55 protein-coding genes (1 of these 55 cut by a window edge) are annotated in these 47714 nt (G+C 42.3%); 6 read left to right on the top strand and 49 right to left on the bottom strand.

What is annotated here, in order from left to right; all coding sequences use genetic code 11:
• Positions 1–3: 3 nt before the first annotated feature.
• Complete coding sequence (locus AAZR19_RS06225) at positions 4–87, top strand: IS3 family transposase (protein ID WP_434702602.1); 84 nt, start codon at positions 4–6, stop codon at positions 85–87.
• A gap of 60 nt (positions 88–147) precedes the next feature.
• Here AAZR19_RS06225 and AAZR19_RS06220 read toward each other — a convergent pair whose 3' ends face one another.
• From AAZR19_RS06220 to mce, 4 genes are read right to left on the bottom strand one after another with little or no spacing between them, the layout of a single operon-like run.
• Complete coding sequence (locus tag AAZR19_RS06220; RefSeq protein WP_024422912.1) at positions 148–612, bottom strand: chemotaxis protein CheW; 465 nt, start codon at positions 610–612, stop codon at positions 148–150.
• A gap of 14 nt (positions 613–626) precedes the next feature.
• On the bottom strand, positions 627–1748 hold the full coding sequence (locus tag AAZR19_RS06215; RefSeq protein ID WP_041106803.1) for a M20/M25/M40 family metallo-hydrolase: 1122 nt from the start codon (positions 1746–1748) through the stop codon (positions 627–629).
• A gap of 17 nt (positions 1749–1765) precedes the next feature.
• Complete coding sequence (locus AAZR19_RS06210) at positions 1766–3229, bottom strand: acyl-CoA carboxylase subunit beta (RefSeq protein ID WP_080769498.1); 1464 nt, start codon at positions 3227–3229, stop codon at positions 1766–1768.
• Positions 3222–3644, bottom strand: a complete 423-nt coding sequence (mce, locus tag AAZR19_RS06205; protein WP_041106807.1) for a methylmalonyl-CoA epimerase — start codon at positions 3642–3644, stop codon at positions 3222–3224. Before mce ends, AAZR19_RS06210 begins: the two co-directional genes overlap by 8 nt.
• A gap of 101 nt (positions 3645–3745) precedes the next feature.
• On the opposite strand from mce, the gene prli42 reads away from it, so the two are divergent.
• Positions 3746–3838 (top strand): stressosome-associated protein Prli42, encoded by a 93-nt coding sequence (gene prli42 / locus AAZR19_RS06200; RefSeq protein WP_149126490.1) that lies wholly within the window; start codon positions 3746–3748, stop codon positions 3836–3838.
• Between the two features lie 38 nt (positions 3839–3876).
• On the opposite strand, the gene AAZR19_RS06195 is transcribed toward prli42, so the two are convergent.
• The 6 genes from AAZR19_RS06195 to AAZR19_RS06170 form a co-directional block, all read right to left on the bottom strand.
• A complete protein-coding gene (locus tag AAZR19_RS06195) occupies positions 3877–4386 on the bottom strand; it encodes a L,D-transpeptidase (protein ID WP_041106809.1) in 510 nt (169 codons plus the stop codon).
• Between the two features lie 52 nt (positions 4387–4438).
• The gene (locus AAZR19_RS06190; protein WP_041106811.1) at positions 4439–5392 is read right to left on the bottom strand and encodes an aromatic acid exporter family protein; all 954 of its coding nucleotides are present in this window, start codon (positions 5390–5392) and stop codon (positions 4439–4441) included.
• Between the two features lie 120 nt (positions 5393–5512).
• The gene (locus AAZR19_RS06185; RefSeq protein WP_041106813.1) at positions 5513–6235 is read right to left on the bottom strand and encodes an amino acid ABC transporter ATP-binding protein; all 723 of its coding nucleotides are present in this window, start codon (positions 6233–6235) and stop codon (positions 5513–5515) included.
• A complete protein-coding gene (locus AAZR19_RS06180) occupies positions 6228–6884 on the bottom strand; it encodes an amino acid ABC transporter permease (protein WP_024422919.1) in 657 nt (218 codons plus the stop codon). The genes AAZR19_RS06185 and AAZR19_RS06180 overlap by 8 nt, the downstream gene beginning before the upstream one ends.
• Before the next feature lie 114 nt (positions 6885–6998).
• Positions 6999–7763: a transporter substrate-binding domain-containing protein gene (locus tag AAZR19_RS06175; protein ID WP_024422920.1), complete on the bottom strand. Its 765-nt coding sequence runs from the start codon at positions 7761–7763 to the stop codon at positions 6999–7001.
• 195 nt (positions 7764–7958) lie between these two features.
• A complete protein-coding gene (locus AAZR19_RS06170) occupies positions 7959–8396 on the bottom strand; it encodes a BrxA/BrxB family bacilliredoxin (protein WP_024428021.1) in 438 nt (145 codons plus the stop codon).
• A 169-nt stretch (positions 8397–8565) separates the two neighbouring features.
• Here AAZR19_RS06170 and AAZR19_RS06165 point away from each other — a divergent pair, with 169 nt between their 5' ends.
• Complete coding sequence (locus AAZR19_RS06165) at positions 8566–9459, top strand: YegS/Rv2252/BmrU family lipid kinase (RefSeq protein ID WP_034280279.1); 894 nt, start codon at positions 8566–8568, stop codon at positions 9457–9459.
• Between the two features lie 14 nt (positions 9460–9473).
• Here AAZR19_RS06165 and AAZR19_RS06160 read toward each other — a convergent pair whose 3' ends face one another.
• The 9 genes from AAZR19_RS06160 to AAZR19_RS06120 all read right to left on the bottom strand — a co-directional run bounded on the left by AAZR19_RS06160 (position 9474) and on the right by AAZR19_RS06120 (position 19896).
• Positions 9474–9767, bottom strand: coding sequence for a YesK-like family protein (locus AAZR19_RS06160; RefSeq protein WP_326349569.1), 294 nt, complete (start codon positions 9765–9767; stop codon positions 9474–9476).
• A gap of 66 nt (positions 9768–9833) precedes the next feature.
• Positions 9834–11090, bottom strand: a complete 1257-nt coding sequence (locus tag AAZR19_RS06155) for a dihydrolipoamide acetyltransferase family protein (protein WP_326149303.1) — start codon at positions 11088–11090, stop codon at positions 9834–9836.
• Positions 11091–11109: 19 nt separating this feature from the next.
• Entirely contained in the window at positions 11110–12093 is a 984-nt protein-coding gene (locus AAZR19_RS06150) for an alpha-ketoacid dehydrogenase subunit beta (protein ID WP_024422925.1), read from the bottom strand.
• A gap of 12 nt (positions 12094–12105) precedes the next feature.
• Positions 12106–13098 (bottom strand): thiamine pyrophosphate-dependent dehydrogenase E1 component subunit alpha, encoded by a 993-nt coding sequence (locus tag AAZR19_RS06145; protein WP_041106816.1) that lies wholly within the window; start codon positions 13096–13098, stop codon positions 12106–12108.
• A gap of 17 nt (positions 13099–13115) precedes the next feature.
• On the bottom strand, positions 13116–14540 hold the full coding sequence (gene lpdA / locus AAZR19_RS06140) for a dihydrolipoyl dehydrogenase (RefSeq protein ID WP_087975823.1): 1425 nt from the start codon (positions 14538–14540) through the stop codon (positions 13116–13118).
• Complete coding sequence (buk, locus tag AAZR19_RS06135; protein ID WP_070326509.1) at positions 14530–15651, bottom strand: butyrate kinase; 1122 nt, start codon at positions 15649–15651, stop codon at positions 14530–14532. Before buk ends, lpdA begins: the two co-directional genes overlap by 11 nt.
• 33 nt (positions 15652–15684) lie before the next feature.
• Positions 15685–16779: a branched-chain amino acid dehydrogenase gene (gene bcd / locus AAZR19_RS06130; RefSeq protein ID WP_326349568.1), complete on the bottom strand. Its 1095-nt coding sequence runs from the start codon at positions 16777–16779 to the stop codon at positions 15685–15687.
• 26 nt (positions 16780–16805) lie between these two features.
• The gene (gene yqiS / locus AAZR19_RS06125) at positions 16806–17699 is read right to left on the bottom strand and encodes a phosphate butyryltransferase (protein ID WP_041106819.1); all 894 of its coding nucleotides are present in this window, start codon (positions 17697–17699) and stop codon (positions 16806–16808) included.
• Between the two features lie 124 nt (positions 17700–17823).
• The gene (locus AAZR19_RS06120; RefSeq protein ID WP_218677568.1) at positions 17824–19896 is read right to left on the bottom strand and encodes a sigma-54 interaction domain-containing protein; all 2073 of its coding nucleotides are present in this window, start codon (positions 19894–19896) and stop codon (positions 17824–17826) included.
• Positions 19897–20045: 149 nt separating this feature from the next.
• Between AAZR19_RS06120 and AAZR19_RS06115 the strand changes: the two genes are divergently transcribed.
• Positions 20046–20282, top strand: coding sequence for a DUF2627 domain-containing protein (locus AAZR19_RS06115; protein WP_024422931.1), 237 nt, complete (start codon positions 20046–20048; stop codon positions 20280–20282).
• A gap of 36 nt (positions 20283–20318) precedes the next feature.
• On the opposite strand, the gene AAZR19_RS06110 is transcribed toward AAZR19_RS06115, so the two are convergent.
• The 29 genes from AAZR19_RS06110 to AAZR19_RS05970 all read right to left on the bottom strand — a co-directional run bounded on the left by AAZR19_RS06110 (position 20319) and on the right by AAZR19_RS05970 (position 45853).
• Complete coding sequence (locus tag AAZR19_RS06110) at positions 20319–21056, bottom strand: glycerophosphodiester phosphodiesterase (protein ID WP_434702582.1); 738 nt, start codon at positions 21054–21056, stop codon at positions 20319–20321.
• A 228-nt stretch (positions 21057–21284) separates the two neighbouring features.
• Positions 21285–22385, bottom strand: a complete 1101-nt coding sequence (locus tag AAZR19_RS06105; RefSeq protein ID WP_326349565.1) for a Rap family tetratricopeptide repeat protein — start codon at positions 22383–22385, stop codon at positions 21285–21287.
• A gap of 455 nt (positions 22386–22840) precedes the next feature.
• The gene (spo0A, locus tag AAZR19_RS06100) at positions 22841–23644 is read right to left on the bottom strand and encodes a sporulation transcription factor Spo0A (protein WP_024422935.1); all 804 of its coding nucleotides are present in this window, start codon (positions 23642–23644) and stop codon (positions 22841–22843) included.
• A 285-nt stretch (positions 23645–23929) separates the two neighbouring features.
• Complete coding sequence (gene spoIVB, locus AAZR19_RS06095) at positions 23930–25207, bottom strand: SpoIVB peptidase (protein ID WP_025092993.1); 1278 nt, start codon at positions 25205–25207, stop codon at positions 23930–23932.
• A 199-nt stretch (positions 25208–25406) separates the two neighbouring features.
• The gene (gene recN / locus AAZR19_RS06090; protein WP_034280267.1) at positions 25407–27140 is read right to left on the bottom strand and encodes a DNA repair protein RecN; all 1734 of its coding nucleotides are present in this window, start codon (positions 27138–27140) and stop codon (positions 25407–25409) included.
• Between the two features lie 33 nt (positions 27141–27173).
• The gene (ahrC, locus tag AAZR19_RS06085) at positions 27174–27623 is read right to left on the bottom strand and encodes a transcriptional regulator AhrC/ArgR (protein WP_024422938.1); all 450 of its coding nucleotides are present in this window, start codon (positions 27621–27623) and stop codon (positions 27174–27176) included.
• 369 nt (positions 27624–27992) lie between these two features.
• A complete protein-coding gene (locus AAZR19_RS06080; protein WP_041106824.1) occupies positions 27993–28847 on the bottom strand; it encodes a TlyA family RNA methyltransferase in 855 nt (284 codons plus the stop codon).
• Positions 28844–30745 (bottom strand): 1-deoxy-D-xylulose-5-phosphate synthase, encoded by a 1902-nt coding sequence (dxs, locus tag AAZR19_RS06075; RefSeq protein ID WP_034280265.1) that lies wholly within the window; start codon positions 30743–30745, stop codon positions 28844–28846. The genes AAZR19_RS06080 and dxs overlap by 4 nt, the downstream gene beginning before the upstream one ends.
• A 150-nt stretch (positions 30746–30895) precedes the next feature.
• Complete coding sequence (locus AAZR19_RS06070) at positions 30896–31792, bottom strand: polyprenyl synthetase family protein (protein WP_237727613.1); 897 nt, start codon at positions 31790–31792, stop codon at positions 30896–30898.
• Positions 31776–32036, bottom strand: coding sequence for an exodeoxyribonuclease VII small subunit (locus AAZR19_RS06065; protein WP_003215880.1), 261 nt, complete (start codon positions 32034–32036; stop codon positions 31776–31778). The genes AAZR19_RS06070 and AAZR19_RS06065 overlap by 17 nt, the downstream gene beginning before the upstream one ends.
• On the bottom strand, positions 32033–33379 hold the full coding sequence (gene xseA / locus AAZR19_RS06060; protein ID WP_041106829.1) for an exodeoxyribonuclease VII large subunit: 1347 nt from the start codon (positions 33377–33379) through the stop codon (positions 32033–32035). The genes AAZR19_RS06065 and xseA overlap by 4 nt, the downstream gene beginning before the upstream one ends.
• Before the next feature lie 70 nt (positions 33380–33449).
• Complete coding sequence (gene folD, locus AAZR19_RS06055; protein WP_149126485.1) at positions 33450–34301, bottom strand: bifunctional methylenetetrahydrofolate dehydrogenase/methenyltetrahydrofolate cyclohydrolase FolD; 852 nt, start codon at positions 34299–34301, stop codon at positions 33450–33452.
• An 11-nt stretch (positions 34302–34312) separates the two neighbouring features.
• Positions 34313–34708: a transcription antitermination factor NusB gene (gene nusB / locus AAZR19_RS06050; RefSeq protein WP_012010530.1), complete on the bottom strand. Its 396-nt coding sequence runs from the start codon at positions 34706–34708 to the stop codon at positions 34313–34315.
• A gap of 211 nt (positions 34709–34919) precedes the next feature.
• Positions 34920–35327, bottom strand: a complete 408-nt coding sequence (locus tag AAZR19_RS06045) for an Asp23/Gls24 family envelope stress response protein (RefSeq protein ID WP_034280262.1) — start codon at positions 35325–35327, stop codon at positions 34920–34922.
• A 25-nt stretch (positions 35328–35352) separates the two neighbouring features.
• Positions 35353–36702: an acetyl-CoA carboxylase biotin carboxylase subunit gene (accC, locus tag AAZR19_RS06040; RefSeq protein ID WP_024422945.1), complete on the bottom strand. Its 1350-nt coding sequence runs from the start codon at positions 36700–36702 to the stop codon at positions 35353–35355.
• 11 nt (positions 36703–36713) lie between these two features.
• Positions 36714–37196 carry an acetyl-CoA carboxylase biotin carboxyl carrier protein gene (gene accB / locus AAZR19_RS06035; RefSeq protein WP_061109343.1) on the bottom strand — a complete coding sequence of 161 codons (483 nt, stop codon included), beginning with the start codon at positions 37194–37196 and terminating at the stop codon, positions 36714–36716.
• 194 nt (positions 37197–37390) lie between these two features.
• Positions 37391–38023: a SpoIIIAH-like family protein gene (locus AAZR19_RS06030; protein ID WP_024428006.1), complete on the bottom strand. Its 633-nt coding sequence runs from the start codon at positions 38021–38023 to the stop codon at positions 37391–37393.
• Positions 38023–38694: a stage III sporulation protein AG gene (spoIIIAG, locus tag AAZR19_RS06025; protein ID WP_254733912.1), complete on the bottom strand. Its 672-nt coding sequence runs from the start codon at positions 38692–38694 to the stop codon at positions 38023–38025. Before spoIIIAG ends, AAZR19_RS06030 begins: the two co-directional genes overlap by 1 nt.
• Positions 38687–39319 carry a stage III sporulation protein AF gene (gene spoIIIAF, locus AAZR19_RS06020; RefSeq protein WP_434702574.1) on the bottom strand — a complete coding sequence of 211 codons (633 nt, stop codon included), beginning with the start codon at positions 39317–39319 and terminating at the stop codon, positions 38687–38689. The genes spoIIIAG and spoIIIAF overlap by 8 nt, the downstream gene beginning before the upstream one ends.
• Before the next feature lie 14 nt (positions 39320–39333).
• Complete coding sequence (gene spoIIIAE / locus AAZR19_RS06015) at positions 39334–40527, bottom strand: stage III sporulation protein AE (RefSeq protein ID WP_041106833.1); 1194 nt, start codon at positions 40525–40527, stop codon at positions 39334–39336.
• A 19-nt stretch (positions 40528–40546) separates the two neighbouring features.
• Positions 40547–40960 (bottom strand): stage III sporulation protein AD, encoded by a 414-nt coding sequence (gene spoIIIAD, locus AAZR19_RS06010; protein WP_087978339.1) that lies wholly within the window; start codon positions 40958–40960, stop codon positions 40547–40549.
• The gene (gene spoIIIAC / locus AAZR19_RS06005; protein WP_003153142.1) at positions 40957–41163 is read right to left on the bottom strand and encodes a stage III sporulation protein AC; all 207 of its coding nucleotides are present in this window, start codon (positions 41161–41163) and stop codon (positions 40957–40959) included. The genes spoIIIAD and spoIIIAC overlap by 4 nt, the downstream gene beginning before the upstream one ends.
• 19 nt (positions 41164–41182) lie before the next feature.
• Positions 41183–41698 carry a stage III sporulation protein SpoIIIAB gene (gene spoIIIAB, locus AAZR19_RS06000; RefSeq protein ID WP_041106834.1) on the bottom strand — a complete coding sequence of 172 codons (516 nt, stop codon included), beginning with the start codon at positions 41696–41698 and terminating at the stop codon, positions 41183–41185.
• Positions 41692–42615: a stage III sporulation protein AA gene (gene spoIIIAA, locus AAZR19_RS05995; RefSeq protein ID WP_226014605.1), complete on the bottom strand. Its 924-nt coding sequence runs from the start codon at positions 42613–42615 to the stop codon at positions 41692–41694. The genes spoIIIAB and spoIIIAA overlap by 7 nt, the downstream gene beginning before the upstream one ends.
• Before the next feature lie 66 nt (positions 42616–42681).
• A complete protein-coding gene (locus tag AAZR19_RS05990; RefSeq protein ID WP_024422953.1) occupies positions 42682–42963 on the bottom strand; it encodes a YqhV family protein in 282 nt (93 codons plus the stop codon).
• Positions 42964–43132: 169 nt separating this feature from the next.
• On the bottom strand, positions 43133–43690 hold the full coding sequence (gene efp / locus AAZR19_RS05985) for an elongation factor P (RefSeq protein ID WP_024422954.1): 558 nt from the start codon (positions 43688–43690) through the stop codon (positions 43133–43135).
• Positions 43691–43715: 25 nt separating this feature from the next.
• Entirely contained in the window at positions 43716–44777 is a 1062-nt protein-coding gene (locus tag AAZR19_RS05980; protein WP_041106835.1) for a M24 family metallopeptidase, read from the bottom strand.
• Positions 44774–45217 (bottom strand): type II 3-dehydroquinate dehydratase, encoded by a 444-nt coding sequence (gene aroQ, locus AAZR19_RS05975; RefSeq protein ID WP_041106837.1) that lies wholly within the window; start codon positions 45215–45217, stop codon positions 44774–44776. The genes AAZR19_RS05980 and aroQ overlap by 4 nt, the downstream gene beginning before the upstream one ends.
• Positions 45218–45325: 108 nt before the next feature.
• The gene (locus tag AAZR19_RS05970) at positions 45326–45853 is read right to left on the bottom strand and encodes a YqhR family membrane protein (protein WP_041106838.1); all 528 of its coding nucleotides are present in this window, start codon (positions 45851–45853) and stop codon (positions 45326–45328) included.
• 223 nt (positions 45854–46076) lie between these two features.
• Between AAZR19_RS05970 and AAZR19_RS05965 the strand changes: the two genes are divergently transcribed.
• Together AAZR19_RS05965 and AAZR19_RS05960 are read left to right on the top strand one after the other, a co-directional pair.
• Positions 46077–47033 (top strand): DUF1385 domain-containing protein, encoded by a 957-nt coding sequence (locus AAZR19_RS05965; RefSeq protein WP_041106840.1) that lies wholly within the window; start codon positions 46077–46079, stop codon positions 47031–47033.
• Positions 47034–47071: 38 nt separating this feature from the next.
• Positions 47072–47467, top strand: a complete 396-nt coding sequence (locus AAZR19_RS05960) for an SA1362 family protein (protein ID WP_034280242.1) — start codon at positions 47072–47074, stop codon at positions 47465–47467.
• On the opposite strand, the gene AAZR19_RS05955 is transcribed toward AAZR19_RS05960, so the two are convergent.
• Positions 47464–47714: the 3' portion of a patatin-like phospholipase family protein gene (locus AAZR19_RS05955; RefSeq protein WP_024422960.1), read on the bottom strand. The gene runs 625 nt beyond the window's last position; only the last 251 of its 876 coding nucleotides appear in the window; its start codon lies off the right edge, out of view — the gene reads right to left on this strand; the stop codon is at positions 47464–47466. The two genes, AAZR19_RS05960 and AAZR19_RS05955, sit on opposite strands and share 4 nt — an antisense overlap.

Here is a 47714-nt window from a genome sequence, read left to right as displayed (position 1 = left end):
TATATTGATTATTATAACAATATCCGAATTCAATTGAAATTAAACAGCCAGTCACCAAAAGAGTTTCGGCAACTGGCTGTTTTATAAAGGTGTTTTGATCCCTGTCTCAAAAACGGGGGTCAGTCCCTAAAGATAAGGGGTTTTTCATTATGCCAATTCTTCTTTCAACCGGTCTGGCAATTGATCGAGGTCCTCAATTTTCCCAAGGAACTTATTTGGGTCCACTTGTAAAATCATTTTGTTTTCTCTCTCCACAACGCCGAAGAAATATTCTGAGGCCTTCGTGTTCATATGAAATGGCTTGATCTCGCTTTGCTCGATATCGATGATATCTTTTGCATCTGAGACAAGACAGCCAATCATTTGATCGTTTACTTCAAATAACAGCACCTTGGACTGCTCGTTCACATCAAGAGGCTTTCCGTGAAGCATCACGCCTGTATCACTGACAGGAATGACCTCTCCTCTTAGTGACATCAGCCCTTTAATTTCTTTTGGAAGGTTCGATACTTCTTGTAAGTAAGGGACCTTCTCAATCGAACGAATATGCTCTACACTGATGCCAAACTCCTCTTGCCCCACCTGAAAAATAATAATCTTTTGCGTGCTCACAGAGTCTCCTGCCTTTACGATGGATTTGTCGTTTCTTCGATAATGGCGAGAACCATTTCAGCTGTTTTGACTAATTCTTCAATCGGCATTTTCTCATTTTTCGTATGAATATCTTCATATCCAACAGCTAGGTTGACAGTTGGGACGCCGTTGCCTGCAATGACGTTTGCATCACTGCCTCCGCCGCTCGTCTGCAGTTCTGAAGGACGGCCAATTTTTGCTGCCGCTTTTTTCGCCACTTCTACGACTTGATCGCCGTGTGAGAATTTGAAGCCTGGATACATGATGTCAATTTGTACATCGGCACTTCCGCCCATTTCTTTAGCGGTTTTTTCAAAGGCTTCTTTCATCTTCGCTACTTGAGCTTCCATTTTTGCTGGTTCTAAAGAGCGTGCTTCCGCCAAAATATCAACTTGGTCGCACACAATATTCGTTTGTGTTCCGCCTTCAAAACGGCCGATATTCGCCGTTGTTTCTTCATCAATCCGGCCAAGCGGCATGCTAGCAATTGCTTTTGATGCAATGGTAATCGCAGACACACCTTTTTCAGGCGCGACACCAGCGTGAGCGGTTTTTCCGTAAATCGTTGCGCGTACTTTTGCCTGTGTTGGTGCAGCTACAATAATCGTACCGACCTTGCCATCTGAATCAAGGGCATAGCCGTATTTCGCTGTCATCAAATTCGGATCTAACGCTTTTGCTCCAACAAGTCCTGATTCCTCGCCTGCTGTGATCACAAATTCAATTGTTCCATGCGGTAAATTTTTCTCTTTCAGTACGCGGATCGCCTCAAACATAGCAGCAAGTCCTGTTTTATCATCAGCACCAAGAATCGTTGTTCCATCTGTTTTCACATAGCCGTCCTCAATGACTGGTTTTACGCCATTCCCTGGTACAACTGTATCCATATGAGAAGTGAAATAAATTGTATCTGCCTCTTGATTCCCTTCTAAAGTACAGACAAGATTGCCTGCACCGTGGCCTGTTGCCGCTTTTGAATCGTCTTCAACCACTTTTAGACCAAGCTGCGAGAATTTTCCTTTTAATACTTCAACAATTTTCTCTTCGTGTTTTGTTTCTGAATCAACCTGAACTAATTCTAAAAATTCGTCTAGTAAGCGTTTTTCATTGATCATGGATGATGCTCCTCCTCTTATAGCGGCATGTTGCCATGCTTTTTTAACGGTCTATCTTCTTCCTTACTGCGAAGCACATCAAATGAGCGGATCAATCGCTCTCTCGTTTCAGTCGGCATGAAAATATCATCTATCAGACCTGCCTGAGCCGCTTTCCATACACTTGGTTTGTTTTCAGACTTGCGCGAAGCAGGATGAACGATTTCGTCTGCGAACGTTTTCCCCATAACATCAATTTCGGCTTCTGGCCATGCATAAACAAAGTCAGCTCCTAAGCCCTTGCTATTCATCGCGACATATGCACCGCCAAACGCCTTTCTTAAAATCACAGTGATTTTTGGAACAGTTGCTTCAGCGTACGCATATAAAAGCTTTGCCCCATGGCGGATAATTCCCGCATGCTCGGCTTTTTCTCCTGGTAAAAAACCAGGAACGTCCACAAGGGTTAAGATCGGAATATGAAACGCATCGCAAAATCGAATAAACCTGGCCGCTTTATCGGCAGCGTCAAGATCAAGGCTGCCTGCCAGCACCTTTGGCTGATTGGCAACAACACCAATGGAGGCTCCTTGTAATCTGGCAAAACCTGTGACAATATTTTTTGAGAAACAAGGCTGCGTTTCAAAGAATGAGTCTGGATCGGTTATCGCTGTCACCACTTGTTTGACATCATAAGTTCGTGAGGGATCCTTTGGCAAAATTCTGCCTGGATCGGCGGTATCATGCTTTCGTGCCCCAGCGTGCATGACATCCTGCTGTTTCGTTTGTATGTACGTTAAAAGAGTTCGAACCGCTTTTAACACGTCCTTCTCATCTTCCCCAGTATAGTGCACATTCCCGCTCGTCTGATGCTGAACACTTGCACCGCCAAGACGGTCAGGACAGACCGTTTCTCCTGTTGCCTTTTCTATTACTTTCGGTCCAGTTAAAAACATATGAGCTGTTTGCTCTGTCATAAAGACAAAATCAGTCAAAGCAGGAGAATAAACTGCTCCTCCAGCACATGAACCTAAAATAACTGATATTTGCGGGATTCGACCAGAGTACAGCACATTCCGTTTAAAAATCTGTCCGTATCCTTCTAATGATACCACACCCTCTTGAATTCTCGCACCACCTGAGTCTTTTAGACCGATGACCGGCATCTGATTTTTAGCTGCCAAATCCATTAAAGAGACAATTTTTTTTGCATGCATTTCGCCTAATGAGCCCCCATATACGGTTGCATCTTGTGCATAAACACAGACAGGCTTACCGTGAATGAGTCCCGTTCCAATGACGACGCCGTCACCAACATGCTCTGACAGACCGCCTGTTGCAAATGACTGAATTTCCATCAAGCTGCCCTCGTCAAGAAGTTCATGCAGCCGCTCTCGAACCGTCAGCTTTCCTTTGCTTCTGTGAGCCGCTGCTCGTTTTTCGCCGCCGCCCATTAACGCTTTATTCCGCCATTCAGACAAGTCATTGAACGATTCATTCATCGCAATATTTCTCTCCTTTCAAGGACCCGCACAATTCAAATAACACACCTGACGTTTCTTTAGGTGAAATAAAGGCAATCTGCTTTCCGCTGGCGCCCATCTGTGCTGTTTTTTGGAGAAGCTGCACGCCAAGGTGATCGAGACGGCTAAGATCCGTTTGAATGTCATCTGACTTTAACGCAATATGATGAAGGCCCTCTCCTCTTTTTGTTAAAAAGGTATGTAGTTTACTGCGGGCTGAGATGGGCTCAATTAATTCAATGTGCAGATTATCAAGTGAAGCGAAGGACGCTTTAATCTCCTGCTCAGGAATCTCTTGTATGTCTGAAAAATGCCAGTTAAATAGCTGATGAAGCGTTTGAGATGTTTCTTTAATAGAAAAGACGGCAATGGCAATATGATCGATTTGGTTCATCCGTTCACTTCCTTTGCTGATCACTTGTCGCATATGAAAAAACCAGATAAAATAAAGACAAGTGCGCTTGTCGCAAAAATCTTCGGTTATAGGGGTGCGATATGTCTCAAAAATTCATGAAATTTATGGTATTGCTTATGATTAGCCTGCTGTTAGTTTCTTCACTTTTAGCAGGAGCAGCAGCCTTTTTATAAGGTTTGAATAAAAGCAGACAAGCAGGTGATTCGCGATATCAACGAATGGCCTGTTTGTCTTTGGCAAGTGTTTCAAAGGAAGCACTTGATTTTGTAATCCATACCTTGGTGCCAATTGGAAGCTGATCAAACAAAAGCTCTACATCTTGATTATGAAGTCTCACACAGCCTGCCGTGATAAATTTCCCAATCGATGTTTCGTCACTCGTTCCATGAATTCCGTAGGTTCTGCCATCTGTTCCTCGTGCATCAAATCCAATCCATCTTCGCCCAAGAGGATTATTCTTCGCACCGCCTTCAATATTCTTTCTTCTGTAATAGGGATCTTTCGCTTTGATCATAATCGTAAATTCACCTTCTGGCGTTAAATCCGCTGTTTTTCCTGTTGAAGCAGGATATACTTTTTGGATTTTTCCTTGATCAATGAAGGCAAGTTCATTCGTTTGTTTATTAATAATGACAAACGGGTCACCTGGAAGCGGGTTTTGTCCAAGCGGCCAGATAGGTGAAAGGGACATGGTCAGTACGGTATAAAATAAAAGACGCATAGGCTCCTCCTTTTTCATTAGATTGACCAATGAAGGAGGAACTCATGCGTCTCTATTCTTTCATCCCTTTAAAATAGCTTTTCAGTACTAAATATTGTTCCATTTCACCAAGGAAATGAAAGAGTGCCGCTCTTGCCTCAAATTCTTCTCTTGTTTGCGGGAGCGGAAGTGCTTCGAACTCTTCTTTCATATCAATGAGACGTCTTAAAAACTTATGCGCTGTGTTCCCTGGGTGAATATGTTCGCGTAAGTCTCTAATGTATTCTGCAATGATTTGTCCATGCTCCGTTGTGACAGAAATCGACGTAATTTTGGGCAGCACACGCTCAATGATTTCAAATTGCTTTTGTCTCATGTTGAAATAATGGTAATACAGGTTTTCATGTCTTAATACATGGTTTTCAACATCACGATATGCAAGAGCTTTCGCTTGTTTGATCAATTGATGTGTCTCTGGTATTTCTTTTCCTGTCCAGTCTTGTTTCCCTGTCATTAAGTATTGCTCGATTTCCTCAAAGATTTTAGCAAAGTTGGCTTCAATCTGTTCGCTGTAGCGTTTGAGTTTTTTATCAACACTTGGCATATAGAGGTTCATAATCAGCGCTACCCCAACACCAATGGTAATCAGCAGCAGTTCATTCCAGATGAGATGCAGGGTAATCCCGCCAGACATGTATAAATGGAGAATGATGACTGAACTTGTGACAATCCCTTCTTTAATTCGAAGCAAAACCGTTGTCGGAATAAAGACAAGCAGCATCAAACCGATCACAAAAGGATGATACCCAATCAGATCGAAAAATAAATAAGAAAATAAAATAGCAAGACTGCATGCTGCAAAGCGGGCTCCCGATGCTAAGAGGGATCTTTTCTTTGTCACCTGAATACACAGGATCGTAATAATCCCGGCAGCTGAATAATTTTGCAAGCCAAGCAATTGTGCAATATAAATAGCGATCGCTGTTCCTAATGCTGTTTTCAGCGTTCGGTAGCCGATTTTAAACATGATGTGATTCACTCTTTTCTGTCTTGTTTCCATTCATTTTTGTGAAATGATGAACTTTTTTTACTTTCCCCATTATAATCAAAAAAAGAAGGAGATGTTAAGTCTCCTTCTCTTATTTCTTTATAATATTTTTTGTAAGAAGTCTTGCGCACGCTGTGAAGACGGTGATTCAAAAAATTGCACAGGGTTTGCATCCTCTACAATTTTCCCATCATCCATAAAGATCACGCGGTCAGCCACTTCTTTTGCAAAGCCCATTTCATGTGTGACGATGACGAGTGTCATTCCAGATTGAGCCAGCTCTTTCATGACTTCTAATACTTCCTTGACCATTTCTGGATCTAGAGCAGACGTTGGTTCGTCAAACAGCATAATGTCTGGTGTCATCGCAAGCGCACGCGCAATCGCCACACGCTGCTTTTGACCGCCGGACAAACGGTTAGGGAAATCATCTTTTTTCTCTAAAAGCCCTACCTTTTTGAGCAGGTCTTCAGCTTGCTTGATACTGTCTTCCTTCGATTGATTCTTCACATTCATTGGCGCATACGTGATATTTTCCAGCACGGTTTTATGCGGGAAGAGATGGAAATGCTGAAACACCATTCCGATGTTCTCACGCACTTTTAGTGCATTCGTTTTTGGATTGGTGATTTCGGTGTCCTTAATTGTAATGACACCAGAAGTCGGCTTTTCAAGTAAATTCATGCAGCGGAGGAACGTCGATTTTCCTGAACCAGATGGTCCAATAACCGCAACAACTTCCCCTTCTTTAATGGTGGTGTCGATCCCCTTTAAAACTTCGTTTTTACCAAAAGATTTTGTGAGTTTCTCTATTTTAATCATTTGATTTTAACTTCCTTTCCACCGATTTGCCGACAAAGGTGAGAACAAGCACGATGACATAATAGATAAGACCCGCAAAAATAAGCGGTTCAAGATAATTATACGTCACGGCCCCTGCTTGATAGGCTCGTCTCATGACATCACCCAGTCCGATGACTGTTACAATCGCTGATTCTTTTGTCAGTGTAATCGTCTCATTCACAAGTGCAGGTGAAATATTTTTAAACGCCTGCGGAAGCAATAAGTCCTTCATCATTTTAGCATAAGGGATGCCTAAAGCAACGGCTGCTTCTTTTTGACCTTTATCAATGGCATTAATACCCGCACGAATAATTTCAGATACGTATGCCGCCGAGTTGAGTGAAAAGGCCGCTACAGCAGCCCAGTATTGGTCGATTTGAAACCCAAGAAGCTGAGGCAGACCAAAATAAATAATGAGCAATTGAAGCACAAGCGGTGTGCCTCGGAAAATTGACGTATAAAAATCTGCAAGCCAAATGAGCGGTTTAAACACACTAATTTTACAAAGCGTTAATAAAATTCCTAAGATAAATCCAAGTAAAAGGGATACCACTACTATAGAAAGCGTGACCTTAAGTCCTTCTAGAATAAAGGGCATCTGAGGTATTACATCTTTAAAATCAAACATGACATTCTCCTTTTTTTTGCCTTCATACAAAACAGGAAAAAAGTTCAACATGAGTTGAACTTTTCAGCGCTTTTCTACTTGATTTTCTGGAATGACGCTGATCCTTTTCCTGACTTACTTTTCATCAGCAAACCATTTTTTAATTAATTTATCAAGTTCGCCATTATCTTTCATTTCTTTTAATGATTTATTAAATTTCGCTGTTAAGTCGCTGTTTTTCTTGAATGCAATGGCTGAACCTTCGTTTGAGCTGTTCAATCCAAATGCTTGGAAGTCTTTTTCCTTTTTCAAGTAACCAGCAGCTACTTTATCTTCAATAATTGCTGCATCAAAACGGCCTGCTTTAATCTCTTGAATGATATCAGAAATTTTATTACGGTCTTCAACTGTTAGGTTATATTTCTTTTGCAGTCCATTTGCTTCATCCTGTTGAATAGAACCTAATTGAACGCCCACTGTTTTGTCTTTTAAATCTTTCTCTGCCTTAATACCGCTAGATTTCTTTGATACAACCAAGTTTTTAGCATTGTAATAAACATCAGAGAAATCAACTTGCTTTTTACGTTTTTCTGTAGGTGTCATTCCTGCAAGGACAATATCAGCTTTGTTTGTTTTGAGGGCTGATACAAGACTAGCAAAGTCCATATCTTGAATTTCTAGCTTGTAGCCGTTCTTTTTCGCTAGTGCTGTTGCAAGATCTACATCAAAACCGACAATTTTATCTCCGTCTTTTGATTCAAATGGCGGATAATCTGCTGATGTTGCCATCACGAGTGTCTTGTCATCTCCTGATGCGTTTGAATTATTAGAAGAAGTTCCGCAAGCTGCGAGTGCAGCTGCAAGACCAGCTGTCATAAGTAATAATAACCACTTTTTCATATGATGATGCCTCCCAGTATTTAAAATCATGTATTGATTTGAATATTTATTCACTATAATGTATTTTAAACACTTTCTTTTTAAGATGCAATAGTATTTTGCTAAAATTATTTTGATTCTATTGTCTTATAAAACAAAAAGCAGACCGATCTAAAGACCGGACTGCTTTATATTTATTCATTCAAAAGTCATATGTTAGATTTCTTCGCAATGCTCATCAAAAGCGGCTTGTAGTTTTGACACAACTTCCATTGGCTCATGCCCTTCAATTTCATGACGCTCGACCATTTTAATGATTTTTCCATCTTTTAATAATGCAAAAGATGGTGAAGATGGCGGAAAGCCTTCAAAGTATTCACGGGCTCTTGCCGTTGCCTCTTTGTCCTGTCCAGCAAACACTGTCAGCAATTGATCTGGACGCTTATCGTAATGAACAGAATAGCCGGCAGCTGGTCTTGCAATACCGCCTGCACAGCCGCATACTGAATTCACCATGACAAGTGCCGTTCCTTTTTTAGTCAGTGCTTCGTCTACTTCTTCAGCTGATGTGAGCTCAGTGTAGCCCGCCTGCTTAATTTCTTCTCTCGCTTGTTTCACAATATCATTCATAAATAAATTAAAATCAATATTCATGTCTGTCCACTCCTTTTGCGTACCAAAACCATTTTAACTCCATCATATCAAGGAAAACGCCTGCGGGCAAATGTGTTGTCTTTTCCTTCGCCCCTTTTTCCGCACATCGTTTATGAGCTGTCAAATTGGGGAAAAGTGATGATAAAGAGATGAAAGGGAGAACTGCGTGATGGCACAATTCAAAAAAGCGATGCTCATTTATAATGGAAATGCTGGACAAAAAAACATGGAAAAAACACTCGGTCAAACAGTGCCTCTTCTTTCTCTACATATTGATGAACTCATTTTGAAACCAACAAAGCAGCCAAATGATGCTTATGATTTCTGCCGTCAAATTGATGAGACGGTGGAGTTGCTCATCATATTAGGCGGAGACGGTACCGTGCATGAATGCATGAACGGCATTGGCGGTTTAGAAAAAAGGCCCGCTGTAGCGATATTACCAGGCGGGACATGCAATGATTTTTCTAGAACACTAGGTATTCCTCAACAAATGCAAAAAGCCGCTCAAATGATTGTAGACGGCAAAGAGAAAAAGGTCGACTTAATCAAAGCAGAAGATCGATACGTGTTAAACTTTTGGGGAATTGGGCTGATCGCAGACACGTCCAACAATATTAATGACAAGGAAAAAGCCGTACTTGGCAAAATCAGCTACTTCACAAGTGCGCTGCGCACCCTGCAGCAAACAGATCCTTTTCACGTACGCATTGAGACAGAAGAGGAAAGCTGGGAAGAGGAAGCTGTCATCGTTCTTGTCATGAATGGACATTTTATCGGTACAAATAAAATTGATTTGCCTCATGCAGCCATAGATGATGGAAAAGCAGAAATCTTAATTTGCAGAAATACGAGTTTCTCTGCTTTAAAAGAAATCTTCTCAATGAACCGGGAAGAGCTGGAGGATTTCACCGGCGACCTGTCTCTCATTCAAGCGTCCAGTATTCATATCCACACAAAAGAGGAAATGGATGCTGATACAGATGGTGAGGTTTATATGACGGCCCCCTCTTCTTTAGAAGTGTTAAAACACCATTTGACCTTTATTGTTCCAGCAGAATAAAAAAACGCCCGACATCATTTTGATTCGGGCGTTTTTTTGATATAGAGTCTGTATAAATATTCAAGTGCATATCCGAGAAGCGTTCCGGCGAGAAGTGATATTCCTAAAAAGCTATTGGCTGCTCCTTTAAACCCGCCGACAATCAGCAGACAGTACACGATTTGAATGATTGAAACGATCGATATGATAAGCAGTAATCGTTCAGGATGATTGCGTGATTTAGAAATGTACCGCAGAAAAGCGAACGCAATCGCTGTGATAAACATGAGACCAATCGTGAGAAAAGCAAAAAAATCTAGTCCAGACATATCATCGCTCCTTTCTCCTAGATGTGGAAATCCCCCTCTCATGCCAGGAGGGGGAAAATGATTGTTTTAATAAACAGATGTCTGCTCGTCGATGCCTTCAAGGATTTGTTTAATTCGTTGAAGGAATCTGCCGCATACAAGACCATCTAGTACTCTGTGATCTAATGAGAGACAAAGATTGACCATGTCTCTTGCCGCAATCATTCCGTTTACGATCATTGGACGCTTCACGATCGATTCTACTTGTAAAATCGCCGCTTGCGGATAATTAATGATTCCCATTGATTGTACCGAACCAAATGATCCCGTGTTGTTGACAGTGAAGGTACCGCCTTCCATATCACTTTGCTTGAGCGTTCCTTGTCTCACCTTAGACGCCAGCTCATGAATTTCTTTGGCAATGCCCTTAATGGTCTTTTCATCCGCATCCTTAATGACTGGAACAAATAGAGCGTCATCTGTAGCGACAGCAATCGAAACATTGATCGCTTTCTTCTGCACAATTTTATCTCCGGCCCACATGCTGTTCATTTCAGGGAATTCCTTTAAGGCCTGAGCCACTGCTTTGACAAAGAACGCAAAGAACGTCAAATTAAATCCTTCTTTTGCTTTAAACTGATCCTTCAGCTGATTTCTTCTTGTCACAAGATTTGTCACATCGACTTCCATCATCGTCCATGCATGCGGAATTTCATGTTTGCTTCTCAGCATATTGGCCGCGATTGCCTGGCGGATCGGCGTGACTGGCAGCTCAACATCACCAGGCATAGAAGGGACGGCAGGTGCCGCTTTTGCTTGAGATGGCTGCACAGGCTCCGGTTGAACGGCTCGTTCATTGACAGGTGCTGCCTTCTCTTTGACGCCGCCGTTTTCAATGAGCTGCAGCAAATCTTTTCTAGTGATTCGGCCGCCTGCTCCTGTACCTTGAACAGCCGCTAAATCAATGCCATGCTCATCTGCTAAACGAAGAACGGCTGGAGAATAACGTTTCTTTTGACTTTGATTCTCATTTGTTTGATCTGCTTCAGGCGCTTCGCTTTGCTCAGGTGCTGCTTCTTCTTTCACACTCTGCTGCTCGCTTCCTTCGACATCTATTTCACAGAACACTTCTCCTACTTGCAGCGTTTCGCCTTCTTCAGCCGATAGCTTTGTAATCGTTCCTGTAAAAGATGACGGGACTTCTGCGTTCACTTTATCCGTCATGACTTCCGCAATCGGATCGTATTTATTCACATGATCGCCAGGTGAAACGAGCCATTTGCTAATGGTTCCTTCTGTTACACTTTCACCCAGCTGAGGCATTTTCATTTGTTCAATTGCCACTTTGAAACCCTCCTCTTTCTTAAAACGCCGCTAGTTCTCTCATTTCAGCTTCTACCTTATCCGGGTTGACCATGAAGAATTTCTCCATTGTCGGCGCATAAGGCATTGCCGGAATATCTGGTCCTGCCAGGCGTTTGATTGGTGCGTCTAAATCAAATAAGCAATGCTCCGAAATGATTGCCGCAACCTCACTCATGATGCTGCCTTCTTTTGTATCTTCCGTTAAAAGAAGCACTTTCCCTGTTTTAGAAGCCGCTTCTATAATCGCTTCCTGATCAAGCGGATACACTGTTCTCAAATCGAGAATATGAGCGGATATGCCGTCTTTTGCAAGGCGGTCTGCTGCTTGCAGCGCAAAATGGACACAAAGGCCATATGTAATGACCGTGATATCATCGCCTTCACGCTTCACATCTGCTTTTCCAATCGGAAGAGTGTAATCCTCTTCAGGCACTTCTCCTTTAATCAGGCGGTATGCACGTTTATGTTCAAAGAACAATACAGGATCTGGATCACGCACTGCAGCCTTTAAAAGACCTTTGACATCATAAGGTGTAGAAGGCATCACAATCTTCAAACCAGGCTGGTTAGCAAAAATAGCTTCGACCGATTGTGAATGATAAAGTGCCCCGTGTACTCCACCCCCGTAAGGTGCGCGGATGACCATTGGACAGCTCCAATCATTATTTGAACGGTATCTAATTTTTGCAGCCTCTGAAATGATTTGGTTGATTGCAGGCATAATGAAATCCGCAAATTGCATTTCTGCAATTGGGCGCATTCCATACATCGCTGCCCCAATACCTACACCCGCAATGGCTGATTCTGCAAGAGGTGTATCCATGACGCGCGCTTCTCCAAATTGCTCGTAAAGACCAGCTGTCGCTTTAAATACGCCGCCTTTTTTCCCGACATCCTCTCCGAGCACAAACACTTTCGGATCTCGCTCCATTTCTTCTTTCATCGCCAGTGTAATGGCGTCTATATATGACATAACAGGCATTTTTCTTCCCCCTTACTCCGCATACACGTAACGAAGTGCGCTTTCTGCCTCAGCATAAGCTGCGTTTTCCGCTTCATCAGTAGCTTCGTTTACGATTTGCATAATTTCTTTTGTCATCTCTTCTTTCATTTCAGAAGTCATGACGTTTCCTTCGATTAAATACGTTTCATATTGGATGAGCGGATCTTTCTTTCTTGCTTCGAGCACTTCTTCTTTTTCTCGATAGCTTGAATCATCGTCATCACTTGAATGCGCAGTTAAACGGTAAGAGATTGTTTCAATCAATGTCGGACCTTCACCTCTAGCCGCACGGTCTCTCGCTTCTTTGACAGCGGCATATACTTCAAGCGGATCATTTCCATCAACAGTTACGCCAGGCATCCCATATCCAACCGCACGATCTGAAATGCGTTCACAGGCTACTTGTTTATCATATGGCACGGAAATCGCATACTTATTGTTTTCACACATGAAAATAACAGGCAGTTTATGCACAGCAGCAAAGTTAGCACCTTCATGGAAATCACCTTGGTTTGATGATCCTTCACCGAACGTGACAAAGCTGACAAAGTTTTTCTGCTCTAATCGTCCAGCAAGGGCAATTCCCACCGCGTGAGGAACCTGCGTTGTGACAGGTGACGACCCAGTCACAATTCGATTTGCTCTTTGCCCAAAATGCCCTGGCATTTGTCTTCCGCCTGAGTTTGGGTCGTCTTGTTTTGCGAAACCAGACATCATTAAATCTTTTGCTGTCATCCCAAAAGCAAGGACAACCCCCATATCACGATAGTAAGGTAAGACGTAATCTTCTTCTCTATTAAGAGCAAATGCAGCGCCGACTTGCTGCGCTTCCTGCCCTTGACAAGAAATGACGAATGGAATTTTCCCAGAACGGTTTAAAAGCCACATCCGTTCATCGATTTTTCTTGCTAGAAGCATTGTTCTGTATATATCAATTGCTTGTTCATCTGATAATCCTAATTCCTGATGACGCATGTTACTCATCATGTTTCCCTCCTTGATTAAAAATGGATCGCCTTCCCGTCAACAGCAAGGGCTGCCTCGCCAATCGCCTCTGATAAGGTCGGATGCGGGTGTATCGTCTGCCCCACTTCCCACGGGGTTGCATCAAGTACTTTGGCTAATCCAGCTTCAGATATCATATCTGTTACATGAGGACCAATCATATGAATTCCTAAAATATCATCTGTCTTTTGATCGGCAATGATTTTGACGAATCCATCAGACTCCCCGTACACAAGCGCTTTTCCAATCGCCATAAATGGAAATTTCCCTATTTTCACTTCAAAGCCCTGCTCTTTTGCCGCCTGTTCAGTGAGTCCAACACTAGCGGTTTCTGGGTGAGAGTAAACACATTTAGATACGAGCGTTTCATCGAGCGGCTTTGGATCTTTCCCAGCCATATGTTCTACAGCAATCATACCTTCGTGAGAAGCGACATGTGCCAGCTGAAGCCCGCCAATGACATCTCCTATTGCGTAAATATGCGATTCTTTCGTTTGATAATGTTCATTCACGACAATGCCTTGTTTTTCGGTTTGGATGTCCGTGTTTTCAAGACCTATGCCTTCGATATTAGGTACTCTGCCGACTGAAAGAAGGAGTTTTTCCGCTTCAAACGTCTGAATGTCTCCATCCTTTTCCGCTTGAATTGTCACGAGATTTTCCTGCTTTTCTACGCTATCTGGCAGTACCTTCGCATTAGTCACAAAAGTGATGCCTTTTTTAGATAATAGCTTTTCCATTTCTTTAGAAATGTCATGATCCTCTGTTGGCAAAATGCGGTCTGCAAACTCAAGCACAGTGACGTTCACACCAAAATCATTGAGCATGGAAGCCCACTCGATTCCGATCACTCCGCCTCCGACAATCAGCATTGACTGCGGAAGCTCTGGCAGTTCAAGTGCATCATCTGAAGTGAGGATGTGTGTTCCATCTGCTTCAAGCCCTGGCAGCACACGCGGTCTTGATCCTGTCGCGATGATAACCTGCTTTGGAATGAGCATTTCATTTTCCTCTCCATTTGCCATTTCTACGGAGATCGTTCCTGGCATTGGCGAAAAGATAGATGGACCAAGAATACGGCCGATCCCTTCATATACATCAATTTTTCCTTGTTTCATTAAATGTTTGACGCCGCCTGCTAGTTTTTCGACAATCTCTGTTTTTCTTTTTTGCACATTGGCAAATTGCAAGGCAATGCCGTCTGCCTCAACACCAAAATCAGCTGCGCGTTTGACGGTTTGATAAACTTCTGCACTTCTGAGTAGCGCTTTAGACGGGATGCAGCCTTTATGAAGACATGTTCCGCCGAGCTTTTCTTTTTCTACAACTGCTGTTTTCAATCCAAGCTGTGAGGCACGGATGGCCGCTACATAGCCGCCTGTGCCTCCACCAAGAATGACGAGGTCATATTCAGTTGCCATGACTTGTCACTCCTTTCTTTTCCTGTTGATCATTTGGGTATTCTTTCGGTGATTCTTCTTCTTTTAAAATACGAAGCGCACCTTCTGCTAACGATTGAAGCTCATTTTCACCTGGATAGACGACAACATCTGAAATCCAGTCAATATAGCCGCGAATACTTGACGTAATTTGTTTGCTGTACGCAAGTCCGCCTGTTAATACAATGACGTCAACTGCTCCTTTTAAGACAGCGCTAGCCGCTCCAATTTCTTTGGCAATCTGATAGCACATTGCTTCATAAATAAGCGCTGCCCGCTCATCACCCGCTTCAATCATGCGTTCCACTTTCACAGCGTCTGTCGTGCCAAGATAGCCCGCAAGCCCGCCTTCACCAATAATGCGTTTGAGCATTTCCTCTTGGGTATACTCACCCGAAAAACAAAGATTCACAAGATCACCTGTCGGCAGGGTTCCCGCGCGCTCAGGGCTGAAAGGACCTTCGCCATGCAGACCGTTATTGACATCGATGACTTTTCCTTTTTCATGAACACCAATAGTGATACCGCCGCCCATATGAGTAATAATCATGTTCAAATCTTCGTAACTTTTTCCAAAAGAAGCCGCTGTTTTTCTTGCGACTGCTTTTTGATTTAATGCATGAAAGATGCTTTTTCTTTCAATCGTTGGCAGCCCTGAAATACGAGCAATTGGTTTTAGTTCATCCACTACAACTGGATCGACAATAAAAGCTGGGATATTCAGGCCAAGTGCAATTTCTCTCGCGATGATTCCGCCGAGATTGGATGCGTGCTGGCCGGCATATCCTTCTTTTAGGTCTTCCACCATTTGCTCATTGACTTCATATGTGCCTCCTTCAATCGGACGAAGGAGACCGCCCCGCGCGCAAACTGCATCAAACTTTGAGATATTCATCCCCTGTTCATGCAGTGTTTTCAAAATGGTTTCTTTACGGAATGAAAATTGATCAATGATATGAGGAAACTGCTTTAATTCCTCATCTGTATGTCTTAGTGTCGTTTCAAAAATAGAACGTTCATTATGAAACACACCAATTTTTGTTGAAGTAGAGCCAGGATTAATCGTGAGAATACGCCATTCTTTTGTCAGCAAAAACAAAACCTCCGTTTCAACTCATTCTTCAAATTAGCGACGGCTTAAAATATGTTGACCATTTTGCAAGAATTGACTTCTTGCTTTGCGCATTCTTTCAATTCTCTCTTCAGCCAATCGGTCTGCCGCTTTATAAGTAGGAATGGCATCACGGTTTGAAATTTCAATCACACGTTCAATATTTTGATAAATGCCTTCGACTTTTTTCATCGCACGATCTGCATTATAGCCATAAAGCTCATCAGCAACGTTAATCACACCGCCTGCATTGATCACATAATCAGGAGCATATACAATCCCCATTTCATGGATAAGGTCACCGTGATGCGTTTCTCTTAGCTGGTTATTTGCTGCACCGGCAATCACCTTTGCTTTTAACTTAGGAATGGTCACATCGTTAATGGTTGCACCAAGTGCGCACGGTGCATAAATATCACATGCTTGATCGTAAATATCGTCAGGGTCGACTGCTTTTGCGCCGAAGTCTTCAACAGCTCGCTTGACAGAGTCTTTGTTGATATCTGTGACAATGAGCTGCGCGCCTTCTTCATGCAGATGTTTACACAGGTTGTAAGCGACATTTCCAACACCTTGGACGGCAATTGTTTTTCCTTCTAATGAATCGGTCCCAAATGCTGCTTTGGCAGCGGCTTTCATCCCTTTGTATACACCGTAAGCAGTGACTGGAGACGGATTTCCGGATGAACCAAATGCAGGAGAAATCCCTGTGACAAAATCTGTTTCTTCATGAATGAGATCCATGTCTTCTACCGTTGTACCGACATCTTCTGCCGTAATATAGCGGCCATTCAGCCCTTGAATGTAACGTCCAAATGCACGGAACATTTCTTCATTTTTGTCTTTTCTCGGATCGCCGATGATGACCGTTTTTCCGCCGCCAAGATTAAGTCCTGCTGCCGCGTTTTTATAAGTCATTCCTCTTGCTAGACGCAGTGCATCCTCAATGGCTGCTTCTTCGTTTTCATACGTCCACATTCTCGTTCCGCCTAGTGCCGGCCCAAGTGTTGTATCATGAATCGCAATAATCGCTTTTAAGCCAGACTGCTCATCCTGACAAAATACAAGCTGTTCATAATCGTATCGTTCCATATATTTAAAAAGTTCCATTGTGTTATTCCTCCTATTACTTCCGCTTAATTTGATGTACAGATGGCAAGCGCAATTGAATAAAGCTTACTTTCGGCTGAATCAGACCGGCTTGTTAAAGCAATCGGCGCCTTCGCTCCTGCCACCACAGCTCCCACCTTTGCATGTGCAAAGTAGATGAGAGATTTATAAAGAATGTTCCCTGCCTCAATTGTTGGCACAAGCAAAATATCTGCATGGCCGGCTACATCACTCGTAATATTTTTATGAGAAGCTGCCGTTTGAGAAATGGCATTGTCTAAAGCAAGAGGCCCATCAATCAGGCAGCCAGAAATTTGCCCCCGCCGATTCATTTGCGCAAGACTTGCCGCAGTCAAAGTTGAATCCATTGCCGGATTCACGACCTCCACCGCAGAGAGCACTGCAACCTTTGGCATGTCGTTTCCGACAGCTTGTGCTACTTGAACAGAGTTGATCGTAATCTCTTTCAGCATATTTAAATCGGGCGCGATGTTCATCGCAGAATCCGTGACATAAATAAAGCGGTCAAAGCCCGGTACTTCAAATGCCGCGACATGTGATAGGACACTTGCCGTCCTGAGCCCATATTCTTTATTCAATACCGCTTTTAAAAGAACGGCTGTCGGGACATGCCCCTTCATCAAAATATCTGCATGCTTCTCGCTCACTGCCTGAACGGCAATTTTGGCAGATTCTTCGGGAGAATCAGAATGAATAATATCTATCCAGTCCTCATTGATTTCATGCTGCTTCACTAGCTCCTTCAGGTTGCGTTTGTTCCCAACCAGGAGAAAGCGAGCGACCTTTCGCTTAATTGCCATCTTGATGGCATGAAGCACTTCTTCATCTTCTGCATGAGCCACAGCCGCCGTTTTATTCTGCAGCTGGGCGGCTTTCATAATCAGATCGTCAAGCTTCATATATGCCCACCTTTCCTTGTGCTCGGTTCATGTTTTATATGCAAGTTCCGTGCCAGTTTGAAATGCAGTGAATATGAGGCAATTCGCATGACATTCGTGCAATCTTTTGCAGGTTACATGCATTTTATTGCATGCTATCTTTTGCAAGTTGATATTTGTCCATTTTATAGTAAAGGTTCCGAATGCTGATCCCTAACGTTTTCGCTGTTTTCGTGCGATTGAATTGATGCTTTTCAAGGGTTTGTTTAATCAGCTGCGCTTCAAATGCCTCAACAGCATCCGAAAGTGTCTCTCCCTCAAATTGACTGACAGTCAGTTCCTGTTGCTCTTTTTCTTCCTGATCTTCTGACTCCATGAAAGAAATATGGTCTTCATCAATCCATTCTTCTTGCGGGTTCAAAAAGATCATGGCTCGTCCAAGTACATTTTCAAGCTCTCTTACGTTTCCTGGCCACTTGTATGATCGCAGTCTATTAAGTGCCTGTTCCGTTAACCCGCTCACGTTCCGTCCATAGTCTAAATTGATCTTTTGGATGAGACGTTTACTTAACGAGTCAATATCCTCAAGGCGCTGCCTTAGCGGCGGGATGGAGATCGGGTATCTGTTCATTCGATAATATAAATCTTCTCTGAACTTTCCTTCCGCCATCGCTTTTTCAATATTGACATTTGTCGCCGTGATCACACGAACATCGACCGGTATAGCCTTTGTTCCGCCTACTCTTACTATTTCTTTCTCCTGCATCACACGAAGCAGCTTCGCCTGTGTACTTGGCGTCATTTCACCAATTTCATCTAAAAAAATGCTGCCTTGATTCGCCTCTTCAAACAGCCCTTTTTTCCCGCCCCGCCTTGCACCAGAGAACGCTCCTTCTTCATAGCCAAAAAGCTCTGACTCTAAAAGGGTCTCAGATAAGGCCGCACAGTTGACCCGTACAAAGCGATTATATTTCCGGTCACTTTCATTGTGAATGGCGTGCGCAAACAGCTCTTTTCCAGTACCTGATTCTCCCCGGAGTAAAATCGTGGCTGGCGTTTTCGCGCCTAGCTTTGCCTGCTCAAGCGCCACAAGCATTTGCTCACTTTCTCCAATGATGTCTTCAAAAGTGTACTTTGCTTCAAGTGTCCGGATGAGCTGCCTTGCTTTATTTAATTCATTCGTGAGTGATTGAATTTCTGAAACGTCATGAATGACCCCGACACTGCCTTTTAAAATGCCATCAACGATGACTGGCGCTACGTTGACAATCACATCTTTTTTATTCGGTCCGACTTTCATTCTGACGCCTCGAACGGGTCTCCTTGTTTCAAGTACCTTCAAATGCATGCTTTCTCCTTCAGAAATATCTGCACCTGCTGGTTTCCCCACAACTTCTTTATCTGTTAATCCAGTCATTTTCGTATATGCCCGGTTGATTAAGATCCCTTTTCCCTGCTCATCAACAACTGATATGGCTTCATCCGACGATTGAATGATCGCCTCCAGCATCGTTCGTACTTCTTTAAGATTGGTCACTTCCTCCGCAAGCTCAACGGCATCTGTAATATCTTTAAAGATGGATAAAGCACCTAGCATTCTCCCCGCGTCATCAATAATTGGCAAACGCGTTGTCACAATTTGTATTTGCTGATTCAGAAATTGTTTTTGATTAAATTCTGGCTCTCTCGATCTTAAAATGTCGGGAAGCTTTGTATTTGGGATCACTTCTCGTATATGACGGCCAATCGCATCTTTTTGCGAACATCCAACCATTTTGGCCGCTGATCGATTAAACAGGACAACTTCTTCATCCATGTTTATAAAAATCATCCCGTCGTTCGTTGCATTAAAAATGCGGTCATGCTTATAGGTTTGTTCCTTTAATATTTGGATCAGCTGCTGTTTTTCTGACATTAATTCTGATATAACGTAAGCCATTGAACTTGGCACAATGACTGCGTGCTCTGGCTTTTTTTCAATCAGTTCTTTCAGCACTGCTGAACTGCCTGTTGTTTCAATGATGATATCAATGTCATCTTTTATGTATTCTTTCCAATCCGTTGTCGTATCAATTCCATTCTTTTTCGCTTCTACCATCCCCGGTGCCTCATGATCAAGGTCGGCGATCGCAATGATTTGAATCGTATTTGTTTTCAGCAATGTTTCCAGCAATGCTGATCCACCTTGTCCTGCACCGACAATCAAGACTCTCTGCATCCCGTTACCCCTTTATATGAAAAAATTTGCACACCATATTTTTCCGTTGCAAAAAATTGCACAACTCTTATATTACCACGTTTTCCTTTCTTGACAAAATATTTTTTGAATTAGACAATGGAAGTAAATGACGTTTAAGGGGACATTTGATGGGGAGAATACTTGCACTAGTGATTATTTTAATACCTGGCGCGCTTGCAGCACTTGGGATTAAGCTGCTGCGTGACACTGTTTTCGGCATCATCATTGCACCATTTCCATATTTATGGCTGCAAGGAATTGCAGGGTTATTATTTTTAGGGGGAGGTCTTTATGTAGTGGCTGGCTTTATTTTATATAGAGACCGTAAACGAAATAAAGTGACTGCTCGCTTTAAGCAGAGATAAAACGTGAAAAAAGACCCGCTGATTTAGAGCAGGTCTTTATTTCATTTCTTCTCTTATTTTCACGGCTCGGTCAGGAAAATCAGTAAAAATGCCATCGACACCTAAGGAAAACATGTTTTTCATTTGATTTTCACTATTTACTGTAAACGGCCTGATCACTTGCTGAGATGCATGGAGAGCCGCCACAACCTCTTTGGTCACGCCGGCACCCTTGATATTTGGATGGTAGCCCCTTGCTGGTACTGTTTTTATATACATCTCCGGCTGATGAATCACATCCATTGTGAGAACAGCAAGTTCAACATGCGGCATCAGTTTGTGAAAAAGAGCTAAACTGCCGTGATGAAACGATGAAACAAGTACACGGTCTTCTATTTGAAAATGCTCGATTTGTTTTTTTACTTTCTCTTCGATACCCGGATATCGATAAATGGAGTTTTTTAGTTCAATATTGATGATGAGTGATGATTGCTGCGCTACTAGCTCTAATACTTCCTCTAAAAGAGGAATGGATACAGCACCGGTTTCTTCGTAGAAAGAATGACTCGCATCTCCTGCTTTTAATTCTTCATATGTATGGTCTTTCACTAAACCTTTCATATTCGTTGTTCTGTTCAGTTTCTCATCGTGAATGACAGCAAGTCTGCCGTCTTTCGTCAGCTGAACATCCAGCTCAATTCCGTCAGCTCCCGAATGGAGTGCATGCTCGAAGGCTATCATGGTGTTTTCAGGATAAATGCCTTTAAAGCCTCTGTGTGCAAAAATTTTCGTCATAGGTCACCTCTAAATATGATGCTTCCTTACATTATGACGTGTCTTTTTTCGTTTTTCCAGTTTTGAGCGCATAAAAAAAACCTCTTCTGATTCATACGAAGAGGTTGACAGATAAATTCGATCACGTAATCGCTCTGATGGCTTGCTCTGTCGTCTCTGCGTCAAGAGCAAAAAGGGAAGAAACAACTGCGACTGCTGTAACAACGGTTACACCTAACAACAACTTTTTCATAAGATAACCTCCACTTTCTTTTGAAGTATTTGTGCATCGAATTTCTTTTCAAGAAAACGAATGGCATTTTGATAATCATTTCGTTCCTTGAAGTATTTCGATATTTGTTCAGACAAATCCTCAAGCTCCACATATAATCTATTTTTTTCTATGTAGTCTAATTTTTCAGAGAATACGTCTGCTGCCCCACTATTCTCGCACATCAAATCCAAAATTTCAAATTTTACTATATATTCATTATTTTGGATATCACAACTATACAAAATACCCTCTTTAATATATTCCCTCGCCTCTTGATCTCCTAGATGAACCAAGGCATTCGCCAGAACATATAAAGATTGGATGTAATAATGGCTATTGTCACGGTGAATTTGAATGCCCATCCCTTTTTTGGCATAATGTGCGCTTTTTTCATAATCATGCTTTGCATAATAAAGAACCGCTAAATTGTGATAGCATTTCCCAATCAGCACTTCATTGTTAATGCGCTTACTTTTCTCAAGTGCTTCTTTATACTTTTTCTCTGCTTCATCGAATTGGAACAAATCAATACAATTACTTGCATGTAAAATTAAGCTGTCAATCGCCTGCGCTGTGTACTCTTCATGCGCTTTGAATGTATCGATGGCTTTTTTAATATGATTAATGGATATGAAATTTTGTTTTAGTTCGTAATAGATCGAAGCAACCTTATGGTGAAAAGTTCCTACTTCCAGGTCTTCATTCACACGTTTTAGCCGCTGTTCTGCAATTTTGTAAAAGCTAATGGCTTCATCATACTTTTTCACATATGCAGCATATTGGCCTTTGTAAAAGTAAAAATAAAAATTAATAATGTCATCTGCCTTCTCATCGAGCGTTCCGACACTTTTCATAATTTGATTGGCTTTTTCAATATTTCCAAGTAACATTTCATGTCTGCCGTCAACAAGCTGATAATAAAGGAGAACTTCACGGTCTTCATCTGTATTTTTTAGCAAATTCTGAATTTTCTCTTTATAGATAGCAGATTTTTCTAAGTCATTCTGAGAAATGACCCTCGTCCACTTGCTAATTTCGTTCGCTACCTCAGCAGAGTGGATTTTCAGCTTTCCCATAACCTCACCCTCTTCTTTTCATTATTATAGCATAGTAAAAGAATGTGAAAATTATTAAATTCGACAATGGGAATATTCAGTTCAAATGGCACAATCTCTAAGAAGCCAGTGACTTTAAAACGCCAACCAATCAGGTCAATAGAAATAGAACTTTCGATCTCGTTTGCTTTAATTACCAAATCCATGAGACCTTTTCCTCTCATCCTTTTCTTACGAATGAGCGTTTTCTTCTTCTATTTTGAAGACTTCATGATCGATTGGCGTAGCTGATTACCACTACTTTATGTCTTTTTTATTTTTTTCATGCTTTATTTTTCATTTTATTCTGAAAATAAAGCAGCCCGTTTGTCCAATTTAAACATTAAGATGATTTTATCAACCTAACCAATTTTTGACAACATGTTTCAAAATAAAAAAACGTCTCAATGAAGAAACGTTTTTTCATGAAAAAGATACTAGCTTGCTCTATGCTCTAATCGCAAACGATCAGCTACCATGGCAATAAATTCTGAATTGGTTGGTTTCGCTTTTGACATGCTGACAGTATAACCAAAGAGTGAGGAAATGGAATCAATGTTTCCTCTGCTCCAAGCGACTTCAATGGCATGACGAATCGCTCGTTCTACCCTGCTGGCAGTCGTGTTAAATTTCTTTGCAATGTCTGGGTACAACACTTTAGTAATGCTTCCGAGAAGCTCAATGTCATTGTACACCATAGAAATCGCTTCTCTTAAGTATAAATAGCCTTTAATATGAGCGGGCACGCCAATCTCATGAATAATGGTCGTAATGCTCGCATCTAAGTTTTTACGTTTCGGTTCAGGTTTGTTACGAAGAACACTGTTTTGGATTGATGAAGAGCGATGGGTAACTTGTGTGCCGTTTCCACTGACTTGACGAATATGACCGACTAGGTTTTCCATATCAAATGGCTTTAAAATGAAATAGGATGCGCCCAAATCAACTGCTTTTTTCGTGACATCTTCTTGTCCAAATGCCGTTAGCATAATCACACTTGGCTGTTTTGTCATTTCATTGTTTTCACGGAGGCGTTCTAGTACAGCAAGACCGTCTAAATGAGGCATAATAATGTCTAAGAGGAGAACGTCGGGCTCTTTATCTTTAAATAATGTCAGGCATTCCTGACCATTATACGCCACGCCAAGTACTTCCATATCTTCCTGTCCCTCAATGTACTCTGTCAAAAGGCCAACAAGCTCTCGATTGTCATCAGCTACACACACTTTAATTTTCTCCACGTTCTTTCCTCCCCAATGTCGATTCCTTTAGTCTTTTGCATTTCTCTTCTGAGTGTTCAATTCGACAAAACCATGCTATCACCTTTAAAAAACTTTAATTTTCCGAATAATAGAGCATTATCTAGCTTTTTCTACGTTTTTCTTAACGAATCGACGATTATTGCAATTTGACAACAAGCTTTTTTCCATTTTGTCGAAAAATCTCTTTTTCCTTATTTTATAACATGATGGAAGAGAAAGAAAGGGTAGAAAAAAACTGCCGGAAGATTCGCGGCAGTTTGATGATCAGCTTGCTTTTTTGTTTTTTTGATAAAGGTCGATTCCTGCTTCTGACAGCATCCATTCAATGTGTACGCCGTACCCGCTAGTCGGATCATTGACGAATACGTGTGTGACAGCTCCAATGACTTTGCCATTTTGGATGATGGGGCTTCCGCTCATTCCTTGGACGATTCCGCCCGTTTTGCTTAAGAGCCGCTCATCTGTTACCTTCAATACCATTCCTTTGGTTGCTGGGAATTTCTGCGGTGTTGTGCTGACGATTTTAATATCAAACTTCTCCACTTTATCATGATCCACAACGGTTAAAATTTCTGCTGGGCCTTCTTTTACTTCATTTGATAAAGCGACTGGAAGTGGTTTATCTGCTACATGATTTTCAAGCTTTTCGGTTAACGTACCAAAGATACCAAAAGGGCTGTTGCGGGAGATATCTCCTATTGTTTTTCTTTCGGAAGAGAATCTCGCCAATTTTTCTCCAGGATTGCCTCCTGTGCCTTTTTCAATCGATGTCACGGTTGATCTAACAATTTCACCATTGTCGACAACAATTGGTTTTTTTGTATCCATGTCAGAAATCACATGCCCAAGGGCACCATATTTTTTAGATGAAGGTTCAAAAAAGGTCATCGTGCCGATTCCTGCTGCAGAATCACGAATGTAAAGACCAATTCGATAGATGCCTTCACTTGCATCTTTTGCGGGTGTTAATGTTGTTTGAAAGGTTTTATGATCTCTCTTTATGAGCAAACGAAGCGTTTCACCCGTTTTCCCTGCTTTCTGAATAAATGGGGTGAGGTCATTCATTTTCTCCATTTTTTGACCATTGATTTCAATGATCATATCCCCTGATTGAATGCCTGCGGCTTCACCTGGTGATTTTTTGCCGTCTGCTGTTGTGATTTGATGAAAACCTACAACGAGAACTCCTACAGAGTGGAGCTTGACGCCAATGGATTGTCCTCCAGGAATGACTTTTAATTCAGGGAGAACGTCAACTTTTGTTTTCTTAATAGGAAATCCTTTAAAATCATAAACAATTTCGGCTTTTCCCGCCTTTTGTCCTGTAATATCCAGCTGATTCTTTTTCTCTGAAAGGCTAAAGGCTGGTGAAGAAGCATTGGCTGACGCTTCAATCGATGTGTCAATTGAGTGCTTTTGTTTTTCAAATACAGCAACATTTGTTGGAATGCTGATATATTCCTTCACTATGCTCATAAACCCTGTACTTATTAAAGAAACAAGGAGAATCACACCAATGGCTTTTCTCATCTTTTCGGGCATTCATTTTTCACTCTCCTCGCTCCTTACCCACACCAGAACACTCATGTTTTGGCTACATCTTTACTTTTGCCTTCTTCGAGAGGATTTATAACCGGCAGCTTTAGAAAATGATTGGATAAATTGATAAAAGAAAAAGACGATTTTATGGGTATATACGCCGGCTTTTACACAACATAAAAAAAGGCAGCTGATGATTCAGCTACCCTGTTGTTTTGACATCATTTGCTTGGTGCAATAGTTCTTTTGCGTGCTGTTTTGTCAGCTCAGTCACTTCCACACCGGCAATCATCCGCCCAATTTCACTCACTTTTTCTTCATGACTTAATGGTTTGACACTCGTCAGTGTTCTGCCCGCTTTCGAGCGTTTCGAAATGAAGAGATGCGTGTCAGCCATTGCGGCTACTTGAGGCAGGTGTGTAATACAGAGCACTTGTGATCCAGACGCAACTTTGTAAATTTTCTCAGCAATGGCTTGTGCCACTCTACCGCTGACACCTGTATCAACTTCATCGAAAATAATGGATGTGACGTCTTGTTTAGCTGAGAAAATACTCTTCACAGCGAGCATGACACGTGAAATTTCTCCACCTGAGGCTACTTTCGATAAAGATTTCATCGGTTCGCCTGTATTTGTAGAAATGACAAATTGTGCTTGGTCGATTCCATTTTTCCCGAGCTGGACAGGTTTTCCGTCTAATAGCGGACAATCGGTGCTGCCAAATGGCGCATATCGAACAGAAAAAGCTGTGTCAAATGATGACTTCTCCATATACAAATCCTTGAGCTCTGTTTGAATTTGCTTTGCTAGCTTTTTGGCCCATTTTTTACGCAGTTCCGAAACGTTAAGTGCTTCCAGCAGGGCATCACGGCTCATCGCATCTAATTTATTTTTGAGCGTCTGCAGATGGCTGTCTCGATTTTGGATTTGATCTATTTCTTCTTCAATCTTCGCCGCATACTCCAAAATTTCCTCAACGGTTGTACCGTATTTTCGTTTTAGCTGCTTCATTTCATTCAGCCTGGATTCAATAAAATCAAGACGAGCCGGATCGAATTCTAATTGATCCAGCATGCTTCGCATTTGGAAGGTTGAATCCTCTAATAAGTAGTAGGAGTTCGACACTTGTTCAGATAACTTTTTCAAATCATCGTTGATCTCAGACACTTGCTCAAGCTCACTTGAGGACATACCAACCCAATCTAGTCCTCCTTGCTCATTACGCAAAGCGTTATACGCGTTTTGGAGTGAGGAATAGATTTTTTCGTAGTTGCTGATTTGATGTCGCTCTTCCTGAAGCCTCTCATCTTCTCCCGGCTCTAATTGTGCCGCCTCAATCTCCTCTAGCTGAAATTGGAGTAAATCTAAGCGGTGCACCATTTCCTGCTCATTCTCAGACAGCTGCCTGAGCTTTTGAGCCGTCTTCATATATTGATCATATGCTTCTTGATACTGCAAGAGAGCCGGTGCAATTTCTTCTGCTCCAAATTGATCGAGCAAATGCAGATGATTTTCATCTTCCATGAGCAGCTGGTTATCGTGCTGTCCATGTATATCAAGCAAAAGCCGTCCTACTTCCCGTAAAAGTGAGATGGTGACAAGCTTTCCATTAATCCGGCATATGCTTTTCCCGCTGTTGTTAATATCACGGCGGAGGATCATCATTTCATCTGATGCGTCAATTCCCTGCTCTTCGCATAGAGCAAATACAGGGTGATCGGCTGGTACAAGAAAAAGCCCTTCCAGCTCTGCCTTTTTTTCACCGTAGCGGACAAATTCAGAGGACCCTCTTCCTCCCACGAGAAGTGAGACAGCGTCAATCATGATGGATTTTCCAGCACCTGTTTCCCCCGTTAGAACCGTGAGTCCTTTTTCAAATGAAACCGTTAACTCTTCAATGATTGCAAAGTTTTTAATGGTTAGTTCTGCTAACACTCATTTGACACCTCTTTTAGTAAACCTGATTCTTTATAGAAGCTCTAAAATTTTGCTCGAAACTGTCTCTGTATCATCTGGGGTGCGGCAAATGATTAAAATGGTATCATCCCCGCAAATCGTTCCCATAATTTCTTCCCAATCTAAATTATCCATTAAAGCACCAATCGCCTGAGCATTACCCGGCATTGTTTTAAGAACAATTAAATGACTGGCAGCATCCATTTTAATAAATGCATCCATTAGGGAACGCTTCAGCTTTGACAGTGGATTAAACCGCTGATCCGCAGGAAGACTGTATTTATATGTTCCATTGTTCGTCGGAACTTTCACTAAATGTAATTCTTTAATATCTCTAGAAACGGTCGCTTGTGTGATGTTATATCCATCGGCTTTCAAAATATCGACCAATTCATCTTGTGTTTCGATTTCTTGGCTTGCAATGATTTCTCTAATTTTAATATGCCTTTGACCTTTATTCATATTTGACCCCCCTAGGCGTTTCATTCTCAGTTTGTCTTTACGTTCTATGTTATATGATGCACAGTTCAAAAAACAAGCATTACGTGAGATACGGCCAATTCTTGTCTTTTGACCATGTAAAAAGGAATAATAGCGAGCTATTATTCCTTTCAGCGTGTAGACAAACCCTCGCATTCGGTGTCAGTCCTGCGCGCTGGTGCTCACGAATGTCAAATTCGCTCCGCTCCAGTGCTCGAACTTCCTAGACTTCAAAGGTTTTCTATCACGCTGAAAAGAAGACAAAGGGCTAAAATAAAGATCATTTTAACCCTTTGTCAACAATCTGAAAAGGAATAATAGCGAGCTATTATTCCTTTTGTTTCAATGATTTCATGTGTCAGCCGGCTCAGGGCTGTTTTTCTTTTCTTTCAATACAGAATGGGCTTCCTTCACAACCTTCTCAAGTTCTGAAGCAGGAAGTGCCGCATTTTTTTCTTGATCAGGATGAAGCACTAGATGGAGAAGGAATTCAATATTTCCGTCTCCACCGGTGATAGGCGAAAATGATACATCCTTTACATCATAGCCTTCTTTTGCAGCAAATTGATTCATCTCTTCTAGTACACCAAGGTGGACAGAGGGCTCACGTACGATGCCTTTTTTCCCAACAAGCTCTCTGCCTGCTTCAAATTGAGGCTTGACGAGTGCAATACAGTCACCACCCGGAACAAGAATATGCTTTAAAGCCGGCAGAATGAGTTTAAGTGAAATAAAAGATACATCAATCGATGCCACTTCTGGCAATCCTTCAGTAAAATCAGCTGGGACGGAATGGCGGAAATTAGTGCGCTCCATGACGATGACCCTGTCATCCTGCCTTAATTTCCACGCAAGCTGATTGTAGCCAACGTCTACAGCATATGATTTGACTGCTCCATTTTGAAGAGCACAATCTGTAAATCCGCCTGTTGATGAGCCAATATCAATCAGCAATTTCCCTTCAACTGTCAGATCAAATTCTTTAAGCGCTTTTTCAAGCTTTAACCCGCCGCGGCTTACGTATTTGAGAGGGTTCCCCTTCACTGTAAGCGGCGTATCACGAGCAATTTTCTCTCCTGGTTTATCCAAACGGGTTTCATTTGAGTAAACGATCCCTGCCATGATGGCACGCTTTGCTTTCTCTCTTGTTTCCATTAGTCCTTGTTCGACTAATAAAACGTCAAGTCGTTCTTTCTTTGATGTCATGATCCAATTCCTTTTCTTGGTGCTGCTGGAAGCAGGTCACGTAAAGTCTCAGCAACATGTGCTTTCGTCAGTCCAATTTCTTCAAGCAGGGCATCAACACTTCCATGCTCAATAAATTGATCTGGGATACCCATGCGTTCTACTTTGATATGTGATGCTTTCTTGTCGTGTAGATATTCTAATACACTGCTGCCAAACCCGCCTTGGAGCACAGCTTCTTCAATCGTTAAAATCGGAATCCCTTCAGAAAGAATGTCGTTTAGCATCGCTTCATCAAGCGGCTTAATAAACCGAGCGTTGACGACACGAATTGATTTCCCTTCTTTTTGAAGTTCCTCAGCTGCTTGCAGCGCCATTTTAATCGTCGTACCGAATGTTAAGATGACGGCATCCTTCCCTGGGCGAAGAACCTCCCAAGATCCAATCGGAATGGTTTTGAGCTGTTCATCCATTTTCACGCCAAGCCCATTTCCGCGCGGGAAACGCATGGCAATTGGACCGTCATCATACTGAATGGCTGTATTGACCATGTGCTGGCCTTCATTTTCATCCTTCGGCATCATGAGCACCATATTCGGCATATGACGCATGAAGGCAATATCAAACACACCTTGATGCGTTTCTCCATCAGCACCGACAAGACCCGCACGGTCAATTCCGATAAATACATTGAGGTTTTGGCGGCAAATATCATGCAGCACTTGATCATAAGCTCTTTGCAGGAACGTTGAATAAATCGCTAAAAATGGCTTCATATCCTGCGTCGCAAGCCCAGCTGCCATTGTGGCTGCATGCTGCTCAGCAATCCCTACATCAAACATTCGCTCAGGAAATTCCTTGGCGAAGCCTTCAAGTTTTGAGCCAACAGGCATCGCAGGCGTGATGGCCACAATTCGCTCATCTTTCCGCGCAAGCTTTCTGACTGTTTCACTGACAAGACCACTCCATGACGGTGCAGCTGCAGCTGGTTTTACAAAATCACCTGTATCAATTTTGTATGGACCTGTGCCGTGCCATGTCCCAATTTTATCGGATTCTGCCGGCTGATAGCCTTTTCCTTTTTTCGTGATGACATGTAGCAGAACAGGACCTTTTGTTTTCTTTGCATATTCAAGGTTTTCAAAAAGATCTTCATAAGAATGTCCATCAACAGGACCTAAGTAAGTGAATCCCATTTCCTCAAAAAACATGCCAGACACTAGTAAATACTTGAGGCTGTCTTTAATACGCTCTGCTGTAGCAGCAAGCTTTCCGCCTACAGCTGGGATCCGCTTGAATAAATATTCGAGCTCGTCCTTTACCCATTGGTACTTGCCTGCTGTGCGCAGTCTGCCAAGCATGGTGTGAATTGCACCGACGTTTGGTGCAATACTCATTTCATTATCGTTTAAGATAACGATCATATCTTTCTTTTCATCACCGATATGATTCAGAGCTTCAAGAGCCATACCGCCGGTTAATGCACCATCTCCGATAATCGGCAGGATATATTCATCTGTCCCTTTAATATCCCGCGCCGCCGCCATACCCATCGCGCCAGATAATGACGTTGAGCTGTGGCCTGTTTCCCAAACATCATGCTCACTTTCATTTCGTTTAGGAAAACCGCAAAGTCCTTTATATTGACGAAGTGTATCAAACTCCGCCCCTCTTCCAGTTAACAGCTTGTGAACATAAGACTGATGTCCAACATCCCAAAGAAATTTGTCTTTCGGGCTGTCAAATACTTTATGAAGGGCAACCGTGAGTTCAACGACACCCAGGTTCGGACCGATATGCCCGCCAGAGTTAGCCAAGGACTCAATTAAAAACATGCGAATGTCAGCACTAAGCTCCTCTAATTCTGCATTTGACATTCCTTTTAGAAACGTTGGATTTTTTATTGATAAAAGATCCAATCAGGATCAACTCGCTTTCAACAAAATTTCTATCTACATATATAATGCCTTATTCCTATGAAAACCAAGCGGGAATAAGAGTTGTCTTATCATGATAAACTGTTTACAGTTTACCACAATTGCTCGAAGACCCTCAAATCTAGGCTGTTTTTAATGATCTCTTGAAGCGATCAGATCACATAACTCATGCAGCAATTGCTGCTCTAATTCAAGATTTGAGACAATTTCTTTTGCACGTGTGATGTGCTCGTGCAGCTTTTCTTTTGCTCCTGAAAGCGTTAATAAAGAAGGATATGTCGACTTTTCATTCGCTGTATCAGAGCCGACCCGTTTTCCTATTTTTTCTTCGCTACCTTCGAGGTCTAAAATGTCATCACGGATTTGAAAAGCAATGCCAATATGATAGCTGAATTCTCTTAGTTTTTCGATATCGTCATCTGATGCTCCTGCCAGCATTGCACCTGCTGTGACGCTGAATGTGAGAAGCTTTCCTGTTTTCCGGGCATGAATGGATTCTAGTTCAGCAAGCGGGACTTGTTTTTGCTCTGCTTCCATGTCATCAAATTGACCGCCAACCATTCCTAGTGCACCTGCTGACCTCACAAGCTCATCTACGATTCTAAGCTTTTGGTCAGGAGAGACGCTGCTAGATAGCTGCGATGTAATCAGGCGAAAGCTTTCCGTTAAAAGTGCATCACCAGCAAGAACCGCTGTTGCTTCTCCGTATACTTTATGGTTGGTCGGCTTTCCTCTACGAAGGTCATCATCGTCCATGCAAGGAAGGTCGTCATGTATCAATGAATACGTATGAATCATTTCTACAGCACAGCCAACCGGTATGCCATCTTCTTCGTTTTTTCCATAGGCATGTAATAAAGCAAGAACGAGAACAGGGCGAAGTCTTTTCCCTCCTGCTTCAAGAGAGTAAAGCATCGAAGATTTTAGTTCTTCTGGAATCTTCAATTCCTGAACATATGTAAATAAATAATCTTCAATGGCCTGTTTTCGTGTTGTTAAAAAATCCTGCAAATTACTTGTCACCAGCATCTGCCTCCTTCACTGAGAAAGGAGCCAGCTCACCGTCCTCTTTTAAAATGAAATCCATCTGCTTTTCAACGTGCTGTAATTTTTCATGACAAAGCTTTGAAAGTGTCATGCCTTCTTGAAAATAATGAATGGCTTGCTCAAGTGGTACATCTCCTTCTTCGAGCTTCCCAACGATCTCCTCAAGACCTTTCATCGCTTCTTCAAATGTCATTTGTTCTTCTTTTTGTTTATTTGATTCTGTCATGATGATTGCCCCTCCTTCTCAATAACCTCACAAATCAGACGTCCATCCTTCATGGTGATAGCCAATTGATCCTTCGTATCGACTTGGTTTACACTTTTAATCAGTTCATCGTCTTTATAGGCTAAACTGTAGCCTCTTTCCATCACTTGAAGTGGATTTAATGCATTTAGTTTACCAAGAACAGATTGGAACTGCGAATGAATTGTTTTCATTTGCACATTCATGCTGCGGATGAGCTGTTCTGTTTCATTGGCGTGGCGTTTTTTCGCCTGAAGCAGCTGCTCTTTTGGATGAAGCGGCTTCAGCCTGTATGTCTGGCGGTCTAGTTGACTGCGTTTTTGTTCAATTTGTCTCGTCAGCTGTTTTTGAAAACGGTCAAATACCAAATCGAATTGCTGCTCTTTTTGCTCCTGCAATCGTTTTGGAAAACGGAAGGCATAAGAGGATTGCAGCGCCACAAGACGGTCTTTTGCTTGTGATGTTCGGTTCTTCACGGCTCTTGTAAGCCGAATGTCAATGGATTTGATTCGTTCTATTAAATCGGCTGTGCTTGGAACTGCGAGCTCGGCTGCTCCTGTTGGTGTGGGTGCTCTCATGTCTGCAGTGAAATCACTGATCGTAAAGTCCGTTTCATGCCCCACTGCAGAAATGATTGGAATGTCTGATGCGAAGATCGCTCTTGCGACAGCTTCTTCATTAAAGGCCCAAAGTTCTTCGATCGAACCGCCTCCTCTTCCGACAATCAAGACATCACAGATTTGTTTTTCATTTGCTTCTTTGATCCGCTCTACGATTGAACGGATGGCATTTTCACCTTGGACAAGCGCCGGAAGCACAATGATTTTCGCCTGCTGATAGCGCCGGTTAATCGTTGTGATGACATCTCGAACAGCCGCTCCAGTTGGGGATGTAATCACACCAACAACCTCTGGATATTCAGGAATTGGTTTTTTATAGCGCGCATCAAATAAGCCTTCACTTGCCAGCTTTTTCTTCAGCTCTTCATAAGCGAGATGAAGAGCACCAACACCATCAGGCTGCATTTCTTTTGCATATAATTGATAGTTGCCGCTTGGTTCATATACTTGAATCCCGCCGCGTACAAACACTTTCATTCCGCTTTTTGGTGAAAAAGGCAGCTTTGCTGCGGAACGCTGGAACATGACGGCTTGCATGCGTGCGTTTTCGTCTTTTAAGGTGAAGTACACATGACCTCTTGAATGAATCTTCACATTGGATAACTCACCTTTGATCCAAATATCTTCTAAATGCGGATCAACATCAAATTTTCTTTTTATGTATTTTGTAAGGGCTGTGACCGTCACAAAGGCTTTTTCACTCATGACGTATTCCTCCTCTTCAAAAACGCACATTCATCCACCGGCAGCATGCAGGTGGATGAATGGATAAAGCTTATGCTAATGTACGTTTTGCTGATTTAACCGTATTATGTGCAAGCATCGTAATCGTCATTGGACCGACTCCGCCAGGGACTGGTGTGATGTAAGAAGCTTTTTCTTTTGCTTCTTCAAAATCAACATCCCCAACAAGCTTCCCAGTATCCAAACGATTGACTCCTACATCGATGACAATTGCGCCTTCTTTGATTTGGTCAGCTTTTATAAAGTTTGCTCGACCGACGGCAACAACTAAAATGTCCGCTTTTAACGTATGTTCTGAAATATTCGCCGTTCTTGAATGGCAGTAAGTAACCGTTGCGTTTTCGTTTAACAGTAATTGTCCAACTGGTTTGCCGACAATATTGCTGCGTCCAACAACAACTACTTCTTTTCCAGAAAGACTGACACCCGTTTTGTTCAGTAATTCAATAATGCCTGCTGGTGTACAAGGAAGGAATGTATCCTCTCCAAGCAGCATTTTCCCGATATTTAATGGATGGAAACCATCTACATCTTTCTCAGGTGAAATACGTTCAATGACGGCTTTTTCAGAAATATGTTTTGGCAGTGGAAGTTGAACAAGAATCCCGTGGAATTGATCGTTCGCATTGTACTGATCAATCAGCTGAAGCAATTCTTCTTCTGTTAAAGAAGCATCTAAATGATCAAGCTGAAAATGCATGCCCATTGCTTCTGCTGCTTTTTTCTTCCCGCGTACGTAAGAAAGTGAGGCCGGATCATCACCGATTAGAATAACGGCAAGACCAGGTGTGACTCCTTTTTGTTTTAGCTCTTCTACTTCTTTTGCTAATTGTTCACGTTTTTCTTTTGCTGTTTCTTTCCCATCGATGATTGTTGCTGTCATGTCGAATCCTCCTATTGCTGCTTTAGGTCGTTTTTAATGTTCGAAAGTACACCATTTACAAATTTCGGTGCTTTATCATCGCCGAATAATTTGGCGAGTTCAATCGCTTCATTCATTGAGACACTAACTGGGATGTCTTCTTGATACACCATCTCGTACACAGACAGCCTTAAAATGGCCCTGTCTACGTTTGCAATACGATCGAGTTTCCAATTCACTAGATGCTGTGAGATCATGTCATCAAGCTTGTCCTTTTGTTCAAGCACACCGAAAACCAGTTCCTCGAAAAAAGGATCTGATTCTTGTTCATCCAGCGCATGTGTAATGGCCTCTTTCGGATCAATATTGCTCACATCAATTTGAAATAATGTTTGTAGCGCCTTTTCTCTTGCAGTTCTTCTTTTCATTATTTACTCCTTTAACCACTTTATCCGCTTGTCGTTAAGCCATACAGAGATCATAACATATTTTGACCGTGGTCGCACCAAGATCCATGCGAGCTGTGACGAAAAACGAATCAATCAACGCGTCACGTTATCAATATTCGGAAATCACCCAAAAATGGGCTTTAAAAAACCAAAGAGGCAATGCCTCCTTGGTTTCACTTGAACCCCTTTTTTACATTTCTTGATCTACTTCAGCCTCAGGTGCTTTTGTATCAAATTGAATGCCAACGACATGAATGTTAATTTCATTAATCGTTAAGGCAGTCATGTTCAAAAGGGTTTGACGGATATTTTCTTGTACAGCAGTGGATACCTTTGGAATGGATAGGCCAAATTCAACCACACAATACACATCGATTGTGATGCCTTCATCAGAGACATCTACTTTTACACCTTTACGGTGATTTTTCTTTCCAAAGCGTTCTGCTACATCAGCAGCGAAATTGCCGCGCATTTCGGCAATGCCTTCGACTTCTGAAGCGGCGATCCCAGCAATGACTTCAATCACTTCTGGTGCAATTTGCACTTTTCCCAATTGATCTTCATCAAGGTTCATTTCAAGCAAATTGTTTTCTGACACGATCATTCACCTCCGAAAGCTGTGATTATTTCATGATTTGGTATGTTTCTAAAAACTTCGTATTAAAGTTACCGCTCACAAATGTTTCATGCTCGAGCAATCTAAGGTGGAATGGAATCGTTGTGTAGACTCCTTCAATGACGAATTCTTGAAGCGCACGTTTCATTTTTGCAATCGCTTCTTCTCTTGTCTTACCATATGTGATCACTTTTGCAATCATGCTGTCATAATATGGCGGAATCACATAGCCCGGATAAGCGGCAGAATCAACACGTACACCTAAACCGCCTGGCGGAAGATACATTTTAATTTCACCAGCTGAAGGCATGAAGTTTTTCTCTGGGTTCTCTGCATTGATGCGGCATTCAATCGCCCAGCCTTCATATACGACATCCTCTTGTGTAAGAGAAAGCTTCTCACCTGATGCAACCTTGATCTGTTCTTTGATCAAGTCTACACCTGTGACCATTTCTGTCACAGGATGCTCTACTTGAATACGAGTATTCATTTCCATGAAGTAGAACTTCTCTTCATTATAATCATAAATGAATTCGACTGTTCCAGCACCTGTGTATTCAACAGCTTCTGCTGCTTTTACGGCTGCTTCACCCATTTGCTCACGGATGTCTGCATTTAGTGCTGGTGATGGCGTTTCTTCAAGAAGCTTTTGCATTCTTCTTTGGATCGAGCAATCACGCTCTCCTAAATGAATCGTATTGCCATGCTGATCTGCAAGCACTTGAATTTCCACATGTCTAAAGTCTTCAATGAACTTTTCTAAATAGACACCAGGGTTCCCAAAGTTTTGCGCCGCTTCTTGCTGCGTGATGGTGACTCCGTTAATAAGCTCTTCTTCTGTACGAGCCACACGGATCCCTTTACCGCCTCCGCCTGCAGTTGCTTTAATAATCACAGGATACCCAATACTAGCTGCTGTTGAAACAGCATCATCAAGATCTTTTACAATTCCTTGAGAACCAGGGACGATCGGAACGCCTGCATTCTTCATTGTTTCTCGCGCGACATCTTTCGTTCCCATTTTGGAAATCGCTGACGCAGTTGGTCCAACAAAGATTACATTACATTCCTCGCAAAGCTCTGCAAAGTCTGCATTTTCTGCTAAAAAGCCGTATCCTGGATGGATGGCATCTGTTCCTGTTAATTTTGCTACACTGACAATATTCGTGACATTTAAATAACTATCTTTAGAAGCAGTCGGTCCGATGCAATATGCTTCATCAGCCATTTGTACATGCAGCGCATCGCGATCCGCTTCAGAAAATACCGCAACAGTTTCAATTCCAAGCTCTTTACAAGCGCGGATAATTCTAACTGCGATTTCTCCTCTGTTTGCAATTAATAGCTTTTTAATCATGATCGTACTCCTTACTCTGCTTTCACTAGAAAGAGGGGTTGTCCGAATTCTACAAGCTGACCATTTTCAGCTAATACTTCGACGATTTCACCTTTTACTTCTGCTTCGATTTCATTAAACAGTTTCATCGCTTCCACGATACATACAACTGAATTTTCCTTCACCTTAGAGCCTGTTGTCACGTATGGATCTGCTTCTGGTGAAGATGAAGCATAAAATGTGCCAACCATTGGGGATGTGATTTTATGCAGATTTTCAGACGCAGCTGCCTCTTGTGCAGGGGCTTCGGTCTGAGCTGGAGCTTGTGCTGTAGGAGCTTGTTGAGCTGGAGCTGCTTGGACAGGAGCCACTGGTGCTTGTGCCGCAACTTGCTGAACGACTTCTTTATTTTTCTTCAGTTTGATTTTTGCACCTTCGTTTTCGTACGTAAACTCATCAATTGTAGAGTCGTCAATTAATTTAATCAGTTCATGAATTTCTTCGATTTTTAACATGGATTTGCACCCCTATGTATGGATTTATCTTTTTATTATAGGCTAGTACTAAAAGTACATACTATAACCATCTTACAGGAGGATTTCAATGAATTCAACTACTATTGTGGCGAAAGGCCTCGCGAAAGCATCTTGGAGGGGGTGTCAAGCCGCATCAAAAAACGCCCTTTTCCGCAAAGGGCGCCAGTTCTTTTTTATTGATTAGTGGGCTCGAAAGTGACAGCTACGTTATCAAGACCTCTCATTTCTTTTGTGACCATATCAATAATATCGGCCGCTTGAGACTTTGATTTTTTATCAGAACGAACCGTGATGCTCACTTTATCCCCTTCAGCACTTACGAGCGCATCTTTATAGCCTTTTGTTTTGATCAAGGTCTCAAGCTGACGCTCAGTTCCTTCTGCTTCACTGAGCGCTGTCATTTGATCGTATGCTTCACTTTTTTCTTGTGCTGTTGCATCGTCACTGGAGACAATTTCATTGTATTCTTCGCGCTGCTTGCTTCGTTTATCTTCAAGCTCTAGTCTGTATGTTGTAAAAAGCTCATCGTCTGTTTGCTCTGACACAGCCTTTCCTTCTTCACCGCTTGTTTCGATATCCTCTTGTTTGCCGTTTGTTTCTTTGTCAGTGGATTTCTTATCAGCGCCTTTTTCCATGCCTTTGTCCGTCCCTTTTTCTGTTTCAACCTTTTTCTCTTCAGTGCCTTTTGATTTCGTATCTTCTACTGTCACTGCATTTTCACCCTGTGGAGACATGATATAGTACACACTTAATACGACAACTAAACTTAGCATCGTTAATAGCCAAACCGTTTGTTTTTTTAACATCATTCCGAATCCTCCTTGATTTTTTTAGGGGCAACAGCCACTCTATGGCTCGGTACATCAAGCACTCGTGTAACCGCTTCAATGATGGTTTTCTTTATTTGAACGTTGTCTACTCCTTGAGCAACAACGAGGACACCTCGGATTTCTGGTTTTTTCGTTTGAACAACGACTGGTGTTTCTTCATTGCCATTTTTGATGATGACGACTTCTTCTTCTTTTGTTTGATCGGTGACACTTCGCACGCCGCCTTCTTTATCTGTTTCCTCGGTCGTTGTACTTTTATTGGATTTGTTTTTTTCAAACACTTTTAAAGACGTTGCATCTACATTGACCACAATTGATACATCCTCAACGCCGATGATGGTCTCTAAAATTTCTTTCAGCTGATTTTCGTATTCTTGCTCCACGTCCTCAATTGAATTTTTTGGTTTACCTGAGGATGCCGGTTTGAATACCTCCTGCTCTTCTAAGGATGTTTTTTTAGAAGCAGGAACCGCAGCTTGTTGTTTGCTTGATGGCGGTGACAAGATCTGACTGACTAACATGAAAGATACGCCGATAATGAATACAAGCAGCAAGTAATGGTGCTTCGTTAATTTGGGTTTCCCTTCACCTTTTTTTGGCGGCTGGAAGAATGATTTCAGCTTTTGTTTCCAGTCCTTGTTATTCATGATCTGCTGCGTCACCTCCCTCAATGTTCAGCGCGATGTGCTCAGGACTCGTATTCCAAACATCAGCAAGTGTCTCTTTCACCCTCGTGATCTCTTTGCTAGAAGATCCAGCGCTTTCCTCCTTTTGCTTGGAGAGATCAATGTCCACCTTTGCCACCGTTTCTACAGCATCACCTGTGAGCGGGGAAAGAACTGCTTTGATGCGAAATTGATCCGCCTCCATATTCTGATCCAGATGCTCCTCATCAGCCAGCACTTCTACGTGTTTCATTACATAGCTCTCCTTCTCCAGTGGCTCCTTTGCGCTTTTTTCTAGTTGGACAGCCATTTGCTTTAAAATATATGCACGCTGAGAGGCTTGTATTTCTTTTTTTTCTAAATTCATCTGATTTTTTATTTCTTCTGACTGCGCTTCTTCCTTCCCTTTCATCAATACTGAAAAAATTTGATCAGGATCTGCTCGAAATAAAGCAAAAATCGGATTGAGCATGACCACGATTAGCAGCAGGCTGACGACCATTTTTGCATACTTTTGCATGCTCGAATTGGGAAGCAGAAGATCAATAACAATCGCAAATAAAATAAAAAGAATAATACTTGTGATCCATTCCGTGAGAAAACTCAAAAGGTGTCCCCTCCTTACTTCATCATCATGGTCAGGTTACCCGCAGTGATGATGACGGTAATGCTTAAAAAGAACATGAGCGACACAACAGCAAGTGCGGCAAATATATACAGTACACTTTTTGAAATAACATCAAGACAGCTGATGATGGGTCCGCCCCCTAACGGCTGAAGGATGGCAGCAGCAAGCTTATAGATAAGGGCTAACGAAAGTACTTTAATCGCCGGGAAAGCGGCAATTGAAATCAAAATGGCGACCCCAACTAGTCCGACTGTATTTTTGAGTAAAACAGAGGCGCTGATCACGGTATCGGTCGCATCTGTAAACATTCTGCCTAGGACAGGGATGAAGTTTCCGGTAATGAATTTGGCTGTACGAAGAGCGATTCCATCCGTAACGGCCGCAGATGCACCCTGAACGGAAATGACGCCGAGAAAAACGGTTAAAAAAACGGCAAGCCCGCCAATTGCCACATTTCTTAACAGCTGGGCAAGCTGGGTGACCTTGTATTGTTCGGTCAGCGTACTGATAATGCTCAATATTGCTGATAAAAAGATGAGCGGGAGAACGACATACTGAATGAAAACACCGCTCGTGTTCATTAAAAATAAAATAACGGGATGAAAGAATCCGGCTGAGACAAGTCCGCCTGATGAAGCAATAAGCGCTAGTAAAAGAGGAATAAGAGCAAGAATAAAACTGGTCATCGTTTGAATGGCTTCTGTGGCATAGGAAATCGCCACATGAAAGCTGTTGAGTGCAATAATAATCAGCACCATATAAACAAGAGCATATGCGACTTTGCTGACGGTGCTTTGTTCAAAGGCATTTTGCAAAAGCTGCAAAAGCGAACAAAAGATGGTAAGTAAAATCAGAGTACCTAGGAGCTTTCCGTTTGCAATGATCTCGTGAAATAGATAATGTACAAAGGCTTTCAGCCATGTTTGGGGAGACAGCTCTTTATCGCCGTCAATCATTTCCTTCACTGTGCCCTTCTGGCTTTCTGGCAAAAAGCCGCCATACTCGTCCAAAATGGTTTCCCAAAAGTCACTGATGGAATGAAGCTCAAGTGCATCAGCCTGTCCATTCGCCACTACCTGTGCTGCTGGCTGTTCATTAGATAAAGGTTCTTTTTCTTCTGCCCCTGCATGCGGAGCAATCAGCCAAAAGAAAAGCATCAATCCCATTAAAGCGGTCACCCGTTTCATTGTCATCACCTCTTTTCATTTACGTCATGGACGGGATCATTCCTAAAATCGTCTCAATGATGACTGTTAAAATCGGGACTGCCATCACCAAGATGAGAATCTTGCCGCCTAGCTCTATTTTGGATGCAATGGCCCCTTGTCCAGCATCCTTCGTCAGCTGAGCGCCAAATTCCGCAATATAGGCAATGCCAATGATCTTCAATATGGTTTCAACATACTTCATATTGACGCCGGCACTTGCTGCAATTTTTTCAATCATCGAGATAATGGCATAGATTTGATCAATTAAATAAAGAAAAATCACACATCCGGTAAAAACAACAAGCATAAAGGCGAAGGTTGGCTTTTGTTCTTTGACGATTAATGCTAAAAAAGTAGCGATTAAACCAAGTCCAACAATTTGTATGATTTCGATTTGTAAGCCCTCCCCTATCCTTGAAATAGAAATACGGCTTTAATCTTTTTAAACAAATCGTCTACAATGGTTGCCACCATAAACAAAATGTAGATAAACCCAAGCAGCGTCACCCACTGAGCGTACTCTTTCTTCCCCATTTGGTCTAAAATCGTATGGAGAAAGGCCACGACGATGCCTACTCCGGCAATTTGAAAAATGACGTTTACATCAACGCCCATGCTCTCGACTCCCTTCCTCTCACATCAATAAAAGAATCAGTAGTAATCCGCTTAAAAATCCGAGGCTTCTGACCATTTTTTCATTTTTCGCTTGGGCGATTTCAGCTTCTTTCTCCTCTGATTCCAAATGGCCTAAAGCAAGCTTGATATACTTTTGCTGAGAAGTGACATCATGCTGGCCAAGTGTTTCTCCAAAGTGTTTCAGCGCCTCATATTCGCCTTTTTTCAATACGGTTTTTTTCCAAACATACTCTAGACTTTCGTTCCATGCATGGCGTGCAGAAAAAGTTCCCACTTTCAGTTTTTCTGCAAATTGTTCAAACAGCTGATTGACAGGAGGACCTACCTGCGCTGCAATTTGCTCTGCCGCCCGCGCTAAAGGGGTTTGACCATACATAATTTCAGCTTCAAGAGACTGGAGAGCAAACCGCAGCTGCCGAATTTGTTTAGGTCTGTCGCTATATCGTTTGGCAAACTCGAATCCTCCCCAAGTCGTGGCCGCGACAATGAAAATAGCGCCAATGAGCTTTAACATACGTCCACTCCCCGCCTCCATTTCATCTCTTGGCCGTCCCCGCCGTACATCCGCCCGATCGTGCCAGGCCCATTGTTTCGATTTAATTCAACATATCGTTCAAACACACGAAGCTCCCATAACGGCTTAAATGAAGGTCGTTTATATACATCTTCAAGTGAATATCCATGAGCTGAGACGATGATGTTGACTCCGGCATGAATCGCTTCTAAAAGTGCCTCGACATCCTCACTTTTTCCGATTTCATCGACAATCATGACCTCTGGGCTCATAGACCGAATCATCATCATCAATCCTTCAGCCTTTGGACACGCATCGAGTACATCAATCCGGTGGCCAAAATGGTGCTGCGGCACTCCTCTGATACATCCGGCGATTTCAGAACGCTCATCAATAATGCCTGTTTTTCTAGGAGGAATTGTCTTTGTGCCTGTACTAGCAAGACGTGCTATATCCCGGAGCAATGTGGTTTTTCCCGTTTGCGGGGGACCAATGATGAGTGTATTGTGCCAGTGCTCTTCATATAAATAAGGAAGAAAAGGAAGCGCAATCCCGATTTTTTCTTTGGCAATGCGGATATTAAATGAAGAGATATCTCTTAGCCCTTTGACAAATCCGTTTTCAACGATCACCTTTCCAGCAAGTCCTACCCGGTGTCCGCCAGATATAGTGATATAGCCCTGTTTTAGCTCTTCCTCAAGTGTGTACATGCTGTAATTGCTCAGCCTGCCTAATAGCTGAGACGCATCTTCCCAGGTTGTGTGATAAGAAAGGAAACGTGGTTTTCCTCCCTGCATTAATTCAATAGGACGATCCGTGCGAATGCGGATTTCTTCTATTTGCGCCCATTCTGCCTCTTTCAGCAGCCTGAGTTCTTGTCGAATCGAGTGCGGGAGAATATCCAACAAACTCCGCAACGAATTCCCCTCCTTTTTTTCTTCTCTAAAATGTATGATGTGAGCCGTTAATTATGCCAAGCCGTTTCACTTATAGATCCCAACAAGAATAAACACGACACCAATGAAAATGAACACGAGCTTTGCATAGGATAGCTGCCCGGCAATTTGATAGATTCCAATCGTCATCGTGATAATAAAAATGAGCGGCCCGATGATTGCCAATATACTATTGATGACTACCGCTTTCCGTACATCATTTGTGATTAAAATAAGGATGGCTGCCGTCAGTTCAATGGCGGCGGATAAGAATCTCATGCCTGCCATTGCAGCGACTGACGGGTGTAGACCTGGGAGAAATTGTTTCATATAGAACCTCCAGCTTTTTTTACACTATATGCTTGACCAGCTGGAAGTAGTCTTGTTTTTCAGGAGGGAAGAGAGATGAATGAGAGAATTGAGAGAAGGCCTGCCTTGAGGAGTCATTTTTCCAATAAAAAAGACTGTAAACACGAGGTTTACAGCCTTTTTTCGTTCATTACGCTCTTGAAACGTATGAGCCGTCTGATGTATTAATCACTAGTTTATCTCCTTGGTTCACAAAGAAAGGAACGTTGACGATTAAACCAGTTTCAGTTTTTGCAGGTTTTGAGCCGCCTGATGTTGTGTCACCTTTAATACCAGGCTCTGTTTCTACCACTTCTAGTTCTACTGTGTTTGGAAGTTCTACTCCAAGTGTTTCAGCACCGTACATCACGATTTGAACCGACATATTTTCAAGCAAATATTTCAGCTCATCTTTAATTTGTGCTTCACTTAGTTCAAGCTGCTCATAAGAACTTGTATCCATGAAGACATGCTGATCGCCATTTGCATACAAGTATTGCATTGTTTTTGTTTCGATTTGAGCTTTCGCTACTTTTTCGCCTGCGCGGAATGTTTTTTCTTGAATGGCACCTGTACGCAGGTTACGCAGTTTCGAACGAACAAACGCTGCGCCTTTTCCTGGTTTTACGTGCTGAAAATCCACTACTCGCCAAATACCGCCGTCCACTTCAATTGTCAGGCCAGTACGAAAATCGTTTACTGAAATCATTTTGTCATCCTCCTACATTTCACCATCATAATATGATAAGTTCTTTCGGTGAGTGGGTCAATCGTTTATTGCCGTCAGCTGTCAGGACAATATCATCCTCAATTCTCACGCCGCCGACATCTGGCAAGTAAATCCCCGGCTCAACTGTGACGACCATTCCCTCTTCTAAGACGACCTCTGATCGTAAGGAAAGGCCTGGCGCTTCATGTACTTCCATACCTAGCCCGTGCCCGGTTGAATGCCCGAAGTATTGACCATAGCCATACTTTTCAATGATGTCTCGTGTGATGCGATCAGCTTCTTTTCCTGTTAAGCCTGGCTTGATTCTATCCACACCAGCGTTTTCTGCTTCTAATACGATATGATAAATTTCCTTTAGCTTGTCGCTTGGTGTTCCGACAGCAATCGTTCTTGTCATATCAGAACAATAGCCTTTATAGTAAGCACCGAAATCGAGTGTCACTAAATCACCAGATTCAATCACCTTTTCACTCGCTCTTCCGTGAGGCAGGCTTGAACGAACACCTGAGGCCACTATCATATCGAATGAAGATCCTTCAGCACCTTCTTTTCTCATGAAAAATTCAAGCTCGTTCATGACAGCCATTTCCGTCAGGCCCGGCTTGATGTAAGTGAGAATATGATCAAAGGCGTGATCTGCAATCTTCGCAGCTTCCTCTAATATCTTAATCTCTTCACTAGACTTAATCAAGCGCAACTTTTCAACTGATTCAGAGACTGGAACAAGCTCTATACCGCCTGCTTTGGCTACGTACTGCTGATACGTGGCAAATGTCATATGGTTTTGTTCAAACCCAAGGCGTTTCACTCCAAATGCCTTTGCCGTTTGAGCAGCCGTTTCCACAACGTTTCCTTTATGTTCAATGATGTCATAGCCTTTGACTTGATCCTTCGCTTGCTCTGTATAGCGGAAGTCCGTGATAAAAGCTGCCCGGTCCTTTGAAACGACAGCAAGACCGGCTGATCCGGTAAAGCTGGTCATATACTGTAAATTAAAACTGCTTGTAATGACAAGGCCATCGATCTCTAATTCACTTAAAAGTGCTCTTAGTTTTTCAAGTTTCATGATGCTGCTCCCCCTTCACTGACTAAATATCGAATCGCCAATTTATACCCTTCTAAGCCAAGCCCAACGATTTGTCCTTGGCATACTGGAGCAAGTACAGAATGATGGCGGAATTCCTCTCGCTTATGAACATTTGTGATATGTACTTCAATGACTGATAAAGAAATACTTGCAATGGCATCTCTCAGCGCATAGCTGTAGTGGGTAAATGCACCCGGGTTAAACACGACACCATCGTACTGATCTTCTGCTTCATGGAGCGCATCAATCAAATCCCCTTCGTGATTTGATTGAAAGAACGTTAATTGGATGTTTGCTCGTTCTGCGAACTGGAACAAATCCGTCTCTAAATCTGTCAGCGTCTTACTTCCATAAACAGCAGGCTCTCTTTTGCCAAGCCTATTTAAATTGGGTCCATTCAGTACAAGAAAATGAGGCATATGACCACTCCTTCACCCTAATTCAATCTATATCGAGATCTGTTTCTTTTTCCTTAGAAACCTTTCGTTTCCAAAAATATTTTATCATATGAATAGGTGATTTACACTTTATTCTGTCTTTTTCCCGAGTGCCCTCGCAAGCTTCTGACTCGTCAATTCATTATATTCAAACGAAATGCTGTACCCGACAAACATGCCATATAAAATATATAGGCAAAATGTCGTGACAATGGTGCTTTGCTGCAACTCTTGTACTTGCTTTACATCTGGGAAAATGGGATTAAATACGTAAAAAACGAGCAGCCATAAAAGCCCGCCATATACTAAACCCATCCAAAAGCCTTTGATCCTTTTTAAAAGCCCAAAATAAATAAAGGCGGCTCCAATCGATAAAATTCCTAACAGCACAATACTGATAAAAATACCAAGTCCTCCCTTTTTCCATTCTCCAAGCACAAATGGCTGAAGCAGCATATTGGGACTCACCTCTGAAAAATGAAACACATGGGTTAGAAACCCGATAAAGCCCCAAAAAACACCGCCGACAAAGCCTGTAGCAGCCGCTCTTGCCACAAGTGATGTCGTTTGCACGGACTGATTTTTTTCTTCTTGGTTTTTCTTTTCATCACGTTTCATTTGTGAACACCTCCAAACAGTAGTATGTCCAAAATGTCATGAAAAAAAAGGATTTCCATGCGTGAGTGTAAAATTTTTAAAACAGGGTATACTGGCTAAAAAGAGGTAGATAGAATTCTAGTAGATAATCGACCTGTGAGCTAGTGATTTCCCCTCATTTCCTGTACAATAAAGGTATAAGGAAATGCATGTAAATTACAGGAAACAGGCAGGTTGATGAAATATGTCCAATCAAACAAAACCTCCAGCTTATGGAGGGCAGGCAGTTGTCGAAGGTGTCATGTTCGGAGGTAAGAAGAACTATGTGACAGCGATTCGGCGAAAGGACCAGTCCATTGAGTTTTTGAAGCTTCCCCGGACCTCCAATAAACGAACCGCCTTTCTCAAGAAAATCCCCTTTGTCAGGGGTGTTGCTGCACTTGTTGAAGCAAGCGCAAACGGCAGTAAGCACTTAAACTTCTCCAGTGAGCGATATGACTTAGATCCTTCTGAAGATCATACTCTTGAAAAAGAACAAAAAGGCTCGAAATTATCCATGATCTTCGGCATTGCTGTGATCGGAGTTCTCTCTCTACTCTTTAGTAAATTTGTCTTTACCCTGGTACCTGTCTTTTTAGCAGAGCTTGTGCGCCCCATCTTTTCAGGGAATTTCGCACAAATCGCAGTGGAAACATTCTTCAAATTGGTCCTTTTATTAGGCTATATTTACTTTATTTCCATGACCCCTTTAATTAAAAGAGTATTTCAATATCATGGGGCAGAACATAAAGTCATAAACTGCTATGAACAGAACCTTGACATCACAGTGGAAAATGTCCAAAAGCAATCCCGTCTGCATTATCGATGCGGCAGCAGCTTTATTTTATTCACTGTCATTGTTGGAATGTTCGTCTATTTACTCGTACCGACAGATCCTTTATGGGTGAGAGTTCTGAACCGCTTGGCACTTATTCCGGTTGTTCTGGGCATTTCATTTGAAGTGCTTCAGCTCACGAACAGACTCCGAGAAGTGCCTGTGCTTAAAGTGCTTGGCTATCCTGGCCTTTGGCTGCAATTGCTCACAACAAAAGAACCTTCTGACGATCAAGTCGAGGTAGCCATTGCAAGTTTTAATGAACTTCTTCGTTTAGAGGAAGCGTCACTGAAACAAGCGTCAGATTCTGCTCATCAAGTGATCTAACTTATAAATCCGGTAAATTCCTTCGGAGGTGGACAGTTATGAATCGCCGAGTACATCCTGCTTTTACCATTATTTTCGCTTTAGGTGTTTTGGGATTTGTGTACTTACTCACAACGAACCCAGGCAGACTTTTTACCATGCTGCTGTCTGTTGTGATCGTTGGAGCGGCTCTATTTTTCCTATTTAGATGGCTGATGAATCGAAGAACTGGAACAGAGGGCAATCTTTATCGTAAAGCAGTCAAACAATCAAAACGTCGCTACCAGCAGCCTAAACCAAAAACGAAAAGCCAGATGAAAAATCGGGTCACTCATTTGCGAAGCGTGCCGACTGACCACAAGTCTAAGCCCGTCCTTCTCAAAAAGAAAAGCCAAACACATTTGACTGTGATTGAAGGCAAGAAAAACAAAAAGAAGAATCGCGCCTTATTTTAAAATGTCCAGCTTTTTAAAAATTGCTCGGCCTTCTGTCTGCCTAGATCGACGAGCGCCTTTTTCTTTTCTGTCATGAGTTGAAAATCAGTGGCAATGACGTGTTCTACAGGAATAAAAATAATATGACGTTCGTGTTTTGTGGCGATATGTCTTTCGTCATGAGCACCACGCATCGTTTCAAAAAGAGCGCCAAACAGTTCAAACGCATTGCGGATGGAGTGTTGAGGGCGTTCTTTTTCGTTTGGCG

This window comes from Bacillus sp. Je.9.29.b (genome assembly GCF_051129925.1).
GTDB classification, from domain to species: domain Bacteria; phylum Bacillota; class Bacilli; order Bacillales; family Bacillaceae; genus Bacillus; species Bacillus safensis.
The sequence above is the reverse complement of the archived record's forward strand: the minus strand, read 5'-3'. Positions and strand labels throughout refer to the sequence as shown.

What these genes read in the sequence shown, in the direction of transcription:
- AAZR19_RS06215 (WP_041106803.1), bottom strand. Translation starts at nt 1,748, where the DNA reads ATGATCAATGAAAAACGCTTACTAGACGAATTTTTAGAATTAGTTCAG.
- AAZR19_RS06210 (WP_080769498.1), bottom strand. Translation starts at nt 3,229, where the DNA reads ATGAATGAATCGTTCAATGACTTGTCTGAATGGCGGAATAAAGCGTTA.
- mce (WP_041106807.1), bottom strand. Translation starts at nt 3,644, where the DNA reads ATGAACCAAATCGATCATATTGCCATTGCCGTCTTTTCTATTAAAGAA.
- prli42 (WP_149126490.1), top strand. Translation starts at nt 3,746, where the DNA reads ATGTCTCAAAAATTCATGAAATTTATGGTATTGCTTATGATTAGCCTG.
- AAZR19_RS06195 (WP_041106809.1), bottom strand. Translation starts at nt 4,386, where the DNA reads ATGCGTCTTTTATTTTATACCGTACTGACCATGTCCCTTTCACCTATC.
- AAZR19_RS06190 (WP_041106811.1), bottom strand. Translation starts at nt 5,392, where the DNA reads ATGTTTAAAATCGGCTACCGAACGCTGAAAACAGCATTAGGAACAGCG.
- AAZR19_RS06185 (WP_041106813.1), bottom strand. Translation starts at nt 6,235, where the DNA reads ATGATTAAAATAGAGAAACTCACAAAATCTTTTGGTAAAAACGAAGTT.
- AAZR19_RS06180 (WP_024422919.1), bottom strand. Translation starts at nt 6,884, where the DNA reads ATGTTTGATTTTAAAGATGTAATACCTCAGATGCCCTTTATTCTAGAA.
- AAZR19_RS06175 (WP_024422920.1), bottom strand. Translation starts at nt 7,763, where the DNA reads ATGAAAAAGTGGTTATTATTACTTATGACAGCTGGTCTTGCAGCTGCA.
- AAZR19_RS06170 (WP_024428021.1), bottom strand. Translation starts at nt 8,396, where the DNA reads ATGAATATTGATTTTAATTTATTTATGAATGATATTGTGAAACAAGCG.
- AAZR19_RS06165 (WP_034280279.1), top strand. Translation starts at nt 8,566, where the DNA reads ATGGCACAATTCAAAAAAGCGATGCTCATTTATAATGGAAATGCTGGA.
- AAZR19_RS06160 (WP_326349569.1), bottom strand. Translation starts at nt 9,767, where the DNA reads ATGTCTGGACTAGATTTTTTTGCTTTTCTCACGATTGGTCTCATGTTT.
- AAZR19_RS06150 (WP_024422925.1), bottom strand. Translation starts at nt 12,093, where the DNA reads ATGCCTGTTATGTCATATATAGACGCCATTACACTGGCGATGAAAGAA.
- AAZR19_RS06145 (WP_041106816.1), bottom strand. Translation starts at nt 13,098, where the DNA reads ATGAGTAACATGCGTCATCAGGAATTAGGATTATCAGATGAACAAGCA.
- lpdA (WP_087975823.1), bottom strand. Translation starts at nt 14,540, where the DNA reads ATGGCAACTGAATATGACCTCGTCATTCTTGGTGGAGGCACAGGCGGC.
- bcd (WP_326349568.1), bottom strand. Translation starts at nt 16,779, where the DNA reads ATGGAACTTTTTAAATATATGGAACGATACGATTATGAACAGCTTGTA.
- yqiS (WP_041106819.1), bottom strand. Translation starts at nt 17,699, where the DNA reads ATGAAGCTTGACGATCTGATTATGAAAGCCGCCCAGCTGCAGAATAAA.
- AAZR19_RS06120 (WP_218677568.1), bottom strand. Translation starts at nt 19,896, where the DNA reads ATGCAGAGAGTCTTGATTGTCGGTGCAGGACAAGGTGGATCAGCATTG.
- AAZR19_RS06115 (WP_024422931.1), top strand. Translation starts at nt 20,046, where the DNA reads ATGGGGAGAATACTTGCACTAGTGATTATTTTAATACCTGGCGCGCTT.
- AAZR19_RS06110 (WP_434702582.1), bottom strand. Translation starts at nt 21,056, where the DNA reads ATGACGAAAATTTTTGCACACAGAGGCTTTAAAGGCATTTATCCTGAA.
- AAZR19_RS06105 (WP_326349565.1), bottom strand. Translation starts at nt 22,385, where the DNA reads ATGGGAAAGCTGAAAATCCACTCTGCTGAGGTAGCGAACGAAATTAGC.
- spoIVB (WP_025092993.1), bottom strand. Translation starts at nt 25,207, where the DNA reads ATGCCCGAAAAGATGAGAAAAGCCATTGGTGTGATTCTCCTTGTTTCT.
- ahrC (WP_024422938.1), bottom strand. Translation starts at nt 27,623, where the DNA reads ATGAATAAAGGTCAAAGGCATATTAAAATTAGAGAAATCATTGCAAGC.
- AAZR19_RS06080 (WP_041106824.1), bottom strand. Translation starts at nt 28,847, where the DNA reads ATGACATCAAAGAAAGAACGACTTGACGTTTTATTAGTCGAACAAGGA.
- AAZR19_RS06070 (WP_237727613.1), bottom strand. Translation starts at nt 31,792, where the DNA reads ATGCTGGTGACAAGTAATTTGCAGGATTTTTTAACAACACGAAAACAG.
- AAZR19_RS06065 (WP_003215880.1), bottom strand. Translation starts at nt 32,036, where the DNA reads ATGACAGAATCAAATAAACAAAAAGAAGAACAAATGACATTTGAAGAA.
- xseA (WP_041106829.1), bottom strand. Translation starts at nt 33,379, where the DNA reads ATGAGTGAAAAAGCCTTTGTGACGGTCACAGCCCTTACAAAATACATA.
- folD (WP_149126485.1), bottom strand. Translation starts at nt 34,301, where the DNA reads ATGACAGCAACAATCATCGATGGGAAAGAAACAGCAAAAGAAAAACGT.
- nusB (WP_012010530.1), bottom strand. Translation starts at nt 34,708, where the DNA reads ATGAAAAGAAGAACTGCAAGAGAAAAGGCGCTACAAACATTATTTCAA.
- accC (WP_024422945.1), bottom strand. Translation starts at nt 36,702, where the DNA reads ATGATTAAAAAGCTATTAATTGCAAACAGAGGAGAAATCGCAGTTAGA.
- accB (WP_061109343.1), bottom strand. Translation starts at nt 37,196, where the DNA reads ATGTTAAAAATCGAAGAAATTCATGAACTGATTAAATTAATTGACGAC.
- AAZR19_RS06030 (WP_024428006.1), bottom strand. Translation starts at nt 38,023, where the DNA reads ATGTTAAAAAAACAAACGGTTTGGCTATTAACGATGCTAAGTTTAGTT.
- spoIIIAG (WP_254733912.1), bottom strand. Translation starts at nt 38,694, where the DNA reads ATGAATAACAAGGACTGGAAACAAAAGCTGAAATCATTCTTCCAGCCG.
- spoIIIAE (WP_041106833.1), bottom strand. Translation starts at nt 40,527, where the DNA reads ATGAAACGGGTGACCGCTTTAATGGGATTGATGCTTTTCTTTTGGCTG.
- spoIIIAC (WP_003153142.1), bottom strand. Translation starts at nt 41,163, where the DNA reads ATGGGCGTTGATGTAAACGTCATTTTTCAAATTGCCGGAGTAGGCATC.
- spoIIIAB (WP_041106834.1), bottom strand. Translation starts at nt 41,698, where the DNA reads ATGTTAAAGCTCATTGGCGCTATTTTCATTGTCGCGGCCACGACTTGG.
- AAZR19_RS05990 (WP_024422953.1), bottom strand. Translation starts at nt 42,963, where the DNA reads ATGAAACAATTTCTCCCAGGTCTACACCCGTCAGTCGCTGCAATGGCA.
- efp (WP_024422954.1), bottom strand. Translation starts at nt 43,690, where the DNA reads ATGATTTCAGTAAACGATTTTCGTACTGGCCTGACAATTGAAGTGGAC.
- AAZR19_RS05980 (WP_041106835.1), bottom strand. Translation starts at nt 44,777, where the DNA reads ATGAAACTTGAAAAACTAAGAGCACTTTTAAGTGAATTAGAGATCGAT.
- aroQ (WP_041106837.1), bottom strand. Translation starts at nt 45,217, where the DNA reads ATGCCTCATTTTCTTGTACTGAATGGACCCAATTTAAATAGGCTTGGC.
- AAZR19_RS05970 (WP_041106838.1), bottom strand. Translation starts at nt 45,853, where the DNA reads ATGAAACGTGATGAAAAGAAAAACCAAGAAGAAAAAAATCAGTCCGTG.
- AAZR19_RS05965 (WP_041106840.1), top strand. Translation starts at nt 46,077, where the DNA reads ATGTCCAATCAAACAAAACCTCCAGCTTATGGAGGGCAGGCAGTTGTC.
- AAZR19_RS05960 (WP_034280242.1), top strand. Translation starts at nt 47,072, where the DNA reads ATGAATCGCCGAGTACATCCTGCTTTTACCATTATTTTCGCTTTAGGT.